Origin of the sequence: Prauserella salsuginis, assembly GCF_024648885.1 — a bacterium.
Taxonomy (GTDB): domain Bacteria; phylum Actinomycetota; class Actinomycetes; order Mycobacteriales; family Pseudonocardiaceae; genus Prauserella; species Prauserella salsuginis.
On record NZ_JANBBF010000015.1, the window covers coordinates 57,672 to 114,352 of the forward strand.

Consider the following 56,681-nt stretch of genomic DNA (forward strand, 5'->3'; position numbering starts at 1 on the left):
AGAACCGCTCCGCCACCTGACCCGCACCGGCGCGCAGCTGCTCCGGCAGCGCCGCGAACAGCTTCAGCTGCGCTGCGCCGAGTACCGTGCCGAGTCCCAGTTCCGCCGCCGCGTCGGGGAGCCCGGCCAGTGCCAGCGACCGCGCCTCGTCCTCGCTCAGCCCGGTCAGCCGGGTGCGGTAACCGCCGAGCAGCTGGAAGCCACCTGCCCGACCGCGGTCGGCGTACACCGGGACACCTGCCTCGGACAGCGCGTCGACGTCGCGATAGACGGTGCGGACGGAGACCTCCAACTCGGCGGCGAGCTCGCCCGCCGTCATCCGCCCGCGGTTCTGCAGCAACAGCAGGATCGACAGCAACCGGCCCGCGCGCATGCCACCCATTCTGCTCGGAAAACCTGACAGAAGATGGCAGGAAAGCCCGTGAGAGTGGCTGCCATGAACACGGGAACCTTCACCACGAGCACCTGGACCGAACACGTCGCCTCCGGTGGCGAGGGCGCGCCGCGCTACGCCCACGCGCGGGCGACCTTCGCCTACACGGGCGTCATCGACGGCACATCGACCTGCGACTACCTGCTCTACTACCCCGGCGAGGGCTTCACCGACGGCGGGCAGGCCTCCCCCGGCATCGAACGGATCGAGGGCACCGTCGCCGGGCGCACGGGCAGTTTCGTCGTGCGGCACGACGTGCGCTACGGCGCCGACGGGATCGACGACACATGGGCGGTCGTCCCCGGCTCGGGCACCGGCGACCTCGCCGGCATCACGGGACACGGCACGTCGAAGGGCGACACCGCGACGATCGGGTACACGTTCGACTACCGGTTCGACTGAGGGCCGGCCCCGAGTCCGGTCGTCCTGCACTCCGATGGAGCGGCCCGGCCGGCGTCGGCGCACCGGCGATCGGCCGCCGCGGCACGTGCGCACCGAGTCCGGCCGACGCTGCGCGGATCGTCACCGCGGCGGTCACACCGCCAGCCGTACCGTCCGGTCCCATCCCGCCGGTTCCGCCCGAGTGTCGGGGGTTTCGGCGCAGCGGCGCACCACCAGGTCGGCCACCGCGGGGTGGGCACCGAGCGGGGCCGACACCGCGTCGGCGCCGGTCGCCTCCAGCCGCCGCTGGAACAACCCCGGTGCCAGCAGCCACGACGCGACGAGCACCCGGCGGCCGGAGTGGCGTGCCTCGGCGACGGCGGCGGCGACATCCGGGTCGGCGGTGGCGGCGTAACCGATCCGCACCGGCGCACGCAGGCGTGCGCTCAGCATCCGTGCCGCCGTCGACACCTCGTCCAGCGCTCGCGGATCGCTCGACCCCGCGGCGGCCAACACCACGGCGTCGCCCGGCCGATAGCCGGCCTGCCGCACGCGATCGACCAGCACGTCGATCAGTTCCGGTGCGGGGCCGAACGCCTCTGCCACCGGCGCACGCGGCAGTGCGCTCGCCGCGACCTGTTGCGGGATGTCGGTCCGCACGTGGTAGCCGGCGGCCAGAAAGGCAGGCAACACAACGGGATCGGCGGAACCGGACCGTCCGGCCAGTCCGTTCAGGACGGTCGTGACGTCGGGCTCGCGGACGTCGGCGTAGGCGACCGCGACCTCCGCGCCCCGCGCCCGCACGCGGCCCGCCAGCTCGGCGATCACCTCGGCTCCAGCGGGGTCGCGCGTGCCGTGCGCGGTCAGCACGATCACCCGTCGCCTCCCGCCGCCACGGCCAGGCGATAGCCGCGTTTGACAACCGTCTGCACCAGTGTTCCCTTCCCGAGCGAGGTGCGGAGTCTGCCGATCGCCGTCTCGACGGCGTGTTCCTCGCCGCCACCGGGCAACGCAGCCGTCAGTTCGCGCCGCGACACGACATGACCAGGACGCCGGGCCAGCGCGCGCAGCACCGCCATCGGTGCGGGCGCCACCTCCCGCAGCTGCCCGTTCACAACGGCGGCCTGGCCGCGCAGTTCGATCTCGCTGCCCGCCGCAGCCAGCCGGGGCGATCGCGCCACGAGCGTGTCCGCCACCTCGCGTGCCAGCGCGCCGATCCGCGCTCGCTGCGGCTGGACGGTCGGGATGCCCACCGCGGCCAGCGGACCGGCGGTGATCGGGCCGACACACGCGACCAGCACCCTGCTGCTGAGCGCATCCACCAGGCCCGCGTGCCGGCCGGTGCGCGAGGCCATCGCCAGCATGCTCGCCGCGGCGGGCGCACTGGTGAACGGCATCGCGTCGATCGCACCGTCGATCACCGCGTCGATCAGCCGGTCCAGCGGCCCCGGATCGGCGGGCCCGACCCACCGGTAGACCGGGATCTCGACGACGTCGGCACCCGCCGCACGCAGCGATTCCACGAAGTACGGCAGCGGCTGGCCGTGCAGCTGCACCGCGATGCGTTGCCCATCCACTCCGGAGTCGAGCAGATACTGCAGCAGTTCGGCGTTGCTCTCCGACCCCGGCGAATACGCCTCGGACAGTCCCGCCGCCCGCACCGCGCCCTTCGCCTTCGGCCCACGGGTCAGTACCTGGGCAGCACCGAGACGGTCGATCAGTTCGTCGCCGATTCCCCAGCCCTCGGCGGCCTCGACCCAGCCACGGAACCCGATCCCGGAGGTCACGACGACGACGTCGACGGGCTCGTCGAGCAGCAACCGCGTGGCGGAGTGCAACTCCGAGTCGTCGGCGAGGGGGACGATCCGGATGGCCGGGCCGCAGCGCACCGTGGCACCTTTGCGCACCAGCAGCGCGCCGAGTTCGTCGGCCCGGCGTGCCGCGGTGATGCCGATCGCGTACCCGGCGAGCGGCAGGACGTCGGTCATCGCACTCCCACGTGGACGATGCCGTCGGTGACACGCAGCGGGTACGCCTCGATCCGGACACCTGCGTCGTCGAGGCACTGTCCGGTGCGCAGGTCGAAGTTCTGCTTGTAGACCGGCGAGGCCACCACCGGGACGCCGCCCACATCGCCGACGATGCCGCGGGAGAGCACGGCGGCGCCGGAGAACGGGTCGACATTGGACAGCCCGAAGACGTCGCCCTCGACGGTGCGGAACACGGCCACCTGGACCCCGTCGTCGAGCAGCACCGCCACCCCCGCGGCGCGCGGCACCTGCTCCGCCCGGCACACGGGCGTCCACACCTCGGCCCCGGCGGACCGCTTTTCGGACAGTACGGTCATCGGTTCGCCACCTCCGGTACGCCCAGCATCACGGGCACGGGCTGCTCGCGTTCGGTCTCGAAGGCCACCGTCGGATCCGGCGTGCCGGGTGCGTTCACGAACGAGGTGAACCGCGCCAGCTTGTCCGGGTCCTCCAGCACGCCCTTCCACTCGTCCTCGTAGTTCGCGACGTGCTCGGCCATCGCGGCTTCCAGCTCGTCGCCGATGCCGAGGCTGTCGTCGACGACCACCGCCCGCAGGTGGTCGAGGCCGCCGTCCAGTTCGTCGAGCCACGCCGCGGTGCGCTGCAACCGGTCGGCGGTGCGGACGTAGAACATGAGGAAGCGGTCGATGATCCGGATCAGCTCGTCGGTGCCGGCACCGGACACCAGCAGGTCCGCGTGCCTCGGTACCGCGCCGCCGTTGCCGCCGACGTACAGGTTCCAGCCGTGTTCGGTGGCGATGACGCCGAAGTCCTTGCTGCGGGCCTCGGCGCACTCGCGCTGACATCCCGACACCCCGGCCTTGAGCTTGTGCGGCGACCGCAGCCCGCGGTAACGGAGTTCGAGTTCCACGGCGAGGCCCACGCTGTCCTGCTGGCCGTACCGGCACCACGTCGTACCCACACACGACTTGACGGTCCGCAGCGCCTTTCCGTATGCGTGACCCGATTCGAATCCGGCGTCCACGAGCCGGCGCCAGATCCGGGGCAACTGCTCGACGGTCGCACCGAACAGATCGATGCGCTGCCCGCCCGTGATCTTGGTGTAGAGGCCGAAATCCTTGGCCACCTCGCCGATCACGATCAGCTTATCCGGCGTGATCTCCCCGCCGGGCACGCGTGGCACGACCGAGTACGTGCCGTTGCGCTGCATGTTCGCCAGGAACCGGTCGTTGGTGTCCTGCAGCGTCGCCTGCTCCCCGCCGAGCACGTGGCCGTTGCCGAGGGTGGCCAGGATCGAGGCCACGGCGGGTTTGCAGACGGCGCATCCCGTGCCGGTGCCGTGTTCGGCGATCAGTTCGCTGAACGTCGTGATCCGCGTGGCGCGGACGATCTCGAACAGTTCGGCGCGCGACTGCGTGAAGTGTTCGCACAGCGCCGTGGACTGTTCGACACCGCACGCTGCGAGCAGTTTGTCGAGCATCGGCACGCACGAGCCGCACGACGTGCCTGCCCGCGTGCAACTCTTGATCGCCCCGACACTGTCGCAGCCGTCGTCGTGAATCGCCCCGTTGATCGCGCCCTTCGTGACCGCGTTGCACGAGCAGATCTGCGCGTCGTCGGGCAGCGCCTCGACACCGACCGCCTCGCCGCCGCCACCGGCGGGACCGATCAGCGCGGCCGGCTCGCCCGGCAGCTCCTCGCCGACCAGCGGGCGCAGCAGGTTGTACTCGCTCGCATCACCCACGAGAACCCCGCCGAGCAGGGTCGTCGCGTCGTCGGACACGACGAGCTTCTTGTACGACCCGTTCACGGGGTCGTTCACCACGACTTCGAGCGAGCCCTCGGTCGCGGCGTGCGCGTCACCGAAACTGGCGACGTCCACGCCCATGAGCTTGAGCTTGGTCGAGGTGTCCGCGCCGGGGAATTCCGCGTCGCCGCCCAGCAACGTCGTCGCCACCACTTCGGCCATCGAGTAGCCGGGCGCGACGAGGCCGTACACCCGTCCCTCCACCGAGGCGCATTCCCCGACGGCGAAGATGTGCGGATCGCTGGTGCGGCACGCCGCGTCGGTGAGCACGCCGCCGCGCTCGCCGACGCCGAGGCCCGCTTCCCGGCCCAGGTCGTCCCGTGGCCGCACCCCCGCGGAGAACACGAGCAGGTCGACGTCGAGTTCGGTGCCGTTGCCGAGCCGTGCCTGCAGCCGGTCGCCGTCCTGCGCGATCGCCGCCGTGGACGTTCCCGTGTGGACGGTGACGCCGAGGTCGGTGATCAGCCGGTTGAGCAGCGCACCACCGCCGTCGTCGATCTGCAGTGGCATCAGCCGCGGCGCCATTTCGACCACGTGCGGGGATAGGCCCAGGTCGCGCAGCGCCTTCGCGGCCTCCAAACCGAGCAACCCGCCGCCGACCACCGCCGCCGCGGGCCTGCCCCTGCGCTCGCGGGCACGCGCCACCGCCGCGCGGATCTCGTCGAGGTCCTCGATGGTGCGGTACACGAACACACCGGGCAGGTCCTTCCCCTCGACCGGCGGCACGAACGGCCGCGACCCCGTGGCCAGCACGAGCGCGTCGTAGTCCTGCACCCGCCCGCTCCGTGTCGTGACGCGGTTGGCCTGCCGGTCGATCGCGTCGACCGGGTCACCCAGCACCAGCTCCACGCGGTCGTCGCCGGAGTACTCGGACCCCGGAAGGGCCAGCCCATTGGCATCCCACGTGTCCACATAGGACGTCAGCGCCACGCGGTCGTAGGCGGGCCGCGGCTCCTCGCCGAACACGACCACCCGCCACGTTCCGTCGACGTCGCCGCCGCGCAGCGCCTCCACCAGGCGGTGGGCCACCATGCCGTGCCCCGCGACCACCAGCGTTCGACTCATGACTCACACCTCCACCGATGCCTGCGTTCCATGCTCACCAGTGGTCGTGTCCTGACCACTTCCGTCGTGTTTCCGGTGCGTTACCAACAGTTCCCTTCCCAGCTCGGCGACCGTGACGGCGATGCGGCGGCCGGCACACCCGCGTCACACGTGTCCGGTCCGGTGTGCCACATCCACCGCATCCACTGCATCCACTGCATCCACTGCGCGGCGCTCACACCCGCGCGTACGCGAGACTCGGCGCTCGGTCCACGGCGAAACTCGTCCGCAGGTAGAACCACCACGTCGTCGCCATACACCCGCCGTAACAGGCGAGGATCGCGATAAGCGCGGGCGTCAGGGTTCCGCCGCCTTCGAGGGAGAACTTGAAGACGAGGTTCACCAGCACGCCACCGAACGCGCCGAGCGCACCGGCGACCCCGACGACCGCGCCCGCCTGCCGTTTGGCCGCTTTGGCGACCGTGTCCGGATCGGCGCCGGTTCCGGCGTTCTTCCTGGCCTCCTCGGCGAAGATCATCGGGATCATCCGGTACGTCGAACCGTTGCCGATCCCGGTCAGCACGAACAGCAGGATGAACGAGCCGAAGAACAACGCGAAGCTCTCCTGCGCGACGCTGATCATCACCCCGACGGTGCCGACCGCCAGCCCCGCGAAGTTCCACTGGGTGATGCGAGCGCCGCCGAGCCGGTCGGCCAGCCACCCACCGAACGGCCGCGTGATCGACCCGATGAGCGCGCCGAGGAACGCGAGCCCGACGAACTCGCCGTAACCGGTGAACGTGAGGTCGATCAGCGAGGGGAACGCGAACGAGAAGCCGATGAACGAGCCGAACGTTCCGATGTAGAGCAACGACATCACCCAGGTGTGCTTGTTGCGCAACGCCGTGCGGTACGAACTGCCGTCCGGTTTGGCCGAGGTGAGCGAGTCCATCAGCGTCCACGAGCACACCGATGCGACGACGATCAACGGCATCCACATCAGCGCCGCGTAGGCGAGGTTGACGCCGGTGCCGATGCTGATCACCAGGGGCACCAGCAGCTGTGTGACGGCGACGCCGAGGTTGCCGCCCGCCGCGTTCAGGCCCAGCGCGAGCCCCTTCTTGCCCTCGGGGAAGAAGAACGAGATGTTGCTCATCGACGACGAGAAGTTGCCGCCGCCGAAACCCATCGCGGCCGCGGTGAGCAGGAAGAACCAGAACGGCGCCTGCGTGGTCACCGCGACGGCCAGCATGGCGCACGGGATCAGCAGCAGTGACGCGCTGATCGTCGTCCACACCCGTCCGCCGAACTGCGGGATCGCGAACGTGTACGGCACCCGCAGCAGAGCGCCCACCAGGTTCGGCACGATGATCAGCCAGAAAGTCTGCCCGACCCCGAAGTGCACCCCGGCGTCACCGAGGTTGACCACGACGATGCTCATCAGGATCCACACGTTGAAGCCGAGGTGTTCGGCGAGGACCGAGAAGCCGAGGTTGCGCCAGGCGACCTTTCGGCCGACGGCGTTCCAGAACGAGGGGTCCTCGGGCTCCCAGTTGTCGATCCATCGTCCTCGTCGTCGGGCGAGCGTGGGCTCGTCGGCCGGTTTCTCGGGTGCGAGCGTCATGGAAGTCTCCTTCGGCGTGACGGGCGTCGTGGGCGGCTCCGTTCCGGAACCGCCTGCGCGCGGAGCTGCTAGTCGGTACTGGTGAGCCATTCGGCGATGCCGCACACGGCGTCGCGGCAGCCGCCGCAGCCGGTGCCGGCGCGGGTCCGCTGTGCGATGTCATCCACTGTGGACGCTCCGCCGCGGTACGCGTCGACGATCTTGGCCTTGCTGACGGAGTTGCAGCGGCAGACGATCGCCGAACCGGGCAGATCCGCGGGGCTGGCCGCGGCGGGTGACGCCGAGGGCAGTGCCCGGCCGAGCAGCAGCGCGAGCCGGTCCTCCGGCACCCGCACCCCGCGGTCGTAGAGCTGCGTGATCGTCGCCGCGGCGTCGGGGAAGCCGAGCACGATGGCGCCCGCCACCTTCTCGTCGCGCACCACCAACTTGGCGTAGCGGCCACGCGCCGGATCGTCGACGCACAGGACCTCGGTGTCCTCGGCTGCCGTGTCCGCGGCGACCACGGTGTCACCGAGCGCCATGACGTCGACGCCCTTCGCCTTGAGCCGCGTGACGACCGACGTCCCGCGATAACGCGACGCGGTGTCGGCACCGGTGAGTAGATCCGCCAGCACACTCGCCTGCTCCCACGCCGGTTGGACGAGCCCACCCGGGGCGGCGGGATGCTGTGCGCAGTCACCGATGGCATGGATGCGGCCGTCGCTGGTGCGCAGCTGGTCGTCGACGACCACCCCCGCCTCGACGGCGAGCCCCGCATCCGCGGCCAGCGCCGTCTCGGCACGCACACCGGTCGACACGACCAGCAGCTCCGCCGAGACGTGGCTGCCGTCGTCGAGCTTCAGCCCGTCGCCCGGCAGGTACCTGGCCGCTCCCCTGCCCAGCCGGAAGTCGATGCCGGACGCTTCGAGCGTGCCGGCGAGCACGCGCCCCGCACCGGGATCGAGCTGGCGTTCCATGGGGTGCGGTGCCGGGTGCACCACCGTCACCCGATTGCCCCGTCCGGCGAGACCGCGCGCGGCTTCGAGGCCGAGCAACCCGCCGCCGAGCACGGCAACCGGGGCACCCACTCTCGCCGCATCGAGGATCCGATCGCAGTCGTCGAGGCTGCGGAACGCCAGCGCGCCGTCGGTCGGCTCGCCGTCGTCGCCGATGAGCCCTTCGACCGGCGGCAGCCACGGCCTGCTGCCCGTGGCCAGCACCAGCGAGTCGTACGGCAGCGCGGTGCCGTCGTCCAGCCGGACCGTCCGATGCCGGCGATCGATGCGCCGCGCCGCCACGTTCAGCCGCAGCTCGACGTGGTTGCGCTGCGCCCAGCCCTCGTCGTGCAGGCGGACGCTGTCGGGCTGCATGGTTCCGGCGACCACCGCCGACAGCAACACCCGGTTGTAGGCGGCGTGCGGCTCCGCGCCGACGACCGTCAGCGCCACCCGCTCGGCCTCCGGATCCCGGTTGCGGATCTCGTCGGCGAGCCGGGCTCCCGCCATGCCGTATCCGAGCACGACCACCCTGCGCGCGGTCACGAGGCACCACCCGTTTCCCGCTGCTCCACCGACTTCTGCTGCGTCCCTGATGCCTGTTGCGTCCCTGATGCCTGTTGCGTCACCGATTTCTGCAGCTCCACCGATGCCTGTTGCGTCACCGGTTTCTGTTGCGTCACCGGTTTCTGTTGCGTCACTGCTTCCGGCTGCGTCGCCGATGGCTCAGCGTCGGCGGGGACGAGCCGGGCCGCACACACCTTGAACTCCGGCATCCGGCTCGTCGGGTCGAGCGCGGGGTTGGTGATGAGGTTGGCTCGCTGCCCGCCGGGAAAGTGGAACGGCACGAACACGACGTCCGGCCGCATCGACGCGACACATCGCACCCGGCCGGTCACCGCGCCGCGGCGGGATTCGACGGTCGCGACGTCCCCCACGCCGAGCCCGGCCCGCGCGGCCGTGTCGGGATGCACCTCGATGCACGCCTCGGCCGCGGCCTCGGCCAGCTCCGGCACGGCCCGCGTCTGCGCGCCCGACTGGTAGTGCTGCAACAGTCGCCCGGTCGTGGCCTGCAGCGGGAACTCCGCGTCCGGCGGCTCGGCGGGGCCGGTGTGGTCGACGGCCACGAAGCGAGCGCGACCGTCGGCGTGGGCGAAGGCCTCGAGGAACAGCCGCGGCGTACCGGGGTGATCGACCGCGGGCACCGGCCAGTGCAGCGCCTCACCGGCGCGCAACCGGTCGTAGGTCACGCCCGAGTAGTCGGCCACGCCGCCCGCGGACGCGGCCCGCAGTTCGGTGAAGATCTCCTCCGCGTCGACGGGGAACCGGCCCGCGGGCTGGCCGAACCGCTCGGCGAGACCGGCGAGGACGTCGAGGTCGCTGCGTACCCCGTCCGGCGGGTCGATCGCCTTGCGCCGCAGCAGCACGCGACCTTCGAGGTTGGTCATCGTGCCGTCCTCCTCGGCCCACTGGGTCACGGGCAGCACGACGTCGGCCATCGCGGCCGTCTCCGACAGCACGAGGTCGGCGGTGACGAGGAAGTCGAGTGCCGCCAACCGCTCGGCCACCCGTTGCGAGCGCGGCGCCGACACCACGACGTTGCTGCCGAACACGAGCATCGCCTTCGGCCCCTCCGGCTGGCCGAGCGCGTCGAGCAGCTCGAAGGCCGACCGGCCGGGCGCGGGCAGCGACTCCGGGGCGATGCCCCACACGCCCGCCACGTGCTCCCGCGCGGCGGGGTCGTCGAGCTTGCGGTATCCGGGCAGTTGATCGGCCTTCTGCCCGTGTTCCCGGCCGCCCTGGCCGTTGCCCTGGCCGGTCAGGCAGCCGTACCCGGATCCCGCCCTGCCGGGAAGTCCGTGCGCGAGCGCCAGGTTGATCCAGGCGCTCACGGTGTCCACGCCAGTGGCGTGCTGTTCCGCGCCGCGCGCGGTGAGCACGAAGGCGCTGCGCGCACCGGCGAGCCTGCGGGAGAGCGCCCGCTGATCCGCAGCACTGACCCCGGTGATGCGTTCGACGTGCTCGGGCCAGTACCGGGCGACGGTCCGCCACATCGCATCGAACCCGGCGGTGCGTTCGGCCACGTACGCCTCGTCGAGCAGCCCTTCGGCGACGGTCGCGTGCAGCACGCCGAGCGCCAGCGCCAGATCGGTGCCGGGCGCGGGTGCGAGGTGCACGTTCGCCTGCTCGGCGGTCGGCGTTCGCCGCGGATCGATGACGACCAGCCCGCCCGCGGCGGCCGCGCCCTGCAGGTGCTGCAGGAACGGCGGCATCGTCTCGGCCGGGTTCGACCCGACCAGCACGATCACGTCGGCGCCGGCCAAATCGGTCATCGGGAACGGCAGACCCCGGTCGACGCCGAACGCCCGCAGGCCAGCCGCCGCGGCCGACGACATGCAGAACCGGCCGTTGTAGTCGATCTGCGAGGTCCCGAGCGCCACCCGCGCGAACTTGCCCAGCAGGTAGGCCTTCTCGTTGGTCAGCCCGCCGCCGCCGAAGACCGCCACCGCGTCGTTGCCGTGGGCGGCCTGCAGCTCGGTGAGCCTGGCCGCGATCACGTCGAGTGCGGTGTCCCAGCTCGCGGGCCGCAGCTCGCCGCCGGTGCGCACGAGCGGGGTGGTCAGCCGCGCCGGGGAGTCCAGCAGCGAGGCCGACGTCCAGCCCTTCTGGCACAGTCCGCCGCGGTTGGCGGGGAACTCGCGCGGCGCGACGTCGGCCGCCGGTGTGAGCGTCATGCCGCACTGCAGCGCGCAGTACGGGCAGTGCGTGTCGGTCCGCGTCCCGTCGCCGTCCGGTGTCGCCGTCCTGCCGGCAGGAGCGGGCAGGGCCGGTACGTCCGGCCCTGGCGGGGTCACGGCTTGCAGCGTCAACGGGCACCTCCTGCTGGTCGCCTGCGTTCCGGCGACCGTAGGAAGCGCGTGTTACCCGGGGATGCGCTGATGTTTCAGGCGTTTGACGTTGCTCCGCGACCTGCGCGAGGACGCGGTGAGCACGCGCCGGGGACGTGTCGACGTCGCGTGCGGTGCGGCCGTCACCGTGGGGCGTGGCGGGTGTTCGTCACCGCCGTGCCCGCCGGGAACCGCGTAAGGCCTACAGCAGTTCGCTGACCTGGGCGGCTGCGGCGCGCAGGCGGGTGGCTTCGACGTCGGCAGAACCGGGGTACCGCGCGTGATACGCGAGCCGGAACAGCGTCGCGCGCAGCAGCAACTGCGACCAGTCGGGCAGGTAGGACCAGCGGTGCAACAACGCCATGTCGGCCCCGCCCCACGCCACGGCGTCGATCGCGGCGACCGCGGCTCCCCACTCGGCGGGCCGGAAGTGCGGCACCAGGTCGACGATGCCGGGCTGGGCGTCACCGTCGAACAGAACCGTGCCGAACAGCTCCCCGTGCACCAGCTGCGGCGGTGAGGACAGCGGCTTGCGGGCGGGGGCAAGGATCTCGAACCAGCGGCCGCCCTTGGACTCGTCGAGCTCGAGGTCGACCTCGCCCCAGGCCATGCGCTCGGCGTCCGCGGCCAGGCCCTGTCTGCCGGACAGGAAGTCGGGTTCGGGAAGGTCGGCCATGGCCCGCTGCAGTTTGATCGCGGTGAGCACAGTGTCGTCCGCGCGGTTCTCGGGCCTGCCGGAGACGAACCGGCTCGCGGCCCAGCCGCCCATCACCCAGCGCCCGTCGGTGGTGTTCAGCGGCCGCGCGATGCGCAGCTCCGGCGCGTCGAGTGCGGCGAGGGTGCGCGCCAGCCACACCGCGTGCGCCCGGTCGGAGACCTTCCGCAGCACCACGTCGCCGTAACGCCACGCGGCCGCGCCCGACAGCTGCTCACCGTCCTCGGCGGCAGCGGTGCTCAGGCCGAAGGCCGCGCGCACATGCGACGGCGGACGTTCGGCTCCATACCCCACGCCGACGGACGTTACCGCCGACACCACACGGCCGGGTGAGCGACCCGCCGGTGGCGCCGACGCCGTCCCGGGAAGGACGAACGCCGACGAGGACGCCCCGGCGACACCGGTCCACGAACGACGAGCCGGGAAACACAGCCCGGACGAAGACAGCCCCCGGGACAGACACAGCCCTTTGGAAGGACAGCCCCCTTGGAAAGACAGCAGCCCCTTGGAAAGACAGCCCTTTGGAAAGACGAAGGCCCCGGCGCTGGGGTTTCCAGCTCCGGGGCCTCCGCCGCACCCTGCAACCGGCCAGATGGCCTGAGCAAGTCTCAGCCGGCAGCACAAGACGACGCCTTCAGCAGGCGCTGCCACCTATCAGTATGTAGGCAAGCTCGTGTCGATCTGCTTCGCCCATGCCAAAACGCCTCCGCCGAGGTGCGTTGCGCTCGAAAAACCGGCCTTGTGCAGGGCGGCGAGCGCCTCGGCGCTGCGCTGGCCCGACTTGCAGTGCAGCACGACCGGCTTGTCCTGCGGCAGCTCGGCGAGCGCCTCCCCCGACAGGATGCGGTCCTTCGGGATCAGCTTCGCGCCCTTGATGTTGACGATCTCGTACTCGTGCGGCTCGCGAACGTCGATGAGCTCGAAGTTCTCACCGCCGTCGAACTTGGCCTTCAGCTCGGCGGGCGTGATCGTGCTGCCGGAGGCGGCCTGCTGCGCGTCGTCGGAGACGACGCCGCAGAACGACTCGTAGTCGATCAGCTCGGTGATCTTCGGGGTCTCCGGGTCCTTCCGGATCTTGACCTCGCGGTAGCGCATCTCGAGCGCGTCGTAGCTGATCAGCCGGCCGAGCAGCGGCTCACCGATGCCGGCGATGAGCTTGACCGCCTCGGTGACCATGATCGAACCGATCGAGGCGCACAGCACGCCCAGCACGCCGCCCTCGGCGCACGAGGGGACCATGCCGGGAGGCGGCGGCTCCGGGTACAGGTCCCGGTAGTTCAGGCCGCGGCCGTTCGGCGCGTCCTCCCAGAACACGCTGACCTGGCCCTCGAACCGGAAGATCGAGCCCCACACGTACGGCTTGCCGAGGATCACCGCGGCGTCGTTCACCAGGTAGCGCGTGGCGAAGTTGTCGGTGCCGTCGAGGATCAGGTCGTAATCGCGGAAGACGTCGAGCGCGTTCTCGTTCGTCAGCTGCTCCTGGTGCAGCACGACGTCGACGTACGGGTTCACCTCCGCGACCGACTCCTTGGCCGAGACGGCCTTCGGTTTGTCGATGTCCGACTGACCGTGGATCACCTGCCGCTGCAGGTTCGACTCGTCCACGACGTCGAAGTCGATCACGCCGAGCGTGCCCACCCCCGCGGCGGCGAGGTACAGCAGCGCCGGGCTACCGAGCCCGCCCGCGCCGATCACGAGCACCTTGGCGTTCTTCAGCCGCTTCTGCCCGTCCATTCCGACATCCGGGATGATCAGGTGCCTGCTGTACCGGGCGACCTCTTCCTTGGTCAGCTCGGCAGCCGGCTCGACGAGCGGCGGCAGCGCAGTCGACATCACGTCCTCCATCTCGCGCTTGTCGCAGTTCATCCATTCATAACGGGTCCGGGCCCCGGAACCTTCCCGGTGTCCACATCGTGGACAGTTTCCGGGAGATCCGGCTCACTGGGCCTGCGGGTTCGGGAACGCGTTCGGACGGCAGGTCTTGCCGTCGGCGGGCACGCTGCCGGCGTCGCCGCCCTGCGTGTCGTTGAGTTTCGCGACGTAGTCGTTCGCGACGCCGAACGTCTGCTGCATCATCACGGGCGCCAGCGCGCCCTCCTTGGCGCACCCCACGTGACCATTGCCGAGAGCGTGGCCGACCTCGTGGTTGATGGCGTACTGGCGGTACGCCGTCAGGTCGCTGCTGAACGCCTTCGCGCCTCGCACCCAGCGAGCGAGGTTGATCACGACCTCGCCGTTGACATGGCACGACGCCGGGTACGGGATCGCGTCGCCGCAGACGTCCTTCGCCGTCTCGGGAGTGGTGAGCCTCACGTAGAAGTCGGCCTCGGGTCCGCTGTCGTCGACTCGTTGCAGCCGCACGTCGCCACTGCTGACCCAGCCGCGGTCGTCGTCGGCGAGGATGGCTTCCACGGTCGAGGCGTAGCTGTCCTCCCCCGCGATGCCCGCAGGGTCGATACCGTCCTCGACCTCGATCGTGTAGCGCAGCAGCCGGCCGCCCGCGCCGACGGGATCGCTGCCGCCCGGCACGACGTGCCACGTGCCCTGCCCCCGACGGGTGAACTCGCTGCCGTCGGGCAGCTCGGCCGTGGGGATGTTCAGGTCCTGCTTTCCCGCCGGGATCTCGTCGACCCCGCCGCGGCCGCCGCTCTCGCCCGCGTCGGCCGCAACCGACGCGTCGCCCGCCTGGGCGCCGGGTTCGTCGGGATCGGTCTTGGTGGTGTCGACGACGACCAGCGCGGTGACCACGAGCAGCACCGGGATCGCGTACACCCGCCAGCCGTAGGTGGCGATCAGCTTGCGCAGACCGGACTTCGACTTCTTCGGACGCCCGCCCCGTCGCTCGCCGCCGGAATCCGCCCCGTGGGCGTCGTGGTCGGCAGCCACATCGATATCGGAGTGGGATTCCCGCAGCTCCGCGTCGGGGTCGTAGTCGTGGTCGTGGGGCCGCCACGACGCTCGCAGCGGTTCACCCGGCCTGCGCACTCCGGGCCCGTACCGCTCGTCGAGCGGCCGCGCGCCCGGCGCGCGGGGGCGCCGTGCGCGACCGGGGCCGCGGCCGGAATACCCGGTCCGCTCATCCTCCCGCCGTGCTTCGTGCGACACCCTGTCCACGCCGTCCAGACTGCCACACCGTTCGCGCCGCATGCGGTCTCACCCGGCGGGCTACCAGCGGCCGTCGGTGAGGTGTTCCCACATTCCCAGGACCGCTCGCGCCACGGTCACGGGACGTTCCATCTGGGCGACATGCCCCGTGCGGGGCAGCACCAGCAGCCGAGCCGACGGGATCGCATCGGCCGTACGCCGGGCGCGTCGCACCGAGATCACCCTGTCCTCGGTGCCCCACACCACGAGCGTCGGCACCTGCACCTGCGGCGCGGCCGACCACAGCGATCCGGGCCCCGGTGTGAACCACGACCGGAAGATCTCCAGCGTGCTGCGCGCCAGCGCGGCACCTGCCCACGCGTACTTCGAGCGCGCCGCGAACTCCTCGGCCTGCTCGGTGAGCCGGTGCCGCGGGAACCGGTCGGCGTCGGCGTAGACGAGCCGGATCGTCTGCAGCGCCCGTTCCTCGGGGGTCAGCCGCGCCAGCTGTCTGCGCGCGGGCGTGCCGATCACGGGCAGCATCGCCAGTGCCATCCGCGGGTCGGACAGTCTGCGCGGGTCCGGCCTGCGGTCGGGCATCGCAGGCGAGACGAGTGTGAGCGTGCGCACGAGTTCGGGCCTGCGCGCGGCCAGCAACAGTGAGACCGCCCCGCCCATCGAGTTGCCGAACAGGTCCACCGGACGTCCCAGCGACTCGAGGTAGCGGGCGACGACGTCGGCGTGCGCGTCCAGGCTGTAGGGGAACCCGCGGGGCGGCTCGGAGAAGCCGAATCCGGGCAGGTCCAGCGCGATCCCCTCGGCCTGCGGCGCCAGCTGTGCGGCCAGATCCGTCCAGTTCGTCGAGGAGCCGCCGAGGCCGTGCACGTACACCGCCGTCCGGTCCGGCAGGCCGGGCGTGCGCCGCACGTGGAGCCGCGCTCCGTCCTGGCCGCGGTCGTCACCTCCGCCGATGGCTTCCCACGAGCCCTCCCACGGGGGCAGCATCGGGTCGTAGGCGGGCAGCGACGCCCGTGACAGGGGCACGTGTGTCAACGGCCCGCGGCGCGTGTCCGCGGGCCGGACGGCAGGGCGCTGCCGGTGCTGCGGGATCGGGGCACTCGTCGACGATGCGGTCTCGAACACGACGTCCAGCATGCCGCATGAACTCGATGTTTGGCGTTACTTACATACTGGCGAGTAATGTGCCCTGGGAAGTCTGGAGGCAAGAGATGACCGAAACGGCGCACGGCAAGGGCGTGCGGCTGCCCCGCACGCAGCGACGTGCCCAACTGCTGACCGCGGCACAACAGGTGTTCGCTGCGAACGGCTACCACTCGGCGGCCATGGACGACATCGCCGAACAGGCGGGTGTCAGCAAACCGGTGCTCTACCAGCACTTCCCCGGCAAGCTCGAGCTCTACATCGCGCTGCTGGAAAGCCACGTCGACGACCTGGTGCGCGCGGTCGAGGACGCGCTCTCGTCCACCACGGACAACAAGCAGCGGGTCCAGAACGCCGTCGGCGCGTTCTTCGACTTCGTCAACGGCGACGCCGGTGCGTTCCGCATGGTCTTCGAATCCGATCTCCGCGGCGAACCCGACGTGCAGCGGGCCGTCGACAGGGCGACCAGCGCGACGGTGGACGCGATCGCCAAGACGATCATGTCCGACGCCGGGCTCGACGCGGAGCGGGCGCGACTGCTGGCCGTCGGCCTCGTGGGCATGAGCCAGGTCAGCGCGCGCTACTGGCTGGATCGCGGCAGCGACGTCAGCCGCGACGACGCCGTACGGCTCACGTCGACGTTGGCGTGGCGCGGGATCGGTGCGGGCTTCCCGCTTCAGCACCCCCTGTAGCGGCACCCCCTGTAGCGGCACGGTCCGTAGCGGCACCGTCCGCTGCGGTGCCCCCGGGCACGGCGGTGGTACCGGCGTCGGCGATCAGACCGGCAATCGCATCGGCGACACCGGTCCAGCGCTCCTGCGTGATCATGTGCCCCGCACCCGGGAACAGCACGAACCGCGCATGGGGCAGCTCCTCGGCGATGGCCTCCGCGTGCTCCACCGGCGTGAGCCGGTCCCGGTCACCGACGAGCACCACCGTCGGCACGGTCGCCAGCGCCGCCAGTGCGGTCACACGGTTGTGCAGCGAGATCGCGTTCTGGAACCCGCCGATACTGCGCGGATGTGCCTTGCGCAGCTGTTCCGCGACCGAGCGCACGTCGTCCTTCCGCGGCCGTTTGCCGAACACCAGGAACCGGCCGCCCAGTGCCGCCAGCGGCCGTGCCACCGGCAGCCGCTCCCGCCGGTAGGCCACCAGCAGCTTGGCGAGCCGGCGTTCCAGGCGCGCTGCACCCCTGCCCAGCGCGCCCGGAAAGCCGAGCGTGAGGCGGTCCATGTTCCCCGACGACGTCGCCACGAACGCCGCCCCGGCGACGCGTCGGGCCACCAGGTCCGGGTACCGGTCCGCGAGCGCCATGATCGTCATGCCACCCATCGAATGCCCTGCCAGCACGATCGGGCCCGACGGCACCTGCGTCGCGATGACCTCGGCGAGGTCGTCGGCCAGCCGGTCGATCGTCGCCGACCGCGGCCCCGCGGGGTCGGAGTCGCCGTGACCGCGCAGGTCGTAGCGCACGGTGCGCACCCCCGGGGAGAGTTCGCCCACCACGCGGTCCCAGGTGCGCCGATCCTGGGTCCACCCGTGCACGAGCACGAGCGTGACCCGATGGTCGCCGCCGCCTTCCGGTTCGCTGGTCTCGACGGCGATGCGCGCGCCGTCCGACGCGGTCACGGTCGTCACCACGGATGCCCTCACTTGTTCGGCAGCAGGCCCGCGCTGCGCCACAGCCTCATGCCGGGCGCGCCGACCAGGCCGGCCTCGTCGAGGAACGGCATGATCTTCTCGCCCGAGAACAACAGCGTGGCCCGCCAGTGCGGATTGTTCAGCGCAGCCTGGTACCCCTCCTTGGGGCGGATGCCGACGGCTTTGTAGACGTGCGGGTTGATCAGGCTGCGGCAGATGTGCCATGACACGAACGCGATCATCCAGCGCTGGTAGGCCAGCTCGACCTTGCCCATGCCCTTGATCCGGCGGGTCACCTCTTCACGCGCGAACGTGACGTGCCGCGCCTCCTCCAGCACGTGGATGCGGTTGACCATGCGCACCAGCGGCTGGATCTGCGGGTCGTTCATCTGCTCGCGCTGGAGCCGGTCGAGGATCTCCTCGGCGACCAGGATCGAGCCGTACAGCGCGGGGCCGTATCCGATGATCGGGAGGATCCTGGCCAGTCGGTGCCGCCACTTCACCGGACCGTAGTGCGGGCAGTCGAACCTGTTGGACATGCGCGCGAACATCGTCGAGTGCCGGCACTCGTCGGCGATCTCGGTCAGCGCGTACTGCGCGTGACTCGTGGTCGGGTCGCCGTTGTCGACCTCCTTGAGCAGCAGCTGCATGAGGATGACCTCGAACCAGATGCCGTTCGTGGCGATGCTGGCCATCTCGTGCTTGCCGAGCTCGATGCGCTGCTCGGGCGTGAGCCTGTCCCACAGTTCGGTGCCGTAGAGGCTCGAACGTTCCTCGGGGATGAACCGCTTGCCCTCGACGAGGGGAGCGTCCCAGTCGATGTCGACTTCAGGGTCGTAGAACTTGTTGGCCGACGACTTCAGAAGACGCTCAGCGGTCTTCTCCCGCCCGGCATCGCCCAGGGTCCGCGTCATTGCGGCCTACCACCTTTCACAGCTGACGGCTGGCTGCTCCCCGGCCGGCCCGCAATCCGGGGCTGCTCCGGGAGCACCTGTCGCAGTTCATGTAACTTCCAGTAACAGTTACTTCTGGTAGCATGAAAGGCATGCCGGACCCTGTCAAGTCGAGCAAGAAGAAGTCGTCCGACAAGGCAACACCCGGAAGTGGTGACGCCCGTAAGGACCGTTGGCGCAAGCACCGCATCGCACGCCGGGCCGAGTTCGTCGACGCGGCACTCGCCGCGCTCGAGGAGCAGGGCCCCGACCTCGGGATGGAACACGTCGCAGCCGCGGCGGGCGTGACCAAGCCGGTGCTCTACCGCCACTTCGAGGACAAGGCGGACCTCTACCTCGCCCTCGGCGACCGCGGCACCGAGATCCTCTTCGAACGCCTCATGCCCGCGATCAACACCGAGCTCGCCCCGGTACCCCGCATCCGCACGGCGCTCGACGCGTTCTTCACCGTGCTCGAAGAGCACCCCAACCTCTACCGCCTGCTCGCGCGCAGACGGTTCGCCGACCGCCCGCTGGACTCGGAGGTCACCGACGTCGTCGCGGAGGACAAGGCGCTCATCGCCAACGCGCTGACCGCGCTGCTCGGGGACTACCTGCGCATGTTCAACGTCGACTCCGGCGCGGCCGAACCCTGGGCGCACGGCGTGGTCGGGCTGGTCCACAACACCGGCGAATGGTGGTTGGCCAGGCGCAGCATGAGCCGCGACGCCGTGGTGGAGTACCTGACCCAGATCATCTGGGCGGCCATCGACGGCCTCGCCAGGCAGCACGGCATCGAGATCGACCCCGACCGGCCGGTCGATACCAACAAGATCGTCCAGTTCAGCCGCAGCGAGGACGCCGGCGACGACACCGCACGCCCCATCGACGAAGCTGGAGCAGCACAATGAGCGAACACGACGAGGACGGCTACACCGGCGCGGCGACACTGCTGGTGGACGAGACCGAAGTGGCGGTGGAGGTGCACCTGCGCGGCCACTTCCAGCCGATCGACGGCTACTACCACTGGTACGGCCGGATCAAGCCCAACGACGAGCTCATGACCCTCACCGGCGGCAAGAAGCGGAAGGTGCGACTGAGCACCCCGGAGGGCACCGCCGAGGGCGAGATCTCCGACCCCGACCCGTGGGACCGGTACCGGATCATGGGCACGAGCACCCCGCCGTTCGCGGTGCCGACCACCCTCGAAGAGGTCGAGGCGACCGCGCACTGAACCTGCCCGCACACGACGAACGCCGCGTCTCCCGATCCGGGAGGCGCGGCGTTCGCTGGTTCGAGGGGCGGCGGATCAGCCGCCGACGGCGAAGCCGACGCGACGGGAGTCCGACGGCGCGATCTCGACGTAGGCGATGCGGTCGGACGGGACCAGGTACTTACGGCCCTTGTCGTCGGTCAGGCTGAACAGGCCGTCGTCGGCACCCAGCGCTTCGGCGACCAGCTTCTCGACCTCCTCGGGCGTCTGGCCGCTGGACACCACCAGCTCCCGCGGGGTGTCCTTGATGCCGATCTTGACCTCCACGTGCAACCTCCGCTGCGAAAAAGTTGAGCCTGTTCGTTCCCCGTCCAGGCTAGCGCGCCGGACGTGTTCCACTCAGCCGAGGCCGAGGACCTGCATGCGCTTGGCGTGTCCCTGCTGGAGTTTGCGGAACAACGCGGCGATCCCGGACAGGTCGACCGAACCGGCCACGATGAGCTCGGCGAGCCCGTCCCGCTCGGCCACGATGTACTGCGCCTGCGTCAGCGCCTCCCCGAGCAGCCGCCGCGACCACAGCGACAACCGGTCGCGCTGGGTGCTGTCGGCCTCGATGGCAGCCGCCACCTCGCGTTCGGCGAACGCCGAATGACCGGTGTCGTCGAGCACCGTGAGCACGATGCGCCGCACCTCGTCGTCGAGCACGGTCGAGAGCTCGCGGTACAGGTCCGCGGCCAGGTTGTCGACGACGTACGCCTTGACCAGCGACTCCAGCCACGTCCGCGGCGCCGTCGACTCCTGGAACGCGTCGACGTGCTTGCGGAACGGCTGCATCGCCTCCTCGACCGAAGCACCGTGGGCGTACAGGTGGTTGGCGAGCATCTCGTAGTGCCCGATCTCCGCGCCTGCCATGGACGCCAGTGCGACCCGCCCGGCCAGGGTCGGAGCCGATCGCGCATCCTCGGCCAGCCGGTCGAACGCCGACAACTCGCCGTAGGCCAGGACCCCGAGCAGGTCGACCACGCCGCTACTGATTTCCGCACGCGCCTCCGTCACGCCGTTCACCGTAGTCGAGAGCGCAAACCGGCCAGCAGTTACCAACGACACGTGATCGAATGCGGCAGGCATCACGATATGTCGGCGTCTTCGCTGTACACTTGAGAACCGAGAGCGATTTTCACCACTCGTGAACGCCGCGAAAGACATATTCGTGGCACGTGAACACGCAGGTGAGAAGCAATGTGCGTGCACGCCTCGGCGATGTTCCCACACCGTATTTCTTCGCTGGTCATGAACGCGAAAGCACGGATGTGAGTGTGGTCGAGCCATCGCGGTATATGCCTGGCTTGCGCGCCGGTATGAGAGAGGCGATTTCCCATCATCCAGGACCAGAACCAGACCGCCGGCACCGATAGCGCCGACGGTCCCGCCACCGATGTCGCACCCGACGTCTCCCGGCCCGCGGCGGAAGCCGAAACGCCGGCCTTCGCCGAGTTCGGCCTGAAGCCCGAGATCATCTCGGCGCTCGAGGCGTCGGGCAAACACCGCACCTTCGCCATTCAGGCGCTTACGCTGCCGCTGGCCCTCAAGGGCGACGACGTCATCGGGCAGGCCAGGACCGGCATGGGCAAGACCCTGGGCTTCGGGGTCCCGCTGCTGCAGCGGCTCGACACGCCGGGCGACGGCACGCCGCAGGCGCTGATCGTCGTCCCCACCCGCGAGCTGTGCGTGCAGGTCACCAAGGACCTCGCCGAGGCGGGTGCGAACCTCGGCATCACCGTCGAGTCGATCTACGGCGGCAGGCCCTACGAACCGCAGATCGAAGCGCTGCAGCGCGGCGTCGACATCGTCGTCGGCACCCCCGGCAGGCTGCTGGACCTGGCCGAACAGCGCCACCTGGTGCTCGGCAAGGTGCGTTCGCTCGTGCTCGACGAAGCCGACGAGATGCTCGACCTGGGCTTCCTGCCCGACATCGAGCGCATCCTGCGGATGGTGCCGGACGAGCGGCAGACGATGCTGTTCTCGGCCACCATGCCCGGCCCGATCATCACCCTGGCCAGGACGTTCCTGACCCAGCCGACGCACATCCGCGCCGAGGAGAACGACGCGGGTGCCATCCACGAGCGCACGACGCAGTTCGTCTACCGGGCACACTCGCTGGACAAGCCCGAGCTGGTCGCGAAGGTGCTGCAGGCCACCGACCGTGGCCTGACGATGATCTTCACGCGCACGAAGCGCACCGCGCAGAAGGTCGCCGACGAGCTCACCGACCGCGGGTTCGCCGCGGCGGCCGTGCACGGCGACCTCGGCCAGGGCGCGCGGGAGCAGGCGCTGCGCGCCTTCCGCTCCTCCAAGGTGGACGTGCTCGTCGCCACCGACGTCGCCGCGCGCGGCATCGACGTCGACGACGTGACCCACGTCATCAACTACCAGATGCCCGAGGACGAGAAGACCTACGTCCACCGCATCGGCCGCACCGGCCGTGCGGGCAAGACCGGCGTGGCGGTCACGCTCGTCGACTGGGACGAGATCCCTCGCTGGAAGCTGATCTCCGACGAGCTCGGCCTCGGCCAGCCGGAGCCGGTGGAGACCTACTCGACGTCCAAGCACCTCTTCTCCGACCTCGGCATCGCCGAGGACGCGACGGGCCGCCTGCCGCTGAGCAAGCGCACCCGCGAGGGCCTGGCCGCGGAGGACGCCGAGGACCTGGGCGACAAGCGGCGCGAGCGGGGCGGGTCCCGCGAGCGCGGCGGGTCCAGGGAGAGCGGCGCGACCCGTTCGCGCAACCGCAAGCCCCGCAGGCGCACCCGTGGCGGCCAGTCCGCCGACGGCGATTCCGCCGAGTCCTCCGGTTCGACGTCGCAGGCCGACAGCGAGAACGGCGCCACGGCCTCGTCCGGTTCGGGCAGGTCGCGGTCGCGCCGCCGCACCCGCAGTGGCGGCAGCGGTTCGAAGCCCGCCACCGAGAGCCACGCCTCGGCCGACGGCGCCGCCTCCGGTGACGCCCAGGCCGACGGCGGCCAGCGTCCCGCGCGCAGGCGTCGCCGCCGTGGCGGCCGCGGCCGGGGCAGCGGCGAGGCCACGCAGGACAACGCTGCGCAGACCACCAACACGAGCGAAACGTCCGCCACGGCAGACTGACATCCGTGAGCTCCACCGGATCATTCCCGCCGGACTCCGGCGGCACGACCGGCGACACGGTCGGTAACAACAGCGGCTCCGCATCGACCACGGTGCGGAGCCGCCGCTCGCCGTGGGACCGCCGCCGCGACCGCATCGCGGCGGCGCTGCTCGGCGTGGCGGCCGTCGTGGCGGGCCTCGTCGTCTGGGCCGGCAGCGACAGCAGGGCCACGATCAGCGAGACCGCGCCCCCGCCCGCGAACACCCCCGCCCAGCCGGCGTCCGTGCCCGCCGAGTTCCACGAGGCGTGGCGGGCGCCGAGCGCAGCGACCCCCGCGCCCGTCGCGACCGCGGGCACCGTGATCACCGGCGACGGCGGCGAGGTCACCGGCAGGGACCCCGAGACCGGCTCGGTCCGTTGGCGGTACGCCCGCGACCTGCCGCTGTGCACCGTCGGCGCCGAGTGGGAACGCGCACTCGCCGTCTACCGCAAGGACGCGGGCTGCAGTGAGGTCACCCAGCTCGACGCGGGAACCGGCACGCGCACCGCGCAGCGCAACGGTGACGCCGAACGCGGCACCAGGCTCCTCGGCGACGGCGGATACGTGACCACCACGGGCGATCGACTGCTCAACACCTGGCGCGACGATCTGGTGAAGAGCATGGAGTTCGGCCGGGTGTACGCGCAGGTCAACGCGGGGTACCAGCCGCGGCCGAACTGCCGGTACGGCACCGTCGCCGCGGCGTCGGGCCGGGTCGGCGTGATCGAACGCTGCCCAGGCCGCACCGGTGCCCTGCTGACCGTGCTCAAGGCCGCGCCCGAGGAGTCCGACCAGCCGGAACAGGAGTTCTCCCAGACGTTGCCCGAACGAGGCGCCAAGCTCGTCGCGATGGTGCCGGGCGGCTCGGCGGTGCTGCTGCCCGAGGCGAAGGAACTGGTGCTGTACGACGCCAAGGGCCGGGAGCGGACTCGGTATCCGCTCGACCTTCCCCGGTCCGATCTGGACCGCGAACCGCGCGACGGGGTGATGCCCACCGTCCGCGGACCGCGGAACGTCTACTGGTTCACCGGATCCCGCACCATGGCACTGTCCACGGCGGACCTGACTCCGCAGTGGACGGTGCACAACACGCGCGGCGCCGGAACGTCGTACGCGGGCCGGTATCTCGCACCGATCGGCGGCGGCCTGGCCGTGCTCGACCCCGCGAGCGGCGACGCGGTCCGCACGATCGCCGTCGACCGAGACGACCATCGAGGTCAGATCACCATGGCCACCGCGGGCCCCGTCGTGCTCGAACGCCGCGGCGACGAGGTGGTGGCACTGCGATGACGGGAGACCCCCGATGACCGCGTTCTCCCAGCTGTCCCCGCACGGCGGCAGGCGCATCGACCTTCCCGGCGGCATCGCCGCGCTGTCCGGCCCCGCGCCGGCCGATGCGGGCGGCACCGCACTGCTCGTACCCGGCTACACGGGGTCGAAGGAGGATTTCGCCCCGCTTCTGGACGGCATCGCCGACGGCGGCCTGCATCCGCTGGCGATCGACCTGCCAGGCCAGTACGAGTCACCGGGACCCGACGACGAGACCGCCTACCTGCCGGACCGGCTCGGGGAGGTCGTCGCCGACCTGATCGCCTCGCTCGACGGCCCTGTCGTGCTGCTCGGCCACTCCTACGGCGGGCTCGTCTCCCGCGGCGCCGTGCTCGCGGGCGCGCCGGTCGCCGGGCTGACGCTGCTCGACAGCGGTCCCGCCCGGCTGCCGCACGGCCTCCGTGCACAGGCACTCGAAGCGGGTGAACCGCTGCTGCGCGCCCAGGGTGTCGAAGCCGTCTACGCAATTCGCGAACAGCTCGGCGGCCTGCCCGCCGCGGAACTGCGCGCGTTCCTGCGCACGCGGTTCGTCAGCTCGAGCGCGGCCGGCCTGCTCGGTATGGCCAGGGGCCTGCGCACCGAACCGGACCGCACCGACGAGCTCGCCGCCGCACTCGGCGACCGCCCCGCACTGGTCGTCGCGGGCGAACACGACGACGCCTGGTCGGTCGATCAGCAGAAAGACATGGCCCGCAGACTCGCCGCAGCGTTCACGGTCGTTCCGCAGGCAGCACACTCGCCCAACACCGAGAACCCGCACGTCCTGCTCGACGTCCTGCTCGCCGAATGGCGAGCCTGGATCTAGGGGCGTTCGGGAGCCACGGCCGTAGCCGGTCGTCGCCCCCCGCGTGTTCTGCATTCGGACCCGCGTGTTCTGCGTTCAGCCGCGCGTGTTCTGCGTTCACGCCCGAGCGCTCTGCATTCAGCCGCGTGTTGCGGCTTCCGGGGCCCGTGTTGCGGCTTCCGGGTGCCGGAAATGCTGTGTGGCCGCTCGGCGGTGGTCCGGGCGCCGCCGTGGCCGGTCAGTCGCCCATCCGGTCCGGTGTCCATGCATCGTCCGGTGTCCATGCACCGTCCGGGCTTCGCGGCCGTGTAGTGCGCAGATGGTCGCGCAGTGCGGCGAGCAGCGGGTGCTGATCCCCACTGCGGCACAGCAGGGCATGCGGGTACACGGGTGTGGGTTCGCGCAACGGGATTCGCCGCAGGTCGTGATTCCGAGGCCACAGGTACCGATCCCCGCTGCCGACGAGGCTGGCCAGCGAGGCCGAGTCGGCCAGCGCGTCCATCAGTGCCTCGTCACCGAAGTGGGGACCCAACGCGTCGATGCTCAACCCGAAGGCCTCGGACAGCGCCCGATAGAACGCCTCCCACTCAGATCCCCGCCTGATCCCGGGGATCCAGATGCGGTGGCCGGCCAGGTCCGCCGGCCTGACCGACGACTCGCTCGCCAGCGCATGGCCGGGCCCGACCAATAGCTCCAGCGGCGCGTCCAGCAGTCGTTCGGCTCGGATACCGGCAGGCACCTGGGATGCCGGCAGGGCGCGGAACGACGCGTCGACCGTTCCGTCGAGCACGGCTTGGGCGGCCTGGACCGCGTTCTCGTCGCTCAACGTGACCGCGTCCAGGTTCATCTCCGGGTGGGAAAGGTAGAACCGGTACACGGCCTGGGCCGGAGCGATACGCCGGTTGAGGACATCGACCCGCAACGGCCTGCTGCCGGGGCGCACGGCTAGCTCGGCTTGATCTAGAGCGTTGAGGACGTTCTTGGCGTGCGGCAGGAAGACCTGCCCGTCCAGCGTCGGCCGGGAGCCGCGGGAGGTCCGCACCAGGAGCGAGACCTCGAGATGACGCTCCAGGACGGCGATCCGCTTGGAGACCGCCTGCTGGCTGATCCACAGCTCGTCCGCCGCGGCCTGGAACTGGCCCGTCTCGGCGACGGTCACGAACGTCCGGAGCGCGTCGATATCCACATCGTCACCGTACTTTCACAACCGTCAGTTGTATCGCGTGCGGCGTAGTGTTGTTTGATCACGACTTCCGTGCGGTGGTGGGATCAGCGCATGTCCACCCGCACAGACCAGGTCATGTACGTCCACACGCCCGAGTTCGCGCACCACGCGGAACGGATCGCCGAGGTGACCGACGCGACGTCTCGGCTGAACGTGCTGCCGTTCAGCGACCACGAGAAGCGCGCCGAACTACTTTCCGTTGTTTTCGGCGGCCCACTCCCGAATTCGGTGACCATCTATCCGCCGCTGTTCACCGAACACGGACTGAACACGACATTCGGGGAGAACGTGTTCATCAACCAGGGGTGCACGCTCATGGACAAAGGCGGAATCCACCTGGGCAACGGCGTCATGATCGCCCCGAAGGTCAGCCTCATCACCGGAGGCCACCCGCTGCGCCTCGCCGAACGTCGCGAGTACCTCTCCTTCGCCCCGATCGTCGTCGAAGACGACGTGTGGATCGGGACGGCCGCCGTGGTCACCCAGGGAGTGACCATCGGAGCCGGTTCGGTGGTCGCCGCAGGCGCCGTCGTCACCCGGGACGTACCCGCAGGCACCCTGGTCGCGGGAGTCCCCGCCCACGTGATCAGAACGATCGAATGACCCCTGGCCGCCCCTCCGGCGGTCCGTGTCCCCTGCCGCCCGCAGCGCGCTACAACCGACACGCGCCGGTTCTCACGGCACTCGAGCGGCCGCCGTTCCAACCCCGGCCACCTCGGCCCGAATCGGCAGAACCGCCACCACCGTTCTCACGGCCTGCGGGCGCACGTAGTCCTCATCGCGGCCGGCCGCGGCTCAGCGGCCGACTGCCCGGCTGCCGCGGACTCACCTCGGCGCAGGCCGGACCTCATGCCCACCAACACGTCCACAGCACGATGCCGGCGAGACCGACCACGCCGACGCCCGCCAGCCCCGCGGCCGGGCCCCGTCCCCGGTCGACCAGCACCACCTGCAGCGCGAGTGCCGCCACCGCACCGAGCAGGTGCCACACGACGACCGCCATGCCCGGCCCGCCGTCGGTGGCGAGCGCCACCACGAGCACCACGACCGCCAACAGCGTGAATCCCGCGGCGACCGAGCCGGTGAAGCCCCGCCACGCGCGCCCGCCCGCCCCCGGCGCGTCCGGTTCGGTCACGGGCGTCTCCAGTGGTTCGGTGCGGTCGGCCGCTGCCGTCGTCCTCGTCCAGCCCGGAGCCCGGGTCACGACACACCCCCTGATGATCGGTCGGCTCCGGCCGTGGCGCGCGCCGAAGTCCCGTCCCCGCCGCGCTCGCCGTCACCGGCCGCGCCGTCCCCAGCGCCGCCGGTGCCGTCACCGGAGCCCCCGGTGCGGTCGTCATCGGCATCGTCGTGGAGCGGAGCGAGCAGATCCCACGACCGCGCCGCCGGGCCTGCCTGCTGTCCGGCGGGGCAGCTCGGACGGAAATCGCACCACGCGCAACGGCGGCCGGTACGCGCCGGGAACAGCTCGTCCGGGTCGCCGCCGTCGGCCAGCTTATCCGTGACCTGCTGCAGGTCGGTGGCCGTCTCCTCCGCCCGGGTGAGCTGCCTGCTCAGGCTGTCGGACGTGTGCTCGGCCGCAGCGACCGTGCCGCTCGGCAGATGGTGCAGCTCGACGCGCCGGCACGGCGTGTGCAGGGTCCGTTCGGCCGCGACGGCGTACAACGCAAGCGCTTGGGAGGAACGCGCCTCGTGCTCGTCGGGCGCACGCCTGCCGGTCTTGTAGTCGACGACCACGAGTTCGCCGTCACGCTCGTCGATCCGGTCGGCGCGACCTTCCACGATCATCGACGCCGGACCGTCCCCACCCGCCGCCGGCGCCGACACCCACCGCTCGACGCCACGAGGGTCGGTGTTCAGGTCGTGGTCGGCGACGTACCGGGAAGTCCACTCTTTCGCGAGCCGCCGGTACCGCCCGGCCTGTTCGGAATCGGCGAACCCGGCGCCCTTCCAGTGCCGGTCCACGAGCACGGCGGCGCGGGCAGGTGTGCGTTCGGCAGCGGGCAGGTCGAACAGGGCACGCAGGGCGTTGTGCACCACCGCGCCGAGGGTGCTGTGCGCCCACGGCCCCGTGCGCTGCGGCGTCGGACGGTCGACGTACGCCAGGCGGTAGCGGCGCGGGCAATCGTCGAACGTCGACAACCGCGCCGGCGTCACCTTCATCAGGCGACGCGGCGTCACACCGAAGTCGAACCCCAGTTGCTCCATCACGCGCACCGTACCGACAGTCCCCGACACCTCACGCGCCGGCGATGAAGCCGCGCACCGAATCCGCCACCAGCTGCACCGCGATCGCCGCCAACAGCAGACCGGCGATCTTCGCGAGCAGCGTGATGCCGCTCTCCCGCAGCACCTTGATGAGGACTCCGGAGTAGCGCATGCACACCCAGATGATCACGTGGACGGCCACGATGGCGCACGCCAGCGCGATGTAGCCGCCGGCATCGCCGTCGGCCTCGCGGACGAACACGATCGTCGCGGCGATGGCACCCGGCCCGGCCAGCAGCGGAGTCCCCAGCGGCACCAGTGCGACGTTCACGTCGTCGGCCACTTCGGGCTCACTGCCGCCCTTGCTGGTGAGCAGGTCCAGGGCGACGAGCAGCAGGAGCAGCCCGCCCGCGCCCTGCAACGCCGGGATGCCGATGCCCAGGTAGGCCAGGATCGCCTGTCCCGCGACGGCGAACAGCGCGACGACCAGGAACGACACCAGCACCGCCTGCAACGCGGCCCGCGCCCGCGCCGACGGTTGTTTGCGGCCGACGAGACTCAAGAACACCGGCACCGTGCCGGGCGGATCCATGATGACCACGAGCGTGATCAGAGCCTCGGTGAACAGCGTCAGGTTGAAGTAGTCCATCGCCGCCTCAGCCGCCGACCACGACGTCGGTCCCCGTGGCCTGCGCGACCAGTGCGTCGAACTCCTCCGGCGGCGTGACCTCCTGGCCGATCCGGATCGACTTGTTCGTTCCGTGGTAATCGCTCGACCCGGTGCGCACGAGCCCGAGATCCTTCGCCAGGGCGCGCAGCTCGTCGCGAGTGCGCGCGTCGTGATTGGGGTGGTCGACCTCGACCCCGGTGAGACCGCGTCGTGCCAGCGTCTCGACGACCTCGGCCGTCACCGTCGGGCCACGCTGGAACGCGAACGGATGCGCCAGCACCGTCACACCGCCCGCCTCGGCGATCATGTCGATAGCATGTTCGACCGGGGTGTCCCGGCGCGGCACCGAGTACCCGCGACCGGTCGCCAGATAGCTCGCGAACGCCTCGTCGACGGTGTCGCACAGCCCCGCACGCACGAGCGCCTGCGCCAGGTGCGGCCTACCGGCCGGGGCGTCCGGGCCGAGGCTGCCCAGGATCTCGTCGGCGTCCACCGGCAGCCCGTCGGCGGCCATCCGGTCGGCGATCGCCCGCAGGCGCGACCGTCGCTGTTCCCGCAGTCGCCGCTGCTCGGCGACGATGGCGGGGGCGTCGGGGTCGAACAGGTAGGCCAGCAGATGCACGCTGACCCGCCCACCGCGGCCGTCGTCGGATACGCACGACAGTTCGGCCCCTGGCACGAGCCGAATCCCCAGCGGCAGTGCCTCGGCCGCCGGCCGCCAGCCCGCGGTCGTGTCGTGGTCGGTCAGCGCCACGACACCGAGCCCGGCGGCCGCCGCGACGGCGACGAGCTCGGCGGGGTCGTCCGTGCCGTCGGAGACGGTCGAATGGGTATGCAGGTCGATGCGCACGACGTCCATTGTCCAACACGCGTGCGGGGCGCCCCCGCGGCAGGCACCGCGACGACCGCAGCACGTGGTCCTGCGCTGCAGCGACGACGCAGGACCGTCAGCCGCGGACCTTCTTGCCGCGGGCGGCGCGCTGCGCCTTGATCATGGAGAACCGCTCGGCCTGCTTCTGCTTGTCGCCGAAGACGAGCTCCGAGATCGTGTCGTAGAAGTTCTCCGGCTCCGGCAGGTACCGGATCTTGTTGAGCGCCTGGATCTGGCCGGCCGACTCGATGACCGTCGTGCCGTACCCGAAGATGCGCCCGCCGAAGGTCCGCTCGTAGGTGAGGTCGGTGACCTTGGTGATCGGCATCATCAGCACCTGCGTGGTCCAGACGCCGGTCGTCATGATGAACCGCTTGTCGGTCACGACGAGGCGTTCCACCCACCATTCGATGACCTTGTACGAGAACCAGAGGACGACGCCGAGCGCGGCGTACCAGAGCAGGTTCTGTACGACCCACATCGACGGCGGGAGGATGTACGAGATCATCACGCAGATCGCGATCATGGCGATGGCCTCGAATACGTTCCACCCGAGACACGCCCAATGGCGTCGGATGCGGATCACCCGACGTTCGGTGTCGAGGAGGTACTCGTCTGGGTCGCGTGGTGCGAACATGAACCGAGGGTAACGCGCGTCAGGTGAAGATGTTGCTGACGAACGTGATCACGGCCTCGGCGGCGTCGCGCAGGAAGCCGATGATGTTGTTGACAAAACCCGCAGCTTGACCTGGCTGCGCGATCACGAAGAACAGAACCAACGCGACAGCGGCAATTCCTGCGAGCTTCTTCGCGTTCACGGCGATCAATCCCGTCTCTCGAGTGCAGACCAGTTGCTTGGACCTGTTGGGTGAGGTGCCACTAAGTTTGTACCGCACTACCTGTCGCTACGGGAGGTAAGTCCTGCGCTTGGGGCAGTACGCGCGGTGATCGTAGCGTGATCGCTACCCATCGTGACCACAGGGGCGGGCGCCGCCGCATCGCGTTGACCTCCTGCACGCGGGGCTTCCGGAGGCCGGCAGGACGGATACGACGGCCCGCTCGTCGCGGCCGAGGGACGGGAGCGGGATGGATCACATCCGGTGCGTGGGCGGGATCGTGCACGACGCCGCGGGCAGGCTGCTGCTCATCCGTAGGGCGAATCATCCGGCACGGGGCCGCTGGTCACTGCCGGGCGGACGGGTCGAAGCGGGCGAGACCGACCGCGCCGCGGTGGTGCGGGAACTCGCCGAGGAGACAGGACTGGCCGTCGAGGCAGGTCCGTTCGTCGGCAGCATCATGCGCGAGCCGTACCTGATCAACGACTACCGCTGTCTCGTTCGCGGTGGGCGGCTGACGCCGGGCGACGACGCGTCCGACGCCCGGTGGGTCGACCACCGTGAACTCACTCGGATGGACGACCACGACGAGTTGACGGAAAACCTGGTCAACACTTTGCGTGCATGGGACATGCTGCCCCACGACTCTCAGTGAGGACTCGAGCCGGGTCCGTAGCGAACGCCACCGGCGTCCGGCGCGGACCCGTGTCTCACGGGCCGAGCCAGGTCATCCGCTGCCCGTGCGGATCGGCAAGCGCGAGCGCCTGCGCGTCGGGACTGCCGTTCTTCCAGGTCACAAGGCCGAGCGTGGGACGCGCCGTCACTCCGTAGGCCAGCTCGTCCCTGCCGGGCAGCACCACGTCGAGCCCGGCCTCGTACGACTCGAGCGTGACCCACCACACCGGTCGTTTCTCGGCGATTTCACCCACCGCAGTGACGAACGCTTCGCGCCGGTCGGCCGCCATGTAGGCCATCACGTGGCTGCTGAACAGCACGAGGGGCAGTTCCTCCGGAACCCGCGCCGCGGCCGCGGCCAGGTCGTCGACGGCGTCGCCCGCCACCAGTTCCGGGACGTCCTTGGCCTGGGCCGCCGCTGCCGTGCGCAGCATGCGGATCCGGTCCGGCTGATCGGCCCACACGCACGCCTCGAGCCAGGCGAGTTCGTCGTCGTCCTGCGCGTCGACCGGATTGCGGTCCAGGCCGACCTTCGCGCCGACGTTCAGCTTCGTCGGCACCGTCGGCGGCCCGGCCCCTTCGGCGAGCTCGACCGCGCAGTGCAGGCCGACGGGTGTCTTCTTCGGACCCGCCGTGAGCTGTTCCCCGCCCGGCAGTCGGTACTGGTACGCGAACCGGTCCATCCCCAGCAGCAACCCGGCGCTGCAGCCCACCTCGAGCAGGCCGACCTTGCCCTTCGCCTGCTTCGCCGCACGCGCCACGGCCGGATACAGCACGGCCGCGCGGTTGACCTCGTTGGTCTGGGTGAACCGGGTGCGCACGATGTCCGCCACACGGTCGGCGCGTTCGAGCAGGAACGTGCGGAACTCGGGCCAGGTCGCACCGTCCACGCCGTCCATCCCGCCGAGCGACGGGTAGTACCGCGACAGCGGGTGGATCGGCTCCGCCTGGATCAGCCGGTGCGCGGCCGCCAGCAGCAACGTCGGGTGCGTGTCCCCGTCGGTGCCCGCCTCCGACAGCAGCGCGGCGACGTCGTCGTCCTCGGCGGCATGGCCCGCGAGATGGGAGTACAGCGGCGAAATCCCGGCCGCCTCGTGGTCGGCGAACCGCCGCAGCCGTTCCTTCACCGTGCCGACATCAGCCATGCCGGCGCTCCGGCCCGACGATCACCCAAGTTCCGAACCGCACGTCAGAGCCCTCCTCGAAGATCCCCCAGCGATGATGCGAGACAACCCTAGAGGTACCCTTGACCATCGGCGCGCAATGCGTCAACGCGAGCAACACCACGTCGCGTGCAGACCGGCCGAAGGAGGTGAGGAATGCAGATGAGCAGTGACGATAGTCCGCTCAGTACCGCCAGCCCGCTCAGTACGGGCACCGCTTCCTCACGCCGGCCCGAATCGGCCTGACCCTCCGGCGAGCAGCGTCCGGACCGACCACGTCGGCCAGTCGCACCTCCCCTTGCCGCGAGCGGCATGCGCCACGGGTTGCAGGCGGCGAGTCCACTCGCCGTGGCAGCCCTGTTCGCTCCAGCGCGGAAGCGGTCCTGAGCACCCGCCGAGCTCGACCGGTTGAACACCGGCCGGGCGTGGCACCTCAGTGATGATCCGGCGACACTCAGCCTGGAGAAGCCATGCCTGCGATTCCTTCCTTCGGCAACCTGCGGGGCCGTGGCGGCAGAGGCGCCCGTGGGCGCCGCGCCCCGGCGCAGGCCCCGCAGCGCCGGCCGCAGCCGCTGTCGGCCTCCGTCGTCGACTGCGGCGTCTACATCGGTGGCCAGCGCAAGCCCGGCACCTGGACACACGAAGAGGCGGTCAACGAGGTCCGCGGCCGCGACGACGGCTTCGTGTGGATCGGCCTCCACGAGCCGACCGAACCCCAGATCCAGGGCATCGCCGAGACGTTCGGCCTGCACGAGCTGGCCGTCGAGGACGCCGTGCACGCGCACCAGCGGCCGAAGCTCGAGCGCTACGACGACACGCTGTTCATGGTGTTCCGCACCGTGCGCTACGTGGAGCACTCCTCGCCGACGACGGCCAACGAGATCGTCGAGTCCGGCGAGCTCATGGCGTTCCTGGGCAAGGACTTCATCATCACCGTGCGACACGGGAACCACACGGGGCTGGCGCAGTTGCGGCGCGAGCTGGACGCCGATCCGGAGCGGCTGCAGAACGGGCCGGCCGACGTCCTGCACGCGATCGCCGACCACGTCGTCGACCACTTCCTCGACGTCACCGACAAGATCGAGGACGACATCGACGAGATGGAAGCCGAGGTGTTCGCCCCGCGCAGCCGCGTCACGTCGGAGCAGATCTACCTGTTCAAACGTGAGGTGCTGGAGCTGCGGCGTGCGGTCTCGCCGCTGGCGACGCCGCTGCGCAGGCTCTCCGAGGGCTACACCCGGCTGGTGCCCGAGGACGTGCGCTCGTACTTCCGCAACGTGCACGACCACGTCACGACGGTCGCCGAGCGCGTCGAGTCGTTCGACGAGCTGCTGACGACCCTGGTCGACGCCACGCTGGGGAAGATCACGCTGCAGCTCAACTCGGACATGCGCAAGATCACCGCCTGGGCGGCGATCATCGCGGTGCCGACCGCGATCGCGGGCATCTACGGCATGAACTTCGAATACATGCCGGAGCTGAACTTCAAGTTCGGCTATCCGCTGGTGCTCGCGATCATTCTCGGCCTCTGTCTGCTGCTCTATCGAATATTCCGGAAGAACCGCTGGCTCTGAGCACGCGCTCGGGCCGGCACTGAGGGGCACATCCGGGTTCGATCGATCATTCATGGGGAGTTGTCATGATCCGCAAGCTCACCGACCTGAAGTTCTGGGGCGTCATGCTCGGCATCGCCTGGCTCGTCGTGGTCATCGCGTTCATCGCGATGAACCCCGACGCCGCCGCGGTGACCCACTGACGCGGCAGCGCTGACCCAAACGTCGCGCGTGTCCTGCGCCCACCCGTCGCCCGGCCGCCACCCCCTAGCGACGCGCTGACGCGCGGCTACGTCGTCGCGCGTGTCCTGCGCTCAGCCACGCGTGTCCTGCACTCAGAACCGCGTGTGCTGCGCCCGCGTCGGCGTACCCTGTCGCCATGGTGCGAGCACTGGTGGTCGCCGACGAGGTCGACGAGTCACTGTGGTGCGGCCGTGACCTCGACCCGCGGGTCGACGTGGTGCTCGGCGCGGGCGATCTGCCGTTCGGCTACCTCGAGCACCTCGCGAACCTGCTCGACGTGCCGCTGGTGTTCGTGCCGGGGAACCACGACCCGGATCTGACGGGATTCACGCGTCACCGTGGCCTGCCGCTGCGGGGCGGCATCCCGACGGCCTGGCCGGGGCCCGCCGGCGGGATCGACGCCGACGGCCGCGTCGTCACGGCCGCGGGCCTGCGGATCGCAGGGCTCGGCGGATCGGTGCGCTACAACGGTGGGCCGAACCAGTGGTCGCAGCGCGCGCAGGCACGCAGAGCGCGCAGGCTGGTCCGGCGGTGCCGGGGTCGGCCCGTGGACGTCCTGCTGACCCACGCTCCGCCGCGCGGGGTCGGCGACCGCGACGATCCGCCCCACCACGGCTTCGACTGTCTACACGAGACCGTCCGGCGACTGCGGCCGCGGTGGCTGCTGCACGGCCACATCCACCCCTGGGGCGAGGCCGCGGGCGATCGCAGACTGGCGGGCACCACGGTGCGCAACGTCGTGGGCAGCCACGTGCTCGAACTCGGGTCGCTGGTGGGCTCGGCATGAACCGCGACACCGGGTTCCCCCGCGCCGACGCCGAGCACGACTTCCTGCGCGCCCGCAGGCGGCAGGTGCTGTCGCGACTCGCGACCTGGCTGCGCCGCGAACCCGACGACGTGAACATCACGCTGCCGTTCGGCGAGGTGGTCGCCGCGCTCGGCTGGGAGGGGCAGCGCCGCCTCGGCCTGCGTGTGATCAAGCTGGACAGCATCGTCGGCAGTGTCGACCGTGACTCCGACTTCGACCGCCGGTTCCGGCCGACCTCGGGCCGGGTCCGCCAGCGCTGGGAACGCCTCGCGCTGGCCAGTCGCCGCGGCGAGGCGATCCCGCCGATCGAGGTGTACCGCGTGGGCGAACTGCACTTCGTCATCGACGGTCATCACCGGGTGTCCGTGGCGCACGCCCTGGGGCTCGACACGATCGACGCGTTCGTCACCGAGGTCCGCACGAAACTCGACCCGGCCGGCATCCGCCACCGCGGCGACCTCATCGTCAAGGACTACCGGCGGCTGTTCCTCGAACGCGTGCCGCTCACCGGCCAGGCCCGCGCCTCGGTCGTGGTGACCGACCCGTGGGACTACGCGGAACTCGGCGAACACGTCGAGGCGTGGGGGTTCCGGCTGATGCAGGACTCCGGCGTGTTCCTCGACCGGGCGACGATCGCCGCGCGGTGGTACACCGACGAGTACGAACCGGTGGTTCGGATGCTGCGCCAGGCCGACCTGGTGGGGTCGCGCACCGAGGCCGAGGCGTACCTGTGGGTCGCGGGTGAGCGCTACCGGCTCATCCGGACGCATTCGTGGGACGACGCCGTCATCGAAGCGATCCGCTCCCGGCGCCGCTGACCCCGCAACGGCCGAATCGGCGAAGGTGCGTCCCGGCGGGACACACCTTCGCCGCGTGGGCGGTCCCGGCAGCGGGCCGCCCGCTCAGCCGTCGAAGGTCAGGTTCTTGCCCGACTTCGGGTCGAACAGCTGGAGCCGCTCCGGGTCGAACCAGACCTCCAGCTCCCTGCCCTCGGCAGCGGCCGAGGCCGCGTCGAGCCGGGTCACGATCGTCGACCCGCTGCCGGGCACGTCCGCCGAACCCGCGTCGGCGGCCAGTTCGGCGAGTTCCTCACTGCCGGTCAGCTGCTCGTCGAGGGAGAAGTACGCATACTTCTCCGCGCCCATCGATTCCAGGACGTCCACGGTGGAGCGGAAGGTCGCACCGGCCTCGCGGTGCTTCTCGTCCACGAGCGAGACGTCCTCGAAGTGCTCGGGCCGGATGCCCGCGATCACCTCACGCGGTCCGCCGGCCGCCTCGACGAGCCTGCGCACCCGGTCGGTCAGCACCGTCGTGCCGAGGACGCTCTTGAGCACCCCGTCTTCAAGCGTGCCGGGGACGAAGTTCATCGACGGGGAGCCGATGAACCCGGCGACGAACAGGTTCGCGGGCTGTTCGTAGAGGAACTGGGGCGAACCGATCTGCTGCACGTGACCGCCGCGCAGTACGACGACCCGGTCGCCGAGCGTCATCGCCTCGGTCTGGTCGTGCGTGACGTACACGGTCGTCACGGCGAGCTGCTTCTGCAGCTTCGACACCGACGTGCGCATCTGACCGCGCAGTTTGGCGTCCAGGTTGGACAGCGGTTCGTCCATGAGGAACGCCTTCGGACTGCGAACGATCGCCCTGCCCATCGCGACGCGCTGCCGCTGTCCCCCGGACAGGTTCGCGGGCCTGCGGTCGAGGTGCTGGTTCAGGTCGAGGATCTGCGCCGCCTCCTCGACCTTCTCGTTGACGGTCGCGTCGTCGACCTTCGCCAACCGCAGCGGGAACGCCATGTTCTCCCGCACGCTCATGTGCGGATACAGCGCGTAGGACTGGAACACCATCGCGATGTCGCGGTCCTTCGGCGACTTCTCGTTGGCACGCTGCCCGTCGATCCGCAGTTCGCCGCCCGAGATGTCCTCGAGGCCCGCGATCATGTTCAGCGCGGTGGACTTGCCGCACCCCGACGGGCCGACGAGGATGATGAATTCGCCGTCGGCGATCTCGATGTTCATCTCGGACACGGCTTGCGCCCCGTCGGGATAGCGCTTGGTCACCTTGTCGAGCACGATCTCTGCCATTGCCTTACCCCTTCACGGCACCGGACGTCAGCCCCGCGACGATGCGGCGCTGGAAGAACAACACGAACAGGATGATCGGAATGGTGATCACGACGGCGGCCGCGGAGATCGTCCCCGTCGGATCCTCGAACTGCGAGGCACCCGTGAAGAACGACAGGGCCGCGGGAACGGTTCGCGACGCCTCCGTGGAGGTCAGCGAGATCGCGAACAGGAAGTCGTTCCAGCACAGGATGAACACCAGGATCGCCGTGGTGAACACCCCGGGTGCCGCCAGCGGGGCGATCACCTTCCGGAAGGCCTGCGCCGGGGTGGCGCCGTCCATCTTCGCCGCCTTCTCCAGCTCCCACGGGATCTCGCGAAAGAACGACGAGAGCGTGTAGATCGCCAGCGGCAGCGCGAACGTGATGTACGGCAGGATCAGGCCGGGCCACGTGTCGAAAAGGCCCAGTTCCCGTTCGATGTTGAACAGCGGCGTGACCAGCGAGATCTGCGGGAACATCGCGATCAGCAGCGAAACCCCCACGAGCAGCTTCTTGCCGGGGAACTCCAGCCGGGCGACCGCGTACGCCGCCATCATGCCCAGGATCACCGCGACGAACGTGGCGATGAGGGCGATGCCGATCGAGTTGAACAACGGCCGGATGAACTCCGTGGTCGCGAAGATGTCCTTGTAGTTCTGCAGCGTCCATTCGCGCGGGATGAAATTGCCGTCGGCGATCGTGTCCTTCGACTTCAGCGACAGCGACGCGATCCACAGCACCGGGACGAGCGCGTACACCACGACGATGATGTCGAGCAGCGCCCAGCGCGCCTTGCGGCCTGCCGTGGCCGTCTGCATTGCCATCAGCGCTTACCTCCGTCGTCACTGCCCGGTGCCGCCGTGCCGAAGCCCTTCACGAAGACGAACGCGATCAGCGCCACCGTCAGGAAGATCAGCACCGCCATGGCGGATCCGATACCGAGATTCAGTCCTTTGATGAGGTTGTTGTAGGTCTGCATCGACACCGACGACGTGTCGTTCGACCCGCCGGTGAGCACGAAGATGTTGTCGAAGATCCGGAACGCGTCGAGCGTGCGGAACAGCACCGCCACGAGGATCGCCGGTTTCATCACCGGGAGCATCACCTTGGTGAACCGCTGCCACGCGTTGGCCCCGTCCATCGAGGCAGCCCGCATCAGGTCGTCCGGCACGAGCGCCAGCCCCGCCATCAACAACAGGGCCATGAACGGCGTCGTCTTCCACACCTCGGCCAGGGCGATGATCAGCAGCGACGGCCCGTACTCGGTGAGCGGGGCTCCGCCCTCGGCGAGGAGGTTGGCGAGGTATCCCGTTTCCGGTGTCCAGGCGTAGTACCACGAGAACGCCGCCGCCACGGTCACGATGCCGTACGGGATCAGCGCGACCGTCCGAACCAGCCCGCGGCCGACGAGGGTGCGATGCATGACCAGCGCCAGCGCCATGCCGAGGACGAATTCGATGGCCACCGTGACGACGGTGATCAGCATCGTCGTGCCGAAGGCGGTCCACCAGTACGAGTTCGTCAGGACGGCGATGTAGTTGTCGAATCCGACGAACTCCTGTTCGCCGGGAAAACGCAGGTCGTAGCGCTGCAGCGACAGCCAGATCGAGTAGACGATCGGATACCCGGTGACGGCGAGCATGACGATCGCCGCGGGTGCGCACAGCAGCCAGCCGAGTCTGCGCTCGGCCTTCTTCCCTTCACTGAGCTTGGCCTTCTTCGACTTCGCCTGCGACGCCGCGGAACCCTCGTCCGGGGCGTCGGTGACCGCGTGGCTCATGGGATCACGCCCTTCGAGTCGAGCGCGGCGGTGAGCTCTTCACGGAGACGCTCCGCCGTGCGCTGAGGGTCGATGTCGGACGGCGGTGACAGCACCTTGGCCATCACCGTGGACAGATTCTGGTATGCGGGCGTCAACGGCCGGACCGCCGCGTTCTGCAGGGCTTCCTTGATGGCGCCGCGCATCGGGTACTCGGTCGCCATGCTCGGGTTGCCGGTGGGGTCGGCCGACTTCGACGGGTCGAGCGGCTCGGTGTCGTCGTAGACCGACTCGATGGTCGGCGGCACCCCGTCGGAGAGCGCGGAGAACTTCTGATGCTCCGCACTGCGCAGGCACAGCGCGGCGTCGAACGCAGCGGGCTTGTTCGTCGACGCCGACGAGACGGCCAGGTCGTAGCCGCCGATGGTGCTGCGGCCCGGCTCGCCCTGCTGCACGCTCGGGTACGGCGCCCACTTGAAGTGCTGCAGGGTGTCCGGCTCCTCCGCGGCGTAGGAGGCGTAGACGAACGGCCAGTTGAGCTCGAAGGCGCCGCGGCCCTGCTGCATCGCGAGGCGGACCTCGTCCTCCTGCTGGTTCGTCAGCGACGGATCCGTCAACCCGGAGGTGGTGACCTCCTTGAGGATGCGCAACGCCTCGACCGCACCGTCGTCGATGACCACACGCTTGCCGTCATCGGAGAGGATCCGGCCGCCCGCCGACTCCACAATGGAGTTGTAGACCACGACGAGGCCCTCGTACTGGGCGCCCGTGAACAGGATCTGATGCGGCTCGCCCTCACGTTTGAGCCGCTTCGAATCCTCGATCATCTCGTCCCATGTGGACGGCGGTTCCGGTGTGATGCGGTCGTCGTACCAGAGCAGCTGGACGTTGGTGTTCTTCGGCGCGGCCCACAGCTTGCCTTCCCACTTCGCGGTCGCCAGCGGCCCTGGCAGGACGTCGCGCTGTGCCTCCGCCTTGCGGTCGCCGGTCCACTCCTCGACCCAGCCCGCCTCGGCGAACTCCGGAACCCACGTGACGTCGAGCCCCAGCACGTCCATCGTCTCGTCGCCCGCCGCGAGTCTGCGCACCATCTGCTCCCGCTGGCCGTCGGCGTCACGCGGCAGCTTGTGGTAGACGATCCGGTAGCGGCCGTCGGCCTGCTCGTTGCAGTTGTCGACGACCGTCTGGAAGTTGTCCTCGGGTGCGTAGTAGACGTCGATGGTTCTGGTGTCGTCGGTGCCGCACGCGGTGACCAGGCCTGCGCCGGTGACCAGAGCACACGCCAGGCCCGCCGCCCGTGCGGGTGGCCGGTGCCGACGGGGCCGCGTCCGCCGTTTCGCCATTTCCTCCTCCTCCACGTCATACACGCGGATCGGAGGAATCCGCCTCCGCACCGCGTCGTGCATGAGAATCCGGGAAATTCACGGTCCTGCGACCGCTCGATTGATCGATTGGGAAAGGTATTCCCAATGATCACGGAGGGCAAGCGCACTCTGTAACGATTCGGGGCGAAGGCGCGGGCAACTACCGACGAAAGAACTACGCGCGGACGCCGTTCGCGCCCGCGCGTATCGCGATCACCTCGGCTCCGGATGCCCACACTCGTCGGCTCCGGGCCGGTACTCGTCAGCCGTGGGTACCCATGTTCAGCTTCGCGAGCAGATCGCGGCCCTGTTCGGCGTTCCGCGGCTGGCACAGCACGTCGTAACGGCCGGCCACCAGTTGACTCGACGACGAGAAATCCCGCCTGCCGCGAGTCGACGCGTAGCTCACCGCCGCGAACGCGACACCGAATCCGATACCGACGAGGAGTCCGATGAGGATCGGCGCCGCCGCCATGCCCTCGGCGGTGCTGAACATGCTCAACAACAGGCCGACGAACAGGCCGAACCACGCGCCGGACGCCGCACCGGTGCCGAGCACACGGCCCCACGACAACCGCCCGATGACGCGTTCCACGAGCATCAGGTCGACCCCGACGATCGTCACGTCACGCACGGCGAAGTCGTTGTCCGCCAGATAATCGACCGCTCGCTGTGCTTCCTCGTAGGTGTTGTACGAACCGATCGGCCACCCGGTCGGCGGCGTGGGCAGCTTCGGCTGTCCGGGCGCCTGACGGCCTGACGACAGTGGACCGGTCACGATCATCACCTGTGCTTTCGACTTCGCTGCGTTGTCAGCACTGTAGGCAGCGGCCCACCTGGCTGGGTACCCGCAGTGGTCCTCGTTCATGCGTGTTCGCCCACCCGGGGAGCACCCGGGCGAAACGGCGAATCCTCCACAACAATACGTACTTTTGGGCCGGGGTGATCACCGGACGCGGCGCGAAAGCCGCGCGGCGCGTGACGCCGGGGCCGCGCCACGCCGTGAGGTGATCACCACTGGGCAGTCCGGCCACGGCGCGCATACGCTGGCCCCATGGCGGCCGTCAACCGGGTTTTCGCAGCTCAGCTGGCAGGACTGCCGGTCTTCGGACCCGACGGTGAGTCGATCGGCAAGGCCCGCGACCTCGTCGCGGGCCTCCGGCTGGACCACCAGCCGCCGCGGGTACTGGGACTGGTCGTGGAGGTCTCGACCCGGCGCCGCGTGTTCGTCCCGATGTTGCGCGTCACGGCGATCGAGTCGAACGCCGTCACCCTCGCCACGGGCTCGGTGAACATGCGGCGGTTCCACCAGCGGCCCAACGAGGTCCTCGTGCTCGGCCAGCTCCTCGACGCCCGCGCGCACCTGGCTTCCTCGGGCGCACGGCTCACGGTCGTGGACGCGGCGATGGAACCGACCCGCACCCGCGACTGGGTGCTGGCCAAACTGGCGGTCCGGCAACCGCGGACCGGGCCGTTGAAGCTCACCGGCCGCAGGGGTGGACTGCAGGTGCTGAGCTGGGAGGACGTCTCGGGCCTCGGCCTGGCCGACCTCGGCACCCAGCCGCAGGGCGCGGGCCAGCTGCTGATGCTGTTCGACACGATGCGCGCCGTCGACGTCGCCGCGACATTGCGGGACCTGCCGCTCAAGCGCAGGCACGAGGTCGCCGACGCGATGGACGACGAGAAGCTCGCCGACGTCCTCGAAGAACTGCCGGAGGACGACCAGAAGGAGCTCGTCGACTACCTCGCCGACGAGCGGGCGGCCGACGTGCTCGAAGCGATGAGCCCCGACGACGCCGCCGACCTGCTCGGCGAACTCGGGCCCACCGAGCAGACCCGGCTCCTCGAACTGATGCACCCCGACGAATCCGGGCCGGTGCGCAGGCTGCTGGCCTACTCGTCCGACACCGCGGGCGGGCTGATGACCCCGGAACCGATCGTCCTCGCCCCCGACGCCACCGTCGCCGAGGCGCTCGCCCACATCCGCAACCCCGATCTGACGTCGGCCCTCGCGAGCATGGTGTTCGTGTGCCGCCCGCCACAAGCCACCCCGACGGGCCGCTACATCGGCTGCGTCCACTTCCAGCGGCTGCTGCGCAGGCCGCCCGCGGAACTCGTCGCCTCCGTCGCCGACACGGACCTGCCGCCGCTGCCGCCCGCCGCCCCGCTCGCGGAGCTGACGCGGTATTTCGCCGCCTACAACCTCACGTGCGCACCGGTCGTCGACACCCGCGATCACCTGCTCGGCGCCGTGACCGTCGACGACGTGCTCGACCACCTGCTGCCCGACGGCTGGCGCGAGACCGGCCTGCGCGACCTCGACCCGGCGACCCCGGCGTCCCCCGACAGTCCCGCGGAGAGCGACCATGCCTGAACTGACCAGCCGCAGGCGCCTCGACCAACCCCGGCATTCGCGCCGCTTCGAGCGGTTCACCCCGAATCTGGACTCCGAGTCGTTCGGCAGCACGGCCGAACGCCTGGCCCGCTTCCTCGGTACCGGGCGCTACCTGTTCTGGCAGACGCTGCTCGTCGTCGTGTGGATCACGCTCAACCTCACCGCGGTGACGCTGCGCTGGGACCCGTACCCGTTCATCCTGCTCAACCTGGCCTTCTCGACCCAGGCGGCGTACGCGGCGCCGCTGATCCTGCTCGCACAGAACCGGCAGGACGACCGCGACCGAGTCTCCCTGGAGGAGGACCGGGCACGCGCCGCGCAGACGAAGGCCGACACCGAGTTCCTGGCACGCGAGCTGGCCGCGCTGCGCCTGGCCGTCGGCGAGGTGGCGACCCGGGATTACCTGCGCAGCGAGTTGGACAAGTTACGCGAAGACCTCGACGGGCAGCCACGTAGCATGGGGAGGCAACCGCAGGCCGCCAGCGACAGAAGGTCGGTGCCCGAGCAGTGACCACCACGCAAGAACAGCCCAGTGTCGAAACCGTCCGCACCGCACTGAACTCGGTGCAGGATCCGGAGATCCACAAGCCGATCACCGAGCTCGGCATGGTCAAGGACATCACCGTCGGCGAGGACGGGGTCGTCACCGTCGAGGTGTACCTCACGGTGGCCGGGTGCCCGATGAAGGACACGATCACCAAGGACACCAAGGCCGCCGTGGCCGAACTGCCCGGTGTGACGGAAGTGCGCGTCGAGCTCGACGTCATGAGCGACGAGCAGCGCACCGAGCTGCGCAAGCAGCTCCGCGGGGACGCCGAGGAGCCGGTGATCCCGTTCGCCCAGCCCGGCTCGATGACGCGCGTGTACTGCGTCGCGTCCGGCAAGGGCGGCGTCGGCAAGTCCAGCGTCACCGTCAACCTGGCAGCATCGATGGCCGAGCGCGGCCTCAAGGTCGGTGTCGTGGACGCCGACATCTACGGCCACTCGGTGCCCCGCATGCTGGGCGCCGACGAGAAGCCCACGAAGGTCGAGTCGATGATCATGCCGCCGCAGGCACACGGCGTGAAGGTCATCTCGATCGGCATGTTCACGCCCGGCAACACCCCGGTCGTGTGGCGCGGGCCGATGCTGCACCGCGCGCTGCAGCAGTTCCTCGCGGACGTCTTCTGGGGCGACCTCGACATCCTGCTGCTCGACCTGCCCCCGGGCACGGGCGACATCGCGATCTCCGTGGCGCAGCTCATCCCGAACGCCGAGATCCTGGTCGTCACCACGCCGCAGCAGGCCGCGGCCGAGGTCGCCGAGCGCGCAGGCGCGATCGCGCTGCAGACGCGCCAGCGCGTGGCGGGCGTGATCGAGAACATGTCGTGGTTCGAGGCCCCGGACGGGTCGAGGATGGAGATCTTCGGATCCGGCGGCGGGCAGACGGTCGCCGACTCGCTGTCGAAGTCCGTCGGCGCCGAGGTGCCGCTGCTCGGCCAGGTGCCGCTGGACCCGCGGTTGCGGGAACAGGGCGACGAGGGGACTCCGCTCGTGCTGTCCGCCCCCGATGCCACCGCTTCCGAGGTCATGCGTGCGGCGGCGGAGAAGCTGTCGGTCCGCGCACGTGGCCTGGCCGGGATGATGCTGAACGTCTCCCCCGCAGGCAGCTGACCCGCGTGTCCTGCGCCCACCCGTCGCCCGGCCACCGCCCCTCACGGACGCGCTGACGCGCGACTGTGCCCGTCCGCGTGTCCTGCACTCGGCCGATGCCGCGGCGGTGACCAGAGCGTGAGCGGTGGTCCCGAGGCCTCCACCCCCAGTGCGAGGGATGCCTCGGGACCACCCGCGCGTGCACGATCCGCGCATGCGCTCCCCCGGTCGGAACACCGCCTGCCGTGGCTGGCCGCACTCCGCAACCGGTGTCACCCACCTGCCGGTCAGGCCCTCGGCCCTGGCCGGTGTCCGGGCACGTAACCGTCGGACACGAGGTTCACGCATCCGACCCGACGAAGGTTGCCGACCGGGCGCAGGACCCGACGAAAGTAGGGGGTCGCGGGCGGCGCCGATCCCGTGACGCGGGGCCGGGCTGCTCCGTGGTGGCAGGGCGACGGTGGTCCGGCGACGGAACGAGAGCAGGTGTCACCCGAGCGGATGCGGGCCGCGAGGGCACGGACACAGCGCCCGCGGGGCCGAGTGCGGATCCGACGGGACCGAACGCAGAGATCAGCCCACTGAACGCAGAACTCGCTGGACTGAACGCAGATCTCGCGGGGTTGAGTGCAGATCTCGGCGTGGTGGGAGGTCCGGCACCGGGCGCACGCGGTGCTACGCGTGGCAGGTCAGGTGGCGTCCGGGTCGACCGGCGGCTTCTCCCCCGACTTGAGCGGTTCCTGAGCAGGGCTCGTGGCGGGTGCCGCACCGGTTCCCGCACTGCCCGCGCCGATGCCACCGACACCGCCGTGCGTACCGCCTGCATACGGCGTGGTCTGCGCACCGTCACCACCGACGGGCCGGGTGCCGTTGATGTTGTTCAGGCCGGCCGGGTCGGGGTCGCCGTCGAACAGATGCTGCGTCACGGCGCGCTTGGGGTCGAAGTTACGCAGCCCGCGCAGGTCTTCGATGGGTCTGCGCAGCTCCTCGTACTCCGGGCCCATCTCGTCCTTGAGCTGCTGCCGGGCGCCGGTGGCGAAGTCCCGGACCTTGCGTACGGACCGGCCCATCCAGGCCGCTGCCTCGGGCAGCCGCTCGGGGCCCAGGATGAACAGGGCAGCCACGAGCAGCACGAGGATCTCGGACCAGCCAACGCTCTCGAACACCTGGGAACCTCCGCCTTCCTCGGCCGCTCCGCCAAGCCTACAAGGTCAGTCTGAACCGAGAGTGACATCGACGGTAAGTGCTCGGCCGTCGCGCATGAGCCGCACCGGAACGGTGTCGCCGACCTCGTGTTCGCGGACGGCGACGGTCAGTTCGGCGGCGTTACGCACCTGCCGCTCGCCGACCTGAGTGATCACATCGCCTTCCTTGATACCCGACTTGGCGGCGGGTCCCTGGCCGCGCACGTTCTGCACCTGGGCACCTTCGGAACTGCCCGCCGACACCGATGCGGCGTTGACGCCGATGTCGGCGTGCTGCACCTTGCCGTCGCTGATCAGGTCCTCGGCGATGCGCATGGCCTGGTCGACGGGAATGGCGAAACCGAGGCCGATGCTGCCGCCCTCGCCTTCGCCGACGGTGCGGATCATCGAGTTGATGCCCACGAGCGCGCCGCGGGAGTCGACGAGCGCACCGCCCGAGTTGCCGGGGTTGATGGCGGCGTCGGTCTGGATGGCGTCGTAGGTGACGTTGGCGTCGCCGTTCTGTCCGGGTGCGGTGACGGGACGATCGACGGCGCTGACGATGCCCTCGGTGACGGTGTTGTCCAGGCCGAACGGCGATCCGACGGCCACGACGCTGTCGCCGGGGGCGATGTCGGACGACTTGCCGACCTGGATGACGACGGGATTGGAGACGTTCACCTTGATGACGGCGAGGTCGGTCTTCGGATCCGTGCCGACGACCTCGGCGCTCGCCCTGGTGCCGTCGGTGAACACGGCGGTGATGTCGGCCTCGTCGGAATCCGCGGCCTGCTTGACGACGTGGTGGTTGGTGAGCACGTAACCGTCGGAGTCGATCATCACGCCGGAGCCGACGCCGCCGTTCTGGCCCGACGTGACCTCCAGGGACACGACCGCGGGCGCCACGCGTTTCGCGATACCGGCGATCGACCCGGCGGGGCGTTCCTTCGCGGCTTCGGCCTCGGCGACGTTGAGTTCGCCGGTGAGTTCGTCGCCCGTGCTGGCGGCTCCCCAGCCGACGAGCCCGCCCGCGGCGCCGATCAGCAGAGCGATCACGGCCAGCGTCGCCAACGCGACGGGCTTGACGCGCCTGCCGAACAGCACCTCAGGCAGGCTCAGCTGCGCGCCCTGGGGTTTTTCGGTGTCGTCGCCGGTCTCGTCGCCGGTGACGGCGGGCCTGCCGAGGACGGCGGCCGCGCCCGGATCCCGCCACGGATCCTCCTCCGACGCCCACAATGGGTCCTCGTCCTCATCACCCGCGCCGGTGGCGGTGTTCTTGGCGGTGCCGTCACTGCCGTCGGGACGCTGCAACACGACGTCGCGAGCGCCGGCGGGCCGGCCGAACGCCTGGGCCAGCGATTCCGGTGTCGGCGGTGCCAGCACGGGGCCGCTCCCGTTGCCGGCCGCGTTGCCATTACCCGTGGCCGTGCCCGGGCGGGACAGCTCGTCGAACGAGCCCTCCACACCGCGCGGCCTGCCGAACGCCGAGGCGGCCGCCGGGTCCACGGACGGGCGCGCGAGGGGACGCGGCCGGAGCCGTGGCTCGTCCCCCTCGTGGGACGGGCCCTCGTGGGACGGGTTCGGTGGCTGGCTCATCTTCCCCCGGCATCCGGTTCGTCGCGTGCTCGTGCCTCGCAGGGAGAGTACGCGTGCGTGGCGCGCCGTACCCACACACCGTGAGACACCTCGAGATGATCCTGCCGCGAAACCGGTGAAATGAGTGTGGGCCCCTCTGGCCCCGGCCTGCCGGAGCCGGCGCCGGTCAGCGCCCGCTGGAGGCCGGGGTGAGCGCCGGGGCGGTGGCTGCGGCACCGCCGGAGGTCGTGGCCGCCTCGTTCGGGGCCGACGTGGTCACCATCGGTGCGTCACCGGTGGCCGTGCTGCCGGCCGCTGTGGTGCCGGCAGCAGGGTCACCGGACCGCGGAGCCGCCGCCGGTGTCGACGTCGGCGTGCGTGCCCCCGTCGAGTCCGCCGAACCGGCCCCGCCGAACTGCGCACGCAGCACGTTGGTGTTCACCTCACCCCCGCCGGGACGGGGACGCTCGGGATCGGTGGACGTACCGCCGGTGGTCGTCACGAGCGCGAGTGCGCTCAGCACTAGCCCGGACACGACGACGCCCGCCCCCTGCGCGGCACGGCGCCTGCCTCCACCGGTTCCGCCGCCGAGCACGGCGTCGGACTGTCCCAGCGGTGTCGAACCGCCGAGGGGTGCCGAACCACCGCCGAGCGGCTCCGCCCCGCCGACGGAACGCCTGCGCAGGCCGGCCACCCGTTCGGGTCGCTGCACGGCGACGAGCTGGCCGTCCTCGGTGACCGCGAGGTTGTCCGGCGTCTCGTCGAGTTCGGTGTCCTGGGGAATGGACCGCAGGCTGGCCAGGAAGCCCGCCGACATCGACGGTTCGTCGGCATCACGCACGGCCGACCGCGCCTGGCGTTGGGCCTCGACGTCCGCTGCGCACCACGGGCAGTGCGCGAGGTGTTCGGCGGCGCGTTCGGTGGCGCCCGTCGAGAGTTCGTTGTCGACGAACGCCACGACCGCGTCCGGCAGCAGGTGCGACTCGGGAAGGCCGAACCCGCCGGACCCGTGGTGACGGCTCATCCCAGCGCCTCCCGCTCACGTGTGGCGGCCGCCCGCTCGAGCGACGCCTTCAGTGCCTGACGGCCACGGTGGATCCTGCTGCGCACGGTCCCGAGCTTAACGCCGAGGGTCGCGCCGATCTCCTCGTACGACAGTCCTTCGACGTCGCACAGCACGACGGCGGCGCGGAACTCGGGCGGCAGCTCGGCCAGCGCGGTCTGCAGATCGGGGTCGAGGTGCGTCTCGGAGAAGACCTGTTCCGGACTCGGATCGTCGCCGACGATGCGGTCGGTGTCCTCGGGCAGGCCCTCCATACGCACGCGCGAACGGCGGCGGGCCATGTCGAGGAACAGGTTCGTCGTGATGCGGTGCAGCCAGCCCTCGAACGTGCCGGGCTTGTACGACGCGAGGGAGCGGAACACGCGGATGAAGGTCTCCTGCGTGAGATCCTCGGCGTCGTGGGCGTTACCGGAGAGCCGGTAGGCCAGCCGGTAGACGCGGTCGGCATGTTCGCGGACGACCTCGTCCCACGTCGGCGGGGTCCAGGTCGCGGCGACATCGCCGGGCGACGCGGCAGGCGCCGACGTCACGTTCCCGGTTGCGTCCGAAGCGGTGGCCGCGGGCGCGTTGTCACCGCCGACCCGCTCGGCGACCGCCGCCGCGCTCGGCTGCTCCTGCGTGGGTTGCGTCGTGCTGCTCTGCGACAGCTGAGGCACCTCCATCGGCCTGATCCCCTTCGTTAGCCGTTCAACGTCCGGCGTGATCCCCATGTTCCCGCCGGACCTGTATTTCCCCCGTGAGTCGAGCTCCGAGGGCCGCCCGTCTTCCGCCGAGCGGATCGGTCGTGGCCGCCACTTCCTGTGGATGAGACGTAGTCTTGCCGGTTTCCTTACGGATTCGATGAGGTGCGGCTGAGAATGACCTGAGAACCTGGCCGGTCGCCGATGGCGGCCGGGTGGCGCCGTGGTGGTCGGGCCTGCTCAGGGGGCACGCTAACCTTTCGCGCGTGACCTCGGAGACCGATCCCACTGCGGCGCTCGCCGATGCCGTCAGCGGGTTCGTCGACGGCTTCGCAGCCGAAGACGACGTGATCAGCCGAGCTCGCGAACGCGCCCGCGAGCTCGGCTGCCCCGCGGTGTCGCCCGCGACGGGCGCCGCGCTCGGACTGCTGGCCACGACGGTGCAGGCGAGGTCGGTCGTCGAGATCGGAACCGGCGTCGGGGTCAGCGGGCTGCACCTACTGCGGGCCATGGCGCCCGACGGGGTCCTGACGACCATCGACTGGGAACCGGAGTTCCACCGGACCGCGCGCCGCGTGTTCACCTCGGCGGGCTACCCGTCCGGCCGGGTGCGCACCATCACGGGCCGGGCTCTCGACGTGCTCACGCGGCTCACCTCGGGTGGCTACGACCTGGTGTTCGCCGACGCCACGCTCGTCGAGTACCCCGGCTACTTCGACCAGGGGGTGCAGCTGCTGCGGCCCGGCGGGGTGATCGTGCTCCACAACGTGCTCGCCGACGTGCACATCGGCGACCACGGCAGGCGTAACCCGGAACTGCTCGCGCTCCGCGAGGTCGCCAGGACGATGCGCGACGACGACCGCCTCCGCCCTGCCGTGCTGCCCCTGGGCGGCGGGCTGCTCGCGGCCGCCGTCGTCGGCCCCTCGACCTGACCCCGGCCGCTCCGCCACGTGCCCCGGAGGTGCCCTTCGGGGCGTCGGACTCAGCGGCCGGCGGACAGGATCGCGAGGATGCCGACCGTGAGCGCGCCCGCGACCGCTGCGACGAGCCCGCCCCACCCGGCGTGGCCGTACAGGACCGCGCCCGCCGCTCCCCCGACGCTGCTGCCGAGGTAGTAGCAGGCGTTGTAGAGCCCGCCTGCCTGCCCACGTCCCGCGGCGGGGGCGTCGGCGGCCGCCCACCCGCTGGCGACCGAGTGTGCGGTGAAGAAGCCCAGCGTGAGCACGACGAAACCGGCCGCGACCAGCGGCACCGAGTCCGGCAGAGTCAGCGCCGCACCGGCGATCGTCAGGATCAGCCCTGCGCACGCGGTTGACCGGCGCCCGAACCGCGCGACCAGCCGTCCCGCCCTGCTCGAGGCGACCGCGCCGCCCGCGTAGGCGAGGAAGACCAACGAGGCGGTCGCGGGGTGCAGGCCCAGGTCGCCGGTGAGCCGAAACCCGGCGACGTTGTACAGCGCGACGAACGAGCCCATCGCGACCATGGCGACGACGTACTGGGCGAGCAGCACGCGGTCGGATGCGGCCGCGACCAGGCCGCGACCGACATCGGCGAGCCGGGGCCGCGTGGCGCGACGGGGCAGTCCGGGCAGCGTGGTCGCGGTGATCAGCGCACACACCAGGCCGATTCCACCGACGACGGCCAGCGCGCCGTGCCAGCCGAGTGCGTCCGTGGTGAACCCGACGCTGAGCCGTCCCGACAGCCCGCCGAGCGTGTTGCCGGCGACCATCGCGCCGACGGCCCCTGCCACGCCTGCCGCCCCGAGACGTTCGGCCAGGTAGGCGGCTGCCACCCCGGGGAAACCCGCGATGGCCACGCCCTGCAGCACGCGCATCACCAGCAGCGCGTCGAACGTCGGCGCGAGCGGAAGCAACAGCCCGAGGACCGCGGAGACCAGCACCGACGCCACGATCACGGGTTTGCGGCCGACGATCTCCGACAGCACCGCGAGCGGCAGCACGGCGACCGCCAGCGCACCGGTCGCGACACTGATCGCCAGCGACGCGCGGCCGGGGTCGAGCGCATACTGCTCGGCGAGTTGCGGCAGCAGCGGCTGCGGCGCGTAGAGCAGGGCGAACGAGCACAGCCCTGCCGCGGTCACCGCCAGGGTCACGCGGCGGACCGGGACCGCGGTTGCGGTGATCGGCGGGCCGGATCCGGCCGGTGCGGACGTACGAACGGACATGGTTTCTGACGCTAAGTATCCGCCGACCGATACGTCCAATGCAGATATGGTCCACAATCGATGCTGTGGTGCATGAATCCGAGGATGCGCGGGTCACGGCCGAGCTGGCACCGCACGTGGCGCTGCTGCGGGTGCTCAAGGTCACCGGGAACCTCACCCGCGCGGCCGCCGAACTGGGCGTGCCCCAGCCCACGGCGAGCAGACGACTCGCGGCGCTGACCGGCTTGCTGGGCACACCGGTGACCGAACCGGACGGCCGCGGCATCCGCCTCACCCGTGCGGGCACGCTGCTCGCCGACGCCGCCGAACGGGCGGCGGCCGAGCTGGCCCACGGCGTGCGCAGGCTGCGGGAGGAGGTCGACCCGGAACGCGGGCACATCACGCTCGGCTTCCTGCACCTGCTCGGGCGATCCCTCGTCCCCGGACTGGTGAGCGAGTTCCGCCGAACCCGCCCGCACACCCGCTTCACGCTGGTCCAGGGTTCCCGCCAGGACATCGTCGACAGGCTCGGCTCTGGCGAACTCGACCTCGCGCTGGTCGCGCCGCCCGCCGACGGTCCCGGCCTCGACTCGCTGCCGCTGACCGAACAGGAACTGTTCGTCGCCCTACCGCAGGGACACCGGCTCGCCGGCAGCTCCCACGTACGCCTCGGCGAGCTCGAACGCGAGGTGTTCGTGATGCTCGAGCACGGCTACGGCCTCCGGCAGATCACCGACGACCTCTGCGCGCAGGCGGGGTTCGAGCCGGTCGTCGCGTTCGAGGGGCAGGAATCGGAGACCGTACGCGGGCTCGTGGCCTCGGGACTGGGTGTGACGCTGCTGCCGAAGTTCGAACCGGGCACCCCGGCCGGCGTGGTCGAAGTGCCGCTGCGACCGCGGGTGACCAGGACCGTCGGGCTTTCCTGGCACGGCGACCGGCCGCTGCCACCGGTCGTGGCGGCGTTCCGCGACCATGTGCGCGCCCGCGCGCCCCTGCCGCCCGCCTCGACGGGCGACGCGGACCGGGGAATCGCTCAGCGGTAACGAGCTCAGCGGTAGGGGCTCAGCTGTACGACGCGGCGAGCTCGACGAGCGTGCGCGCACCGAAACCGGTGCCGCCGGGCACCACCTCGTCGTAGGTTTTCTCGGCCCGCGCGGGCCCCGCGATGTCGAGGTGTGCCCACGGCAGTCCGCCCGCGAACTCACGCAGGAACAGCGCCGCCGTCACCCCGCCGGGCCCGGGAGCGGCCTGCTTGACGTCCGCGATCTCACTGCGCACGTCGCCCATGTGGTCCTCGAGCAGCGGCATCCGCCACCACTGCTCGCCCGCCCGATCCCCTGCGGCGCACACGCTCTCGGCGAGGGCGTCGTCGGTGGCGAACACACCGCCGGTGCGCAGGCCCAGCGCGACCTTCATGGCGCCGGTGAGTGTCGCGACGTCGACCACCGCGTCGGGACGGAACCGCTGGATGCCGTAGCCGAGCGCGTCGGCGAGCACCATGCGGCCCTCGGCGTCGGTGTTGCCGACCTCGCTGGTGCGGCCGCCGTAGTGGCGCACGATGTCGCCGGGCCGGTAGGCCGAGCCGGAGACGTGGTTCTCGGCCGCGGGCACGAGCGCGGTGACCTTCACCGGCAGGCGCAGCGCGGCGATCGCGCGCATGGCGGCGATGACGGCACCGCCCGCGGCCATGTCGGTGCGCATCAGGTGCATGCCCGCGGCGGGCTTGATGGAGATGCCGCCGGTGTCGAACGTGATCCCCTTGCCGACCAGCAGCAGGTGCGACGTCGCGCCACGCGGCCGGTAGGCGAGTTCGATGAGCCGGGGCGGACTGGCCGAGCCGCCGCCGACGGCGAGCATCCCGCCGAACGCCTGCTCGGCGAGCCACGTCTCGTCGCGGATGGTCGCGGTCAGGCCGCGGGTCTGCTCGGCGACCCGAGCAGCCACGTCGGCCAGCCATGCGGGATTCTTGACGTTGGAGGGGGCGTTGGCCAGGTCCCGTGCGAGCGCGGACGCCGCGGCCACCTCGCGGGCGCGGGCAACGGCCGCGGTCAGCTCCTCGTCGGGCTCGCCGTCGAACCGCACCGCGGTGACGGCCGGCTTCGGCTTCTCCCCTGTCACGCGGAACCGGTAGCCGCCCAGCACGACCCCCGTCGTGAACGCGGCGGCCTGCTCGGCGTCGACACCCGCGGGCAGCTGCACCGCCACCTGGGAGGGCACGCGCCTGCCTGCGTCGGACTCCGCCTCGGCCAGCGCGTGCGCCGCGCGCACCAGCGCCGCTCCCGCGGAGCGGTACCGCGCGGGCTCACCGTCACCGACGCCCACGAACCACGTCGGCATCGGCGCCCCGTCACCGACCGACTCGGCCGCGGAGGACGCTGCGGTGGAGGACGGTGCGGTGGAGGACGGTGCGGTGGAGGACGGTGCGGTGGAGGACGGTGCGCCAGCGGACCGGGCGCCGGAGGACCGGGCGGTGAGGGCCGTCACCGGGACGTCGACGACCTCGCCCGCCTTGCCCGTGACGTGCAGGTCCGCCGCCAGGTCGGCGTGCGGGTAACCGGCCCCGGTCAGGGCGTCGGGACCGGCGTGGACGACGGCGAGCCGTTCACCTTGCCGGGCGGCACCGCCTGCCTCGACCTCGACGATCGGACTCGGTACGGGCGGCAGGACGGCACGCGCCATGTGAGACCCTCCAGGCACAAGAAGATCAGCCGGTCGGGCTACGTAACTGCCCGACCGGCGGTGGGGACTACGGGGAACGACGGACTAGCTCGTGGCCTCCTGAAGGGCCGCGCCGAGGTCCTTGGCCTCCTCGGCCGTCAGCTCGACGACGAGGCGCCCGCCGCCTTCCAGCGGTACACGCATCACGAGGCCCCGTCCCTCCTTAGCAACCTCGAGGGGACCATCTCCGGTCCGGGGCTTCATGGCCGCCATAGCGTGCTCCCTCCATCTTCAGCCAGCACCCGGCTCGCGTTCGTGTCATAAGCCGGGTCAAGCACCTCACCCACCATTGTCCCCCATCGGCCGTTGGCGGCGAACGCCGGACCGATCTTAGCGCCGGAGCATAGGCGCTGGTATGCGCTTCACAGGACTGACAGACTCGCGGCCGAGACAACGATTCGGAGGGCTTTCCCGTGACGACAGACGACGTCCTGCAGGTGACCGACAGTGGGGACCCCGCCGGGGTGCGGACGCTGACACTCAATCGTCCCGAGGCGTACAACGCGCTGACGGTCGAGCTGAAGGAGCGCCTGCTGACCGCGCTGCGTGAGGCGGCGGCCGACGACGGGGTTCGCGCGGTCGTGCTCACCGGGGCGGGTAAGGCGTTCTGCGCAGGCCAGGATCTGAAGGAGCACGTCGGCCTGCTGCGGTCCGGCGACGACGCACCGCTGCGCACGGTGGCCGAGCACTACAACCCGCTCATCGAGGCGATCACCGGCATGGCCAAGCCCGTGATCGCCGGGGTGAACGGGTCGGCCGCGGGCGCGGGCGCCGCGCTGGCGTACGCGTCGGATCTGCGAATCGCGGCCGGGTCGGCGAGCTTCCTCATGGCGTTCGCGGGCGTCGGGCTCGGACCCGACAGCGGCGCGTCGTGGACGCTGCAGCGCCTCGTCGGGTACGGCCGCGCGATGGAGCTGATGATGCTCGCGCGCAAGGTCGACTCCACGGAGGCGTTGCGCATCGGCATGGTCGGCGAGGTCGTCGCCGACGACGAACTGGCCAGCCGGGTCCACGAGGTCGCCCTGAAACTGGCGGCGGGTCCGACGGTGGCCTACTCGAAGATCAAGTCGACGCTGGCCACGGCGGCCGAGGGCACGCTCGCCGATGCGCTGACTGCCGAGGACGCGGCGCAGACCGTGCTCGGCAGCACCGCCGACCACGCCGAGGCCGTCGACGCGTTCGTCAACAAGCGCAAGCCGGTGTTCACCGGGAAGTAGCCGGGGTCGACACCCGAGGCCCACTCACCGGCCGGGCGCCCCGGATTCCTGCGAAACGGGGCGCCCGGTACCCACCCGCCGTGTTGCGGGTTCCGGGGCCCGTGTTGCGGGCTCCGGGTCGGTGGCCGGGTGTCGACGTGCCGGTTCCGACGTGCCGGTTCCGACGTGGCGCCGGCCACGGGTCACACCGCGCGGTGGCAGCCGGCGACGTGGTCGTCGACCATGCCTGTGGCCTGCATCATCGCGTAGCAGGTCGTCGGCCCGACGAACGTGAACCCGCGCTTCTTCAGCGTCTTGGCCATCGCCGTCGACTCGGGCGTCACCGCGGGCACGTCGGCCATCGACGCCGGGCGGTCGTGGCGGTCCGGTGCGAACGACCACAGCAGGTCGTCCAGCGGGGTGTCCAACTCGGCGATCGCGCGGGCGTTGCCGATCGTGGCGTGGACCTTCGCGCGGTTGCGGACGATGCGCGCGTCGGCGAGCAGCCGCGCGACGTCGTCGTCGGTGAACGCCGCCACGGCACCGGGGTCGAACCCGGCGAACGCGCTGCGGAACGCCTCCCGCTTGCGCAGGATCGTCAGCCACGACAGGCCGGACTGGAACGCCTCCAGCGACAGCCGTTCGAACAGCGCCGTCTCGCCGCGCAGCGGGACGCCCCATTCCGTGTCGTGGTACTCGGCGTAGTCGGACGCGGTGTTGCCCCACGCACAGCGGGCCACGCCGTCGGGACCGGTCAGCTCCTCGACGCCGGCCGCGGGCAGTTCGGTCTCGCCCGCCGTCACCGCGATGCCCTGTTCATGTCCTGCCCCGCGGAGCCGGGATCCTCGGCGGCCCCCTGATGTTCGGGGCCGCCGGAGCGCTCGGGGCCACTGGAGCGTTCGGGGCCGCCGGAGCGTTCGCCACGGGCGGCCCGCGCGTCGAGTTCGGTCTCCAGGTCGGCGATCCGCGCGCGCAGGCCGTCGATCTCACCGCCGAGCCGTGCGATCACCCAGTCCACCTCGGACATCTTGTAGCCGCGGGCGGTGAGCTGGAACTTCACCGCCGCCACGTCGTCGCCGGTGATGTCCTCGGCGGGCAGCCTCGTCGGCGAAGCCCCCTGCGCCAGCGGTGCGAGCTGCTCACCGCGGCCGAACACGAGCGCCGCGAGCAGGAACACGACCGCCGCCACGAGCAACATGACGAGCAGATAGATGAGCGCGGTGGTCACACGCCGATCGTGGCACAGGCCTCCATTGCGCGCGCGGACCTCACGTCGCCTTGCCGCGTCGTGCGATGCTTGAGGGGTGCTGCACCTGCTGATCCGCCGCGGAGTCGCCCCTCTGGCCAGGATGCTGTGGCGACCGGACGTCCGCGGCACCGAGAACGTGCCCTCCGACGGGCCGGTGATCTTCGCGTCCAACCACCGCTCGGCG

At 70.7% G+C, this 56,681-nt stretch carries 55 protein-coding genes and 2 pseudogenes (2 of these 57 cut by a window edge); 19 read left to right on the forward strand and 38 right to left on the reverse strand.

Annotated features, from left to right (window positions below; all coding sequences use genetic code 11):
• Nucleotides 1-373 carry the beginning of a helix-turn-helix transcriptional regulator gene (locus tag LY40_RS24355; protein WP_443687894.1) on the reverse strand. 605 nt of this gene lie to the left of the window's left edge, so 373 of the gene's 978 nt are visible here — the first part of the coding sequence; its start codon is at nt 371-373; its stop codon lies beyond the left edge, outside the window.
• A gap of 63 nt (nt 374-436) precedes the next feature.
• On the opposite strand from LY40_RS24355, the gene LY40_RS24360 reads away from it, so the two are divergent.
• Nucleotides 437-835, forward strand: coding sequence for a DUF3224 domain-containing protein (locus LY40_RS24360; protein WP_183779135.1), 399 nt, complete (start codon nt 437-439; stop codon nt 833-835).
• A 132-nt stretch (nt 836-967) separates the two neighbouring features.
• On the opposite strand, the gene LY40_RS24365 is transcribed toward LY40_RS24360, so the two are convergent.
• The 11 genes from LY40_RS24365 to LY40_RS24415 form a co-directional block, all read right to left on the reverse strand.
• A complete protein-coding gene (locus tag LY40_RS24365) occupies nt 968-1,690 on the reverse strand; it encodes a sirohydrochlorin chelatase (RefSeq protein WP_258938277.1) in 723 nt (240 codons plus the stop codon).
• Entirely contained in the window at nt 1,687-2,802 is a 1,116-nt protein-coding gene (locus LY40_RS24370) for a uroporphyrinogen-III synthase (RefSeq protein WP_258938278.1), read from the reverse strand. The genes LY40_RS24365 and LY40_RS24370 overlap by 4 nt, the downstream gene beginning before the upstream one ends.
• Entirely contained in the window at nt 2,799-3,161 is a 363-nt protein-coding gene (gene nirD / locus LY40_RS24375; RefSeq protein ID WP_183779138.1) for a nitrite reductase small subunit NirD, read from the reverse strand. Before nirD ends, LY40_RS24370 begins: the two co-directional genes overlap by 4 nt.
• Nucleotides 3,158-5,677 carry a nitrite reductase large subunit NirB gene (nirB, locus tag LY40_RS24380; protein WP_258938279.1) on the reverse strand — a complete coding sequence of 840 codons (2,520 nt, stop codon included), beginning with the start codon at nt 5,675-5,677 and terminating at the stop codon, nt 3,158-3,160. The genes nirD and nirB overlap by 4 nt, the downstream gene beginning before the upstream one ends.
• Before the next feature lie 214 nt (nt 5,678-5,891).
• Nucleotides 5,892-7,280, reverse strand: coding sequence for an MFS transporter (locus LY40_RS24385; RefSeq protein ID WP_258938280.1), 1,389 nt, complete (start codon nt 7,278-7,280; stop codon nt 5,892-5,894).
• Nucleotides 7,281-7,348: 68 nt separating this feature from the next.
• Complete coding sequence (locus tag LY40_RS24390) at nt 7,349-8,800, reverse strand: FAD-dependent oxidoreductase (RefSeq protein ID WP_258938281.1); 1,452 nt, start codon at nt 8,798-8,800, stop codon at nt 7,349-7,351.
• On the reverse strand, nt 8,797-11,079 hold the full coding sequence (locus LY40_RS24395; RefSeq protein WP_258938354.1) for a molybdopterin oxidoreductase family protein: 2,283 nt from the start codon (nt 11,077-11,079) through the stop codon (nt 8,797-8,799). The genes LY40_RS24390 and LY40_RS24395 overlap by 4 nt, the downstream gene beginning before the upstream one ends.
• 265 nt (nt 11,080-11,344) lie before the next feature.
• Entirely contained in the window at nt 11,345-12,151 is an 807-nt protein-coding gene (locus LY40_RS24400) for a TIGR02569 family protein (protein WP_183779146.1), read from the reverse strand.
• 360 nt (nt 12,152-12,511) lie between these two features.
• Nucleotides 12,512-13,690: an adenylyltransferase/sulfurtransferase MoeZ gene (moeZ, locus tag LY40_RS24405; RefSeq protein WP_258938282.1), complete on the reverse strand. Its 1,179-nt coding sequence runs from the start codon at nt 13,688-13,690 to the stop codon at nt 12,512-12,514.
• A 105-nt stretch (nt 13,691-13,795) separates the two neighbouring features.
• Nucleotides 13,796-14,971 (reverse strand): DUF3152 domain-containing protein, encoded by a 1,176-nt coding sequence (locus tag LY40_RS24410; protein ID WP_258938283.1) that lies wholly within the window; start codon nt 14,969-14,971, stop codon nt 13,796-13,798.
• Nucleotides 14,972-15,022: 51 nt separating this feature from the next.
• Entirely contained in the window at nt 15,023-15,946 is a 924-nt protein-coding gene (locus LY40_RS24415) for an alpha/beta fold hydrolase (protein ID WP_258938355.1), read from the reverse strand.
• Nucleotides 15,947-16,170: 224 nt separating this feature from the next.
• Here LY40_RS24415 and LY40_RS24420 point away from each other — a divergent pair, with 224 nt between their 5' ends.
• Entirely contained in the window at nt 16,171-16,794 is a 624-nt protein-coding gene (locus LY40_RS24420) for a TetR/AcrR family transcriptional regulator (protein ID WP_183779151.1), read from the forward strand.
• On the opposite strand, the gene LY40_RS24425 is transcribed toward LY40_RS24420, so the two are convergent.
• Both LY40_RS24425 and LY40_RS24430 read right to left on the reverse strand, forming a co-directional pair.
• Entirely contained in the window at nt 16,733-17,731 is a 999-nt protein-coding gene (locus LY40_RS24425) for an alpha/beta fold hydrolase (RefSeq protein ID WP_372497781.1), read from the reverse strand. The genes LY40_RS24420 and LY40_RS24425 overlap by 62 nt on opposite strands.
• Nucleotides 17,732-17,751: 20 nt before the next feature.
• A complete protein-coding gene (locus tag LY40_RS24430; RefSeq protein ID WP_183779153.1) occupies nt 17,752-18,657 on the reverse strand; it encodes an AurF N-oxygenase family protein in 906 nt (301 codons plus the stop codon).
• Nucleotides 18,658-18,779: 122 nt separating this feature from the next.
• Between LY40_RS24430 and LY40_RS24435 the strand changes: the two genes are divergently transcribed.
• Entirely contained in the window at nt 18,780-19,586 is an 807-nt protein-coding gene (locus LY40_RS24435) for a TetR/AcrR family transcriptional regulator (RefSeq protein ID WP_183779155.1), read from the forward strand.
• Nucleotides 19,583-19,909, forward strand: a complete 327-nt coding sequence (locus LY40_RS24440) for a DUF4873 domain-containing protein (RefSeq protein ID WP_183779157.1) — start codon at nt 19,583-19,585, stop codon at nt 19,907-19,909. The genes LY40_RS24435 and LY40_RS24440 overlap by 4 nt, the downstream gene beginning before the upstream one ends.
• 75 nt (nt 19,910-19,984) lie before the next feature.
• Here the strand turns inward: LY40_RS24440 and LY40_RS24445 are convergent, their stop codons facing one another.
• Complete coding sequence (locus tag LY40_RS24445) at nt 19,985-20,215, reverse strand: DUF3107 domain-containing protein (RefSeq protein WP_183779159.1); 231 nt, start codon at nt 20,213-20,215, stop codon at nt 19,985-19,987.
• A gap of 72 nt (nt 20,216-20,287) precedes the next feature.
• On the reverse strand, nt 20,288-20,944 hold the full coding sequence (locus tag LY40_RS24450) for a ferritin-like fold-containing protein (protein WP_258938284.1): 657 nt from the start codon (nt 20,942-20,944) through the stop codon (nt 20,288-20,290).
• Between the two features lie 321 nt (nt 20,945-21,265).
• On the opposite strand from LY40_RS24450, the gene LY40_RS24455 reads away from it, so the two are divergent.
• Genes LY40_RS24455 through LY40_RS24465 form a run of 3 tightly spaced genes read left to right on the forward strand, consistent with a single transcriptional unit; the run spans nt 21,266 to nt 25,183 of the window.
• The gene (locus tag LY40_RS24455) at nt 21,266-23,029 is read left to right on the forward strand and encodes a DEAD/DEAH box helicase (protein ID WP_183784916.1); all 1,764 of its coding nucleotides are present in this window, start codon (nt 21,266-21,268) and stop codon (nt 23,027-23,029) included.
• Nucleotides 23,030-23,034: 5 nt separating this feature from the next.
• The gene (locus LY40_RS24460; protein ID WP_258938285.1) at nt 23,035-24,339 is read left to right on the forward strand and encodes an Rv3212 family protein; all 1,305 of its coding nucleotides are present in this window, start codon (nt 23,035-23,037) and stop codon (nt 24,337-24,339) included.
• 13 nt (nt 24,340-24,352) lie between these two features.
• The gene (locus tag LY40_RS24465; RefSeq protein ID WP_258938286.1) at nt 24,353-25,183 is read left to right on the forward strand and encodes an alpha/beta fold hydrolase; all 831 of its coding nucleotides are present in this window, start codon (nt 24,353-24,355) and stop codon (nt 25,181-25,183) included.
• Nucleotides 25,184-25,400: 217 nt separating this feature from the next.
• Here LY40_RS24465 and LY40_RS24470 read toward each other — a convergent pair whose 3' ends face one another.
• Complete coding sequence (locus tag LY40_RS24470) at nt 25,401-26,348, reverse strand: LysR family transcriptional regulator (RefSeq protein WP_258938287.1); 948 nt, start codon at nt 26,346-26,348, stop codon at nt 25,401-25,403.
• A 90-nt stretch (nt 26,349-26,438) separates the two neighbouring features.
• Between LY40_RS24470 and LY40_RS24475 the strand changes: the two genes are divergently transcribed.
• Nucleotides 26,439-26,990: a sugar O-acetyltransferase gene (locus LY40_RS24475; RefSeq protein ID WP_221212637.1), complete on the forward strand. Its 552-nt coding sequence runs from the start codon at nt 26,439-26,441 to the stop codon at nt 26,988-26,990.
• Nucleotides 26,991-27,234: 244 nt separating this feature from the next.
• Here LY40_RS24475 and LY40_RS24480 read toward each other — a convergent pair whose 3' ends face one another.
• The 6 genes and pseudogenes from LY40_RS24480 to LY40_RS24505 form a co-directional block, all read right to left on the reverse strand.
• The gene (locus LY40_RS24480; RefSeq protein ID WP_183779167.1) at nt 27,235-27,591 is read right to left on the reverse strand and encodes a hypothetical protein; all 357 of its coding nucleotides are present in this window, start codon (nt 27,589-27,591) and stop codon (nt 27,235-27,237) included.
• Between the two features lie 152 nt (nt 27,592-27,743).
• A pseudogene (locus LY40_RS24485) lies at nt 27,744-28,595 on the reverse strand (RecB family exonuclease); the annotation flags it as partial.
• Between the two features lie 31 nt (nt 28,596-28,626).
• Nucleotides 28,627-29,244 (reverse strand): MarC family protein, encoded by a 618-nt coding sequence (locus LY40_RS24490; protein ID WP_183779171.1) that lies wholly within the window; start codon nt 29,242-29,244, stop codon nt 28,627-28,629.
• 7 nt (nt 29,245-29,251) lie between these two features.
• On the reverse strand, nt 29,252-30,124 hold the full coding sequence (locus tag LY40_RS24495) for a PHP domain-containing protein (protein WP_258938288.1): 873 nt from the start codon (nt 30,122-30,124) through the stop codon (nt 29,252-29,254).
• An 88-nt stretch (nt 30,125-30,212) separates the two neighbouring features.
• Entirely contained in the window at nt 30,213-30,773 is a 561-nt protein-coding gene (locus LY40_RS24500; protein WP_183779175.1) for a PH domain-containing protein, read from the reverse strand.
• 19 nt (nt 30,774-30,792) lie between these two features.
• A complete protein-coding gene (locus tag LY40_RS24505; RefSeq protein ID WP_183657701.1) occupies nt 30,793-30,954 on the reverse strand; it encodes a hypothetical protein in 162 nt (53 codons plus the stop codon).
• Nucleotides 30,955-31,222: 268 nt separating this feature from the next.
• On the opposite strand from LY40_RS24505, the gene LY40_RS24510 reads away from it, so the two are divergent.
• Nucleotides 31,223-31,627, forward strand: coding sequence for an NUDIX hydrolase (locus LY40_RS24510; RefSeq protein ID WP_183779177.1), 405 nt, complete (start codon nt 31,223-31,225; stop codon nt 31,625-31,627).
• Between the two features lie 55 nt (nt 31,628-31,682).
• Here LY40_RS24510 and LY40_RS24515 read toward each other — a convergent pair whose 3' ends face one another.
• Entirely contained in the window at nt 31,683-32,792 is a 1,110-nt protein-coding gene (locus LY40_RS24515; RefSeq protein WP_258938289.1) for a DUF2332 domain-containing protein, read from the reverse strand.
• Nucleotides 32,793-33,280: 488 nt separating this feature from the next.
• Between LY40_RS24515 and corA the strand changes: the two genes are divergently transcribed.
• The 3 genes from corA (at nt 33,281) to LY40_RS24530 (ending at nt 36,232) form a co-directional block, all read left to right on the forward strand.
• Nucleotides 33,281-34,384, forward strand: a complete 1,104-nt coding sequence (corA, locus tag LY40_RS24520) for a magnesium/cobalt transporter CorA (protein ID WP_183779181.1) — start codon at nt 33,281-33,283, stop codon at nt 34,382-34,384.
• A 358-nt stretch (nt 34,385-34,742) separates the two neighbouring features.
• The gene (locus tag LY40_RS24525; RefSeq protein ID WP_183779183.1) at nt 34,743-35,393 is read left to right on the forward strand and encodes a metallophosphoesterase family protein; all 651 of its coding nucleotides are present in this window, start codon (nt 34,743-34,745) and stop codon (nt 35,391-35,393) included.
• The gene (locus LY40_RS24530; RefSeq protein ID WP_183779185.1) at nt 35,390-36,232 is read left to right on the forward strand and encodes a ParB N-terminal domain-containing protein; all 843 of its coding nucleotides are present in this window, start codon (nt 35,390-35,392) and stop codon (nt 36,230-36,232) included. The genes LY40_RS24525 and LY40_RS24530 overlap by 4 nt, the downstream gene beginning before the upstream one ends.
• Before the next feature lie 84 nt (nt 36,233-36,316).
• Here LY40_RS24530 and LY40_RS24535 read toward each other — a convergent pair whose 3' ends face one another.
• From LY40_RS24535 to LY40_RS24555, 5 genes are all read right to left on the reverse strand, one after another.
• Nucleotides 36,317-37,498 (reverse strand): ABC transporter ATP-binding protein, encoded by a 1,182-nt coding sequence (locus LY40_RS24535; protein ID WP_183779187.1) that lies wholly within the window; start codon nt 37,496-37,498, stop codon nt 36,317-36,319.
• A 4-nt stretch (nt 37,499-37,502) separates the two neighbouring features.
• Complete coding sequence (locus LY40_RS24540; RefSeq protein ID WP_183779189.1) at nt 37,503-38,342, reverse strand: carbohydrate ABC transporter permease; 840 nt, start codon at nt 38,340-38,342, stop codon at nt 37,503-37,505.
• Nucleotides 38,342-39,298 carry a carbohydrate ABC transporter permease gene (locus LY40_RS24545; RefSeq protein WP_183779191.1) on the reverse strand — a complete coding sequence of 319 codons (957 nt, stop codon included), beginning with the start codon at nt 39,296-39,298 and terminating at the stop codon, nt 38,342-38,344. The genes LY40_RS24540 and LY40_RS24545 overlap by 1 nt, the downstream gene beginning before the upstream one ends.
• The gene (locus LY40_RS24550; RefSeq protein WP_183779193.1) at nt 39,295-40,620 is read right to left on the reverse strand and encodes an ABC transporter substrate-binding protein; all 1,326 of its coding nucleotides are present in this window, start codon (nt 40,618-40,620) and stop codon (nt 39,295-39,297) included. The genes LY40_RS24545 and LY40_RS24550 overlap by 4 nt, the downstream gene beginning before the upstream one ends.
• A 283-nt stretch (nt 40,621-40,903) precedes the next feature.
• Nucleotides 40,904-41,425: a YflT domain-containing protein gene (locus LY40_RS24555; protein WP_183779195.1), complete on the reverse strand. Its 522-nt coding sequence runs from the start codon at nt 41,423-41,425 to the stop codon at nt 40,904-40,906.
• 270 nt (nt 41,426-41,695) lie between these two features.
• Between LY40_RS24555 and LY40_RS24560 the strand changes: the two genes are divergently transcribed.
• From LY40_RS24560 to LY40_RS24570, 3 genes are read left to right on the forward strand one after another with little or no spacing between them, the layout of a single operon-like run.
• Entirely contained in the window at nt 41,696-43,015 is a 1,320-nt protein-coding gene (locus LY40_RS24560) for a magnesium transporter MgtE N-terminal domain-containing protein (RefSeq protein ID WP_183779197.1), read from the forward strand.
• Nucleotides 43,008-43,547: a DUF1003 domain-containing protein gene (locus LY40_RS24565; protein ID WP_183779199.1), complete on the forward strand. Its 540-nt coding sequence runs from the start codon at nt 43,008-43,010 to the stop codon at nt 43,545-43,547. The genes LY40_RS24560 and LY40_RS24565 overlap by 8 nt, the downstream gene beginning before the upstream one ends.
• On the forward strand, nt 43,544-44,689 hold the full coding sequence (locus tag LY40_RS24570; RefSeq protein ID WP_183779201.1) for an Mrp/NBP35 family ATP-binding protein: 1,146 nt from the start codon (nt 43,544-43,546) through the stop codon (nt 44,687-44,689). The genes LY40_RS24565 and LY40_RS24570 overlap by 4 nt, the downstream gene beginning before the upstream one ends.
• Before the next feature lie 668 nt (nt 44,690-45,357).
• Here LY40_RS24570 and tatB read toward each other — a convergent pair.
• The 4 genes from tatB to sigE form a co-directional block, all read right to left on the reverse strand.
• Nucleotides 45,358-45,834, reverse strand: a complete 477-nt coding sequence (gene tatB / locus LY40_RS24575; protein WP_258938290.1) for a Sec-independent protein translocase protein TatB — start codon at nt 45,832-45,834, stop codon at nt 45,358-45,360.
• Between the two features lie 45 nt (nt 45,835-45,879).
• Nucleotides 45,880-47,448 carry a trypsin-like peptidase domain-containing protein gene (locus tag LY40_RS24580; protein ID WP_183779205.1) on the reverse strand — a complete coding sequence of 523 codons (1,569 nt, stop codon included), beginning with the start codon at nt 47,446-47,448 and terminating at the stop codon, nt 45,880-45,882.
• A gap of 166 nt (nt 47,449-47,614) precedes the next feature.
• Entirely contained in the window at nt 47,615-48,451 is an 837-nt protein-coding gene (locus tag LY40_RS24585) for an anti-sigma factor family protein (RefSeq protein ID WP_183779207.1), read from the reverse strand.
• Nucleotides 48,448-49,152 carry an RNA polymerase sigma factor SigE gene (gene sigE, locus LY40_RS24590; protein WP_228725955.1) on the reverse strand — a complete coding sequence of 235 codons (705 nt, stop codon included), beginning with the start codon at nt 49,150-49,152 and terminating at the stop codon, nt 48,448-48,450. Before sigE ends, LY40_RS24585 begins: the two co-directional genes overlap by 4 nt.
• A gap of 284 nt (nt 49,153-49,436) precedes the next feature.
• Between sigE and LY40_RS24595 the strand changes: the two genes are divergently transcribed.
• Nucleotides 49,437-50,102, forward strand: coding sequence for an O-methyltransferase (locus tag LY40_RS24595; protein ID WP_183779209.1), 666 nt, complete (start codon nt 49,437-49,439; stop codon nt 50,100-50,102).
• A 50-nt stretch (nt 50,103-50,152) separates the two neighbouring features.
• Here LY40_RS24595 and LY40_RS24600 read toward each other — a convergent pair whose 3' ends face one another.
• On the reverse strand, nt 50,153-51,283 hold the full coding sequence (locus tag LY40_RS24600) for an MFS transporter (RefSeq protein WP_258938357.1): 1,131 nt from the start codon (nt 51,281-51,283) through the stop codon (nt 50,153-50,155).
• A 137-nt stretch (nt 51,284-51,420) separates the two neighbouring features.
• Here LY40_RS24600 and LY40_RS24605 point away from each other — a divergent pair, with 137 nt between their 5' ends.
• Nucleotides 51,421-52,377 carry a LysR family transcriptional regulator gene (locus tag LY40_RS24605; RefSeq protein ID WP_258938291.1) on the forward strand — a complete coding sequence of 319 codons (957 nt, stop codon included), beginning with the start codon at nt 51,421-51,423 and terminating at the stop codon, nt 52,375-52,377.
• A gap of 19 nt (nt 52,378-52,396) precedes the next feature.
• On the opposite strand, the gene LY40_RS24610 is transcribed toward LY40_RS24605, so the two are convergent.
• A complete protein-coding gene (locus LY40_RS24610; RefSeq protein ID WP_258938292.1) occupies nt 52,397-54,013 on the reverse strand; it encodes a leucyl aminopeptidase family protein in 1,617 nt (538 codons plus the stop codon).
• A gap of 84 nt (nt 54,014-54,097) precedes the next feature.
• On the reverse strand, nt 54,098-54,265 hold the full coding sequence (locus LY40_RS24615) for a DUF3117 domain-containing protein (RefSeq protein ID WP_048807468.1): 168 nt from the start codon (nt 54,263-54,265) through the stop codon (nt 54,098-54,100).
• 200 nt (nt 54,266-54,465) lie between these two features.
• Here LY40_RS24615 and LY40_RS24620 point away from each other — a divergent pair, with 200 nt between their 5' ends.
• Nucleotides 54,466-55,269, forward strand: a complete 804-nt coding sequence (locus tag LY40_RS24620; RefSeq protein WP_258938293.1) for an enoyl-CoA hydratase-related protein — start codon at nt 54,466-54,468, stop codon at nt 55,267-55,269.
• Nucleotides 55,270-55,451: 182 nt separating this feature from the next.
• On the opposite strand, the gene LY40_RS24625 is transcribed toward LY40_RS24620, so the two are convergent.
• Together LY40_RS24625 and LY40_RS24630 are read right to left on the reverse strand one after the other, a co-directional pair.
• A complete protein-coding gene (locus tag LY40_RS24625) occupies nt 55,452-56,051 on the reverse strand; it encodes a DNA-3-methyladenine glycosylase I (protein ID WP_308216712.1) in 600 nt (199 codons plus the stop codon).
• 113 nt (nt 56,052-56,164) lie between these two features.
• Nucleotides 56,165-56,476: pseudogene (locus LY40_RS24630) on the reverse strand (DivIVA domain-containing protein); the annotation flags it as partial.
• Nucleotides 56,477-56,552: 76 nt separating this feature from the next.
• On the opposite strand from LY40_RS24630, the gene LY40_RS24635 reads away from it, so the two are divergent.
• Nucleotides 56,553-56,681, forward strand: the 5' end (the start) of a protein-coding gene (locus LY40_RS24635) for a lysophospholipid acyltransferase family protein (protein WP_183779219.1). It continues 546 nt past the right edge of the window; only the first 129 of its 675 coding nucleotides appear in the window; it begins with the start codon at nt 56,553-56,555; its stop codon lies beyond the right edge, outside the window.

What these genes read in the sequence shown, in the direction of transcription:
- LY40_RS24550 (WP_183779193.1), bottom strand. Translation starts at nt 40,620, where the DNA reads ATGGCGAAACGGCGGACGCGGCCCCGTCGGCACCGGCCACCCGCACGG.
- LY40_RS24440 (WP_183779157.1), top strand. Translation starts at nt 19,583, where the DNA reads ATGAGCGAACACGACGAGGACGGCTACACCGGCGCGGCGACACTGCTG.
- LY40_RS24610 (WP_258938292.1), bottom strand. Translation starts at nt 54,013, where the DNA reads ATGGCGCGTGCCGTCCTGCCGCCCGTACCGAGTCCGATCGTCGAGGTC.
- moeZ (WP_258938282.1), bottom strand. Translation starts at nt 13,690, where the DNA reads ATGTCGACTGCGCTGCCGCCGCTCGTCGAGCCGGCTGCCGAGCTGACC.
- LY40_RS24415 (WP_258938355.1), bottom strand. Translation starts at nt 15,946, where the DNA reads ATGCTGCCCCCGTGGGAGGGCTCGTGGGAAGCCATCGGCGGAGGTGAC.
- LY40_RS24510 (WP_183779177.1), top strand. Translation starts at nt 31,223, where the DNA reads ATGGATCACATCCGGTGCGTGGGCGGGATCGTGCACGACGCCGCGGGC.
- LY40_RS24420 (WP_183779151.1), top strand. Translation starts at nt 16,171, where the DNA reads ATGACCGAAACGGCGCACGGCAAGGGCGTGCGGCTGCCCCGCACGCAG.
- LY40_RS24500 (WP_183779175.1), bottom strand. Translation starts at nt 30,773, where the DNA reads ATGTTCGCACCACGCGACCCAGACGAGTACCTCCTCGACACCGAACGT.
- LY40_RS24525 (WP_183779183.1), top strand. Translation starts at nt 34,743, where the DNA reads ATGGTGCGAGCACTGGTGGTCGCCGACGAGGTCGACGAGTCACTGTGG.
- LY40_RS24435 (WP_183779155.1), top strand. Translation starts at nt 18,780, where the DNA reads ATGAAAGGCATGCCGGACCCTGTCAAGTCGAGCAAGAAGAAGTCGTCC.
- LY40_RS24495 (WP_258938288.1), bottom strand. Translation starts at nt 30,124, where the DNA reads ATGGACGTCGTGCGCATCGACCTGCATACCCATTCGACCGTCTCCGAC.
- LY40_RS24580 (WP_183779205.1), bottom strand. Translation starts at nt 47,448, where the DNA reads ATGAGCCAGCCACCGAACCCGTCCCACGAGGGCCCGTCCCACGAGGGG.
- LY40_RS24360 (WP_183779135.1), top strand. Translation starts at nt 437, where the DNA reads ATGAACACGGGAACCTTCACCACGAGCACCTGGACCGAACACGTCGCC.
- LY40_RS24615 (WP_048807468.1), bottom strand. Translation starts at nt 54,265, where the DNA reads ATGGCGGCCATGAAGCCCCGGACCGGAGATGGTCCCCTCGAGGTTGCT.
- LY40_RS24535 (WP_183779187.1), bottom strand. Translation starts at nt 37,498, where the DNA reads ATGGCAGAGATCGTGCTCGACAAGGTGACCAAGCGCTATCCCGACGGG.
- LY40_RS24530 (WP_183779185.1), top strand. Translation starts at nt 35,390, where the DNA reads ATGAACCGCGACACCGGGTTCCCCCGCGCCGACGCCGAGCACGACTTC.
- nirB (WP_258938279.1), bottom strand. Translation starts at nt 5,677, where the DNA reads ATGAGTCGAACGCTGGTGGTCGCGGGGCACGGCATGGTGGCCCACCGC.
- LY40_RS24585 (WP_183779207.1), bottom strand. Translation starts at nt 48,451, where the DNA reads ATGAGCCGTCACCACGGGTCCGGCGGGTTCGGCCTTCCCGAGTCGCAC.
- LY40_RS24545 (WP_183779191.1), bottom strand. Translation starts at nt 39,298, where the DNA reads ATGAGCCACGCGGTCACCGACGCCCCGGACGAGGGTTCCGCGGCGTCG.
- LY40_RS24565 (WP_183779199.1), top strand. Translation starts at nt 43,008, where the DNA reads ATGCCTGAACTGACCAGCCGCAGGCGCCTCGACCAACCCCGGCATTCG.
- LY40_RS24475 (WP_221212637.1), top strand. Translation starts at nt 26,439, where the DNA reads ATGTCCACCCGCACAGACCAGGTCATGTACGTCCACACGCCCGAGTTC.
- LY40_RS24465 (WP_258938286.1), top strand. Translation starts at nt 24,353, where the DNA reads ATGACCGCGTTCTCCCAGCTGTCCCCGCACGGCGGCAGGCGCATCGAC.
- LY40_RS24515 (WP_258938289.1), bottom strand. Translation starts at nt 32,792, where the DNA reads ATGGCTGATGTCGGCACGGTGAAGGAACGGCTGCGGCGGTTCGCCGAC.
- LY40_RS24370 (WP_258938278.1), bottom strand. Translation starts at nt 2,802, where the DNA reads ATGACCGACGTCCTGCCGCTCGCCGGGTACGCGATCGGCATCACCGCG.
- LY40_RS24385 (WP_258938280.1), bottom strand. Translation starts at nt 7,280, where the DNA reads ATGACGCTCGCACCCGAGAAACCGGCCGACGAGCCCACGCTCGCCCGA.
- sigE (WP_228725955.1), bottom strand. Translation starts at nt 49,152, where the DNA reads ATGGAGGTGCCTCAGCTGTCGCAGAGCAGCACGACGCAACCCACGCAG.
- nirD (WP_183779138.1), bottom strand. Translation starts at nt 3,161, where the DNA reads ATGACCGTACTGTCCGAAAAGCGGTCCGCCGGGGCCGAGGTGTGGACG.
- LY40_RS24555 (WP_183779195.1), bottom strand. Translation starts at nt 41,425, where the DNA reads ATGATCGTGACCGGTCCACTGTCGTCAGGCCGTCAGGCGCCCGGACAG.
- LY40_RS24430 (WP_183779153.1), bottom strand. Translation starts at nt 18,657, where the DNA reads ATGACGCGGACCCTGGGCGATGCCGGGCGGGAGAAGACCGCTGAGCGT.
- LY40_RS24560 (WP_183779197.1), top strand. Translation starts at nt 41,696, where the DNA reads ATGGCGGCCGTCAACCGGGTTTTCGCAGCTCAGCTGGCAGGACTGCCG.
- LY40_RS24540 (WP_183779189.1), bottom strand. Translation starts at nt 38,342, where the DNA reads ATGGCAATGCAGACGGCCACGGCAGGCCGCAAGGCGCGCTGGGCGCTG.
- LY40_RS24490 (WP_183779171.1), bottom strand. Translation starts at nt 29,244, where the DNA reads ATGGACTACTTCAACCTGACGCTGTTCACCGAGGCTCTGATCACGCTC.
- corA (WP_183779181.1), top strand. Translation starts at nt 33,281, where the DNA reads ATGCCTGCGATTCCTTCCTTCGGCAACCTGCGGGGCCGTGGCGGCAGA.